This window comes from Microscilla marina ATCC 23134 (assembly GCF_000169175.1).
Lineage (GTDB): Bacteria > Bacteroidota > Bacteroidia > Cytophagales > Microscillaceae > Microscilla > Microscilla marina.
This window is the reverse complement of record NZ_AAWS01000033.1, coordinates 1-57,671: the sequence shown is the minus strand read 5'-3', so window position 1 is coordinate 57,671 and position 57,671 is coordinate 1. Positions and strand designations below refer to the sequence as shown.

The following is a 57,671-nucleotide window of genomic DNA, read 5'->3' as shown; positions in this document are numbered from 1 at the left end:
AGCCAACAACAACAAAACTACCACCAATGATCAGGTAAATACTGGGCAGTCTCAAACTACAGTGGTTGCCTTTACCAACATCAAGCCCGAAACATTCAAGCAGTTGATGGGTTCCAAGGTAGGCATTGTGTTGGATGTACGCACCAAGGCAGAGGTAGATAAAGGCAAGCTGCCCAAAGCAACTAATATTGATTTTTACAAGCCTGATTTTGACGACCAGGTAGCCAAACTCGACAAAAACAAGCCTGTGTATGTGTATTGTGCCGTAGGCGGACGCAGTGGAAAGGCCATGCAAAAAATGAAGGCAGCGGGTTTTAAAGAAGTATATAACCTGGAGGGAGGTTTTGGTGCCTGGCAACAATTGGGCTATACGATTGAAAAATAACCAATGGATAAATATTTAAAAGTAATTGCAGATTCTTTTACAGGTTATGCCCACTATTTATGGTATGAGATGACTCACCCATCGTGGCATAACTATTTTTATTACCTCATAGCAGTTTCTTTGCTAGTGTTAATACTAGAAGTGGCTGTGCCCTGGCGCAAACACCAGCCCCTGCTTAGAAAAGGTTTTTGGCAAGATACTTTTTATATGTTCTTCAACTTTTTCTTGTTTTCACTGGTGGCTTACAATGCCATTTCCAATGTATTTGTCGAACTGTTTAAGGACTTTTTGGCAATGTTTGGAGTTACAAATCTGGTGGCTATTCAGGTGAGTAGTTGGGCTGGTTGGCAACAGTTTTTGTTGATGTTTCTACTTGCCGATTTTATTCAGTGGGGAGTGCATGTCATGTTACATCGGGTCAATTGGATGTGGCAGCTTCATAAGGTACACCATTCGGTAGAAGAAATGGGGTTTGCGGCACACTTGCGTTTTCACCCTATGGAAACTATTATTTATAAGAGTATTTTGTATATACCGCTCACAATGATAGGGTTTGGAATCAAAGATTTTTTCCTGCTGCATGCCTTTACTATTCTGATTGGACACCTCAACCACGCCAATATTCGCTGGAGCTATGGTCTATTCAAGTACATATTTAACAACCCCCAGATGCACATTTGGCACCACGCCAAACACTTGCCTCAACAACACCCTTACGGGATGAACTTTGGCATTTCTTTAAGTATTTGGGATTATTTGTTTGGTACAGCTTATGTACCTCATTCGGGCAAAGACATCCCGCTGGGTTTCGACGAGGTAGAACAATACCCGGAGACTTTTTTAGGGCAACTAAAAGAGCCTTTCACAAAAAAATGACCCTGTAGAACCCACATTGTCAAGTAAACAGGGGGCAACCATTATGGCAATGCCCCCTTTGTTTTTATGTTGATATGCTTGGGCATAATTAAGATCAACTTACTCATTATAAGTTAGTTATACCTACTCATTAGGTGTGTTTAATGCTGCCTTGGTGCTTACCTACACTTCACACCCCCTCAAATAGTGAGGCTGTTTAAGATTTTTTCTTACCAAACTTCCCTTTGACAAAGTTTTTGAATTCACCGAAACGCTCTTTAGAGGTAAACACGCTTTTCATTACCTGAAAGTAGTCTTTGGTTTGAGGCTTGGTCACAGGAGGAGGCACGTCTTGCTGCATCTTGCGCGAAGCTTCCGCAATTTTGTGGTCTTCCACAATTTTATCAAAACGCTTCTGTCGTTCTTCCTGGCTTATGCCCATGAGCCGATCGGCTTCTTCGTAGCGCTTGTGGGCATCTTTGCTATAGCCCATGCTCTCTTCGAGCAAACCAAGGTTGTTTTGTACTATGGCATCGTCAGGGTCTAGCTCCAGGGCTTTGCGGTAATCATTCAATGCCCCTAGTTTATCGCCTACAGCTGCTCTCAAGTAAGCACGGCTGGCATAACGGTAGGCTTCCTGGGGCTCCAGGGCTACTGCCTTGTCCATGTCTTGCATGGCTTTTTTATAGTCTTTTTGGTGGTAGTATACCACGCCTCTTTCTGAATAAATAGCGGCAATATGAGGAGCAAAAGCAATCGCCTGGTCAAAGTCGCGGAATGCCTGGTCGAAATTGCGCAATTTGGTATGACTCAGCCCCCGCTGGTATAAACTTCCCACGTGGGTCATTTCTTTTGCCAAAGCTTGGGTAAACAAGTCTATAGCTTCTTCATACTTTTCTGCATTGTATAAAGTCATTCCCTCTTCAAAAAAACGATTGTTATCTGCCATTGCTATATGTTCAAGTTTGTAATGTATATGATGACGAATTATGAACAAAACCGTAAATTTAGTGATTTTGTTCAATAAAAAACCCCTTGAGCCTCCAATAGGCTCAAGGGGTTTTTTATTTGTTCGAAGCAATGCTACTTTGCCGCCTCTGGCTTCTCTATCACAAAACCCACACTCATAAATCCAGTCAGGCTCATTTTAGACACGAGCGCTACATCAAAAGTATACTTTCCTTTTTCGGCAAAACTGTACCCTTTTTCTACAAAAGAGGTAACATCTACAATGTCACCGGCTACCTCTCCCACTAGCTTACCCGCGCTATCTTTCAATTGAATCTCTTGGTTTTTAGCTGTTTTCTTACCCGATGGCGAAGTAATGGTGACTTGTACAGTGACCGACGGATGTGCAATTTTTGCGTGGTGACGCAACACTACCCCAAGGTTAAATTTAGATTGGGCATCGTCAATTTCTACCTCAAATTTTTTCACATCACTGGCTTCCCAATTGAGTATGTCACGTTTTGCTACCTCTTGATGCTTTTCATAATACTTGGCTTTGCATGACCACATACAGAAAGACAAAAGGCAGATTGTCAATACCGAAAAGATGTTTTTCATATCGTATAAATTTGTTTAATTGATTGAATATTATACAAATATAGGACTTGAGAGTGGAGAGAAATAATGCAATTGGTATCAAATAGAAAAAGTCTTCTTTGACAATACCAAAGAAGACTTCACTAAACTAACCCATTCTATCTGTTACTCTTTTGAGCGCCCGCTCGCATAAACAAGCGGGTGCACCTGGTTCTTTCAAAGCTTTACAACTTTGTTGGGTTATACAGGCATTTCTAGTAAGGCTTATGCAAAGCCATATTTAAAAAGTTTTTCATGGAAATGGTTTGACACAAATGTAGGAGGTTTGTTCTCAACTAAGTTGTCAAAAACTGCTATTTCATTTTAGCATATATGATTTTTAAGGGCAAACCCTCGTATGCCAACACATTGGTGTAAGTTAGGTTCGCAAAACTTCCCCATAGCACTCGCTCACTTTATGCTTATTATGCCTATTTGCCCCAAAACACCACAGCATATTTCTATTGACACTGGTGAAAAATGAGGTGCACAAAAAAACCTGTCTGGACATATCATCCTGACAGGTTTAGTTTCTTTATAATATATTATTTCAATGCTTACTTTTTTTGAGCCGATGTTGGTTGATATTAAGCATTGCTTTGGATCATATCGCCCAGAAAATACACCCAGCCAGTGGTCACCGGGCTCCAAAAAATCGCACTTACAAACATATAAGGGACAATACGCTTCCAGCTTTCGCCATAATAAGTGGCAATGAGTGGGCCACCTATAGGCATAAATATTACCGGGGTAAGAAAAGCCACTCCAGCAAGCCCGTATTTGCGCCAAATACGCACCGTACGGCGTCTATTTTTGGTAAACAAACGCTTGGGTTTAAAATATCTATTGAATATTTTTTTCTTGATTTGTTCACCCAACAATGACAGTAAAATGGCACTGATCATCATCCCTATTACTGTAAGGACACAAGATTCTAAAAACGAAAGTCCGTTGGCAATGCTAATCAGCGGCCCAAACAAAAACTTGAACATACTCCCCGCTATTACGCTCAAATATTTTAGCCAAAGCTCCATACCTATTAATTATTAAATTATCTATGATAAATAACACATAAACTTTAAAAACGGCTCTCCTTTGTTATTGTTTAAAGCTTTTCGCCAAAAGCCAGGTCACCAGCATCGCCCAACCCTGGCACTATGTAAGACTTGTGGTTCATTTCTTCGTCAACATCACCCATCCAGAGTTTAGCCTGAGGCAAAGCTTCCTGCACATAAGCTATCCCTGGTTTACTGGCAATGATAGACACAATGTGTAGTTGGGCGGGGGTGCCATAACGCAACAACTGCTCATAGGTAGACACCATAGATTTGCCCGTGGCAAGCATAGGATCAATCAATATCAACACCCTGTCCTGGAGGCTGGGAGTAGCAGTATAGCCTTGTACTATGTCAAAAGAATTGTCTGCTTTGTGCGCTCCCCGGTAGGCTCCTATAAAGGCACTCTCAGACTTATCAAATATACTTAAAAAACCATTATAAAGGGGGAGAGAAGCCCGCAGGATGGTAGCGAGTACGGGTTGTTTTGTCAAAAGCTGGGTAGGAGCTTCACCCAAGGGGGTTTTTACCGAGGTTTGACTGTAGGAAAGTTGCTTTGAAATTTCATACGCAAACAAGCTCCCTAAACGCTCCATATTGGTACGAAACCGAAAGCTGTCTTGTTGAACGTGTATGTCTCTTAGCTCGGCTATAAACTGGTTAGCGATAGAATTGGTATTGGTAAATACAAACATATAATCAATAATGGTTCTGGGGTGCAATATACGACTAAGCTTTTATAAATGATAAGATTGTAGTCTAAAGGGATTATTTGGTTTGATGGTTGACGCTTTGCAAACCATTGTACCATACATTTACAGAATCATTCAGCCCAGGCGCACCTACAAGAAAAAGCTCAAGAGAAAGACAAGTAGGCAATATATTTGAATTATATTGGGATGTTCTTAATTTTAAAAGACCATAGTAATCATTTGCAGCTAAAACTTCACGAACAAGTTTTATGATTGGCATGATTACCTCACATTCTAAACACTTATCATGCATACAGTATCAAAGCCCAGAGTTAGTTTAGAGGAACGCATAGAAATTCTCAAAAATGTGGATATTTTTTCTACTACCAACGAAAAAATCCTGGCAAATATAGCCTCTAAGCTCAAAGAAGGTATTTTAAAAGCAGAACAAGCTGTTTTTCATAAAGGTGATCAGGGCGAAGCTATGTATATCATTGCCGATGGCGCCGTAAAAGTGCATGACAAAACTTATGTGTTTGCGGTATTGCGCAAAGGACAGGTTTTTGGCGAATACTCTATGTTAGACACTGAAGCACGCTCAGCGTCGGTTTCGGGGGTAGTAAAAACCCGTTTACTCAAGCTGGAGCAAAGGACATTTTATGAAGTAATGCTGGGGCAAATAGAGATTTTACGAGGCATTTTACAAGTACTCATCAAGCGGTCACGCAGGCAAAACTACTTTGAAGAAAAACTCGCCGAAAGTAACCGGTTGATCCAAAGAAAAAAAGAACAAATTAAGCAGGAAAAAGCCAAATCAGATGAACTGCTTCTCAATATTTTGCCCGAAGATATTGCCGAAGAATTAAAAGCAAGTGGACGCTCTGAGGCACGCAACTACAACACGGTATCGGTATTATTTGCTGACATCAAAGGATTTACCACAGCGGCCGAAAAAATGTCGGCAGCCGATGTAGTCAAACACCTTGAGTATTATTTTACTGCCTTTGACGAGATCATGGAAAAGTATGAGCTTGAAAAAATAAAAACTATAGGCGACGCTTATATGGCAGCCGGGGGCATACCCCAACCCAATACCAGTAACTCTCTAGAAATGGTGTGCGCTGCCCTGGAAATGCAAAACTTTATGCGCCAGCACAAAGAAGCACGTCGTAGCTCCAATGATTTGTGCTGGGAGCTAAGGCTAGGCATCAACACAGGGCCGCTGGTGGCAGGAGTCATTGGCAAAAATAAGTTTGCCTACGACGTATGGGGTGATACAGTAAATACAGCCAGCCGTATGGAAAGCAATGGAGAAGTAAACAAAGTAAATATTTCGGGGGTAACCCACCAACTAGTCAAAGACTATTTTGAGTGTGAATACCGGGGCAAAGTAAATGTAAAAGGCAAAGGTGAGGTAGACATGTATTTTGTAAATCGTATCAAACCCGAATTTGCCAGTGACCAGGAGGGCGTGAAGCCTTCTGCTGAATTTATAGAAACTGTAAAAGAGATAAGGGCAGGCAAACGCCAATAGTGGCAAAAGAATTGCGCATTTTTAATACCTGGCATTTGTCAGGTAATTACACCAAAAAATACATTATTCAAACAGATTGCAAAACAGCTCAAAGAGAAGCTTAATGAGGGAGAAACAAGGAAAGATACTGACTATTGTGTTGTTGTGCCTGATAGCACAACACAGTTATGCACAAAAAATTCACCTGGACAGTGTACGTCAAGCATTGTTTACCACACGCAACGATACCGCCAAGGCTATTCTACGCATGGACTACGCCTTGACTTTGGTAAAACTGGATGGTACTCCGGGGCAAGTAGTAGCCTATAACAATGCGGCGCTTTATCACGCCAAATTGGGCATTAGCATTGCCAAAAGACTCAACGACCCTAAAACTTTGTCGAGGGTATACACCTTTATGGGGCAAATACACGAAAATGCCAAAGGGGGCGATTATGCTAAAGCAGTAGATAACTATACCAAAGCACTCCAAATATTTAAAGAACGCCAAGACTCTATCAGTCAGGCAGATGTGCTTATTAAACTTGCCAGGTTTTATTACAATTTTAATTACCTCAATACCGACTATTACGACAAATCGTTGGAAACCGCTCAAAAAGCCATTCAAATTCTGGAGGTATTTTTTCAACAAAACAAATTGAGTGACCCCTGGTTGGTCAAGTTTTCGGATATGTATGAAACCGTGGGCGATATTAAAGCCTGGAAAGGAGGTGATAATCAGGAGATTTTGAATAGTTATGAAAGATCGCACGAAATAAGGAGCAGTATTGACGATGATAAGCTCAAGGGCAAATCGCTAAAGTATGACTATATGCTGCGCTTTAGAGATTCGCAAAAAAAAGCCGCAGATCAACGCTTATGGGCAGCCGTTATTGGCTTGGTGCTTATTTTGGTATTTGCGGCTTTTATGGTGTATGGGTTCTTTTTGCTGCGCAAAAAACGAAATGATCTTGCAGAGCAAAATATAAAAATAGAACGCATGAACGCTGAAATTAAGCACCGAAGCGAAGAAATCATGGAGCAAAGTGAACAGTTGAAACTAGCCAACGAAGAGATTAATATAGAAAAAGACAAGTCGGACAAGCTATTGCTCAATATTTTGCCCAGTGATGTAGCCGAAGAACTCAAAATAAACGGAAAGTCACAGGTACGCAATTATGACATGGCCACCGTTATGTTTACCGACTTTAAAGGATTTACCAAAATTGCTTCGTTTACCGATCCAGCAGAAATTGTAAAAAATCTGGATACTTGTTTTGCTGCTTTTGACCAAATTATTGAAGAATATAATCTAGAAAAAATAAAAACTATAGGTGATGCCTACATGTGTGTAGGCGGCATACCTAACGAGAACAAAAGCAATGCTGTAGATGCTACTTTGGCAGCGTTAAGCATTAGAAAGTTTATGGCCGACTTCCGTACCGAGAAACTCTTAAGGGGTGAACAAGTTTGGGAGCTGCGCCTGGGTATCAACACTGGGCCTTTGATAGCAGGGGTGATTGGTACCAAAAAATTTGCCTATGATGTATGGGGCGACACCGTAAACACGGCAAGCCGAATGGAAAGCAATGGGGTGGTAAACGAAATTAGTGTATCTCAGGTCACTTATGAGCTGGTAAAAGATTTCTTTGAGTGTGAGTATCATGGCAGAGTGCAGGCAAAAGGCAAAGGAGAAATAGATATGTACCTTGTCAAAGGTATCATACCCGAACTGTCAGAAAGTTATGAAGGGATCAAGCCAAATGAGTTGTTCAGAGAGAAAATGGCTGAACACGGTTTGATAGACGCATAATTTTATGTTTTATTTTGACCAAACAGTATAATCATTTAAATTTAGCCAAATACTTGCATACTTTTTTAGATTTGAGAAGCTGACCTCACTTCATCAAACATATTTGGCAATCAGACCCTTAACGAAGACTTAAAAAGATGATAATTGCACCAAAGAAAATAGAGAAGATAAAAGTAGCTACCGGCATTTATTGGGTTCAGGTTCCAGAAGTCCGCCTATACATTTTGTGTGGCTGTCCGGCAGATAGTGTAAAGCATCTTAAAAAACGAGGGCTGATTGCCAAAGTAGAAAAAGACGACCTTGAGTTTGAGACAGGGCCCAATGCTATTTTATTGTCCGATGCACTGCTCCAAAACGGAGGCTTCTCTAATCTTGCCGAGTTTCCTATTCTGCAGATGCTTTACTCACAGGGCATGCACATTCCCAAACACCCCAACAATACCGGGCTAAAGCCACTAATGATGGGAATCGACGAACAGTTGGTGGCGCAACTTGCCTATATTCACCGGGGCAATTACGGGCTCATTACCAAAGACGAAATAATGGCCACGGGTATGTCAGACGAAATGGCCGAAGAAATTATGCGCTTTAAGCTTAAGTTTGCTTTTGGCAAAATAACCACCCCCGACCAACTCGTAGACCAGCTTTCGCTGAATAAAGGCAAAGTAGAGATTCGGAATGGCGTATATGTGGAGCGCAAAGGTTTTAACAAGTACGAGTTTAGCTACCAAGACAATAGTGTAAGTGTAAACCTGAACCTGAAACCCACCGAAGAATACGAAGCACCTTATTACCTGGGCTATCATAACATCAAGCGCGAGTACTTTGCTGTGTTGCACACCGGAGAAGGAAACGCCTGGGATGTAAACCGACCTTGTATGGCAAGTGTGGTAATGTTTCAGGGTAAAATTTACCTGATCGATGCAGGCCCTGACCTCATGACCAGCCTCAATGCACTGGGCATTAGTATCAACGAAATAGAAGGTATTTTTAATACCCATGCCCACGACGATCACTTTGCTGGTTTAACCGCTTTTTTGAAGTCTGACCACCGCATCAAGTACTTTGCGTCACCACTGGTAAGGGCATCAGTTGCCAAAAAACTCAGTGCGTTGATGTCTATTCCCGAAGAAAGTTTTAATCACTATTTTGATGTGCAAGACCTTGCCCTTGACGAATGGAACAACATCAATGGGTTGGAGGTAAAGCCGATGCTGTCGCTGCACCCTATAGAAACCAATGTATTTTATTTCCGTACTTTTTGGGACAACACCTACCGTACTTATGCGCATTTGGCGGACATTTCATCGTTGAAAAAACTCGATTCGATGTTCGATGATCGTTTAAGCAATGATGCTTCTTACCAACTCTACCAGAAAATAAAAGATGCTTATTTTGCGCGTACTAACCTCAAAAAAGTTGACATTGGGGGCGGCCATGTACACGGTGAAGCCCACGACTTTATAGACGATATGTCGGACAAGATTGTGCTGGCTCATACTGACCAACCCCTGACCGATACCCAAAAAGAGGTGGGTTCGGTGGCACCCTTTGGCAGTGTTGACTTGCTCACTCCTACCAACCAAAATGTGCTGACCAAGTTTGCTTATGATTACCTCAAGTTTTACTTTCCTAACACCCCCGATTACGAACTTGCTATATTGGTCAACTGTCCTTTTATTACGATCAATGCAGGTACTACCCTGTTTCGCAAGGGCAAGCAGCCCGAATATATTTATTTACTGCTCACGGGGTTTGTCGAGCTTATTTTTGAGATGGGTATCCGTAATTCATTGTCGGCAGGGTCGCTTATTGGCTACTACATCGATGACCGCGAAATAGCGGCCAAAGCTACTTGTATTACCTCTTGTTATGTACAGACAGTGCAAATACCCACCACCCTTTACAAAGATTTTGTGCGCCGCAACAACATGGTGCAAAAGCTAGACGAGGTAGAGTCTTTGGTACATTATCTGGAGCGTACCTGGTTGTTTGGCGATAATATTTCGTTGCCGGTATACATCAAAACTGCCCAATTGATGAGCAAACAATCTTACAAAAAAGGAGACCAATTTGACTTGCGTCAAAACAAGGCATTGTATATCGTAAAAAGCGGTAAAGCAATGGTAGACTCGGAGAGTAAAACTTATGTATGCGAAGATTTTTTTGGTGCTGAGGCGTTTTTTGCTCCAGTTGATCAAGACTACAAGGTATACTTTCCGGAGGATAGCGATGTATATGTGTTACCGCTGGATCACGCCATTGATATTCCTATCATTTATTGGAAACTTACCGAAACTTTTAATAAACGCCAGCAAGATATAGACGAATAAGGAATATCCCTTTAAAACTTGCATAGTATCGTAGCAAGTCGACCAACATACACCGATGTTGGCTCAATTATGATATGGAGTGTTGGGTACTTTTTACTGACCCTCCACTTGCTGTATACTACACTTAGTGATCTGGAAAAAATAAGATGTGCCAATTCAAGAAAATATATTGTTCTCAGACGATTCAAAAAAAACGGTGCATAGCCAAAGCTATGGAGCTTTTTTTTTGAGAAGAATGAGGGCAATAGATACACTTTAATGGCTCAAATTATTTATGAAAGATCACTTATCCATCTTTTTGAAACTTAAAAATAGGATACCCACTAAAGTTTTTGTTTTTTTCGATTAACCTAAAACGACAACTTTGCACAATGGTTAGCAGGTCTTTTTCCTGTACAAAGGGGGCATTGCAATTTTTGTCAGGACAGTTTTGAGGTGAGTCAGATGTTGCCAAACCATCACGAATAAATAAATACCCCCCTGGTTTGAGCTTTTGGTAAATATCAGCTATCATTTCTTTTTTGTACCTAAAGGCATGGAAGGTAGCATTGGTATATATCACATCAAAAGTTTGGGTGGGCAAATTAGTTTGCCGCAATCCGCCTATGGTGAGGTGGTAAGTATTTTGTTTGGGCAAAGACACTCCGCTTTGTTGGCTATAATACGCCAAAACCTTGTCTAGTTCTTGCCGATTGAGGCAAGTAGTGTCAATGTCTTGAATATAATAAGTTACGCCTTTGGTAAGGGTAGAAATCATCACCGAATAAGCCCCACCCGATGCGCCAATGTCGGCGAAGGTAGTACCAGGCTTTAAGCCAAGTATTTTTACCAGTGGGGCAAACGATTTCTTGATTTGTTTTTGGCTCAATACTGCTCCACATTTATAAGGCTTGGTTTTGGGCGAACAGGCAGTAAACCACCCCATACAGGTACACAAAGCCAACGTATAAGCTTTCATTAGACACAAGTAGTTAATTCAACAGAGATAACACAAGTATTCAAAGATACGTTTGGCGGAGAGTTTAGGTGCATCAATTAATGTTGATAGCCCAAACTTACACTTACATGTTCCCACTCTTAAAAATCATATTCGAAAATTTTCTCTCACCCTAGAAATTCATTATATGTATGCATCATTATGTTTCAAATAATTGATCAACACTCTGCTTTTTAAGTTTTTACGAACTACTTCATATTTACAGCAATGGAGCACCAACACAAAAAAGCCAACACGGGTCAGACCAATACCAAACATCGGGTGATTGCAGCTTATAAACCCAAATCAATGCTTCATACTCAAAAACTTTCCCTTCATAAACTAGGCAAATAGAAAGCGCCAGTAACCCCTATTTTTGTGCAATAAAGACTAAATTTTACTGCACATGCATTTACTCAAAACTCCTACCCTCTCAATTATGGCAAGTGAGAATACCACTGCCAAAATAAAAACCAAATATTATTTGCCAACTTTATTGGTAAAACCCCAGTGTAAATTACTGATAATCAGCAGATATCTAAACTCCCATTTGGTAAACTTTCACTATTCAAATAGTTATTTTTGCATAATCAAGATGTTGAAAGCATCGTGTTCTGCTCAGGCTACACATCAGGTGTGACACAATGCCTCTTAACACCTTTGCTCACCTTCGTACCCACACCCAACCTGCTGATACTCTATCGATAAGAAAAAAAGAGGGAGGTTTTATCCTATGCTTTGCTTACGCACAAAAGTTATGTGATTGCTTCCTTTAAACAAAAACTAGTAATTGATCAATAAACACTTATAGTACGCTGAATAATTGTTCACTGGCCTACATTATAAAACTTAAGCAAATTACACTCAAGTAAAAATGGAACACCAACACACCTCTGCTAATACTAAGCTAAAAAAGGATACTACTTTACTAAACGATGAGAATGATTTTTTTGAAGAGGGTACTAATTTTGAAGAAACTGTATTTGAGCCAGGTACTGGCTTTCAGAAAGAACCTCAGCTATTTTTTAAAAAGCCTCAAGGCGATCCCAAACCTTTTTTAATTGATGTAGATGGTGATCAAATTCCAGAACTAGAAGTTGCTTTCTCAAGGATAGATCCGCAAAAAATGAAGGTACAGGTAAAATATTTACCTACTGGCGAATCGAAAGAACTTGTATTTAAACATACAAATGAATTTATAGTTCACCATCAAGATCCCTCAGATGGCAAAACACCGTACAAATTTTATCTTTGGGTACCTGACTATACCAAAGTTTTTTATGCCAACGATAAGCAATGGCACACTCCTACCGAAGACGAAATAAAAGCAGAAGAAGCCTGGCAAAGAATAAAACCAGGTACAGACCACCTAAAGCCCCAACCACAACTTAAGATAATACCAGAAGATTATCTTAGTATTCAATTTCAAGAAAATACGGGCATATATAGCTATAAAATTGAGCATAAAACTCACCATGGTCTACAAGCGAGTCAAATTCTGATCCCTAGTATACATGAATTTAACAAGTTTGGCAACAAAACAACCGAGGGTACTCCACCTTCAAGGGGCATTGTAAGAGATACTACCGACAAAAGAAAAAATGTTGAACAAACCAAAGATCGTTCGGTATCATCTTATACGATACCGATAGAGGTAGGAAAAATTGGTGCTGCTGGCACCAAAGCAGACCATAACAAGCACCATTACATCATGACCATCCAAAAATCGCCTGAGGACAATGGGATGGCGGCAGTGTCTATGTCGGGGTGGGCAGGCACACGACTGGTGCCCATTCCGGGTAAGTTTACCGAGGTAAAACGGGCTGTGGTAACCGAAAACGCCAATCATCTGGAGCTTTTATTTAAAGGCAAAAAGTATAATACTACATTGCGCATTTATCAACAATACCTTATGTTGAGCGAAAAAAACAGCAAGGGAACTAAAGATGAGATTTTTTCGCTGAACGTATACGTTGACCCCTTGCCTGAAAACCACTGGGATGTATCTTCAGATTCGCAGGGCTACTTTGGTCAAAAACTGATTACCTACAAGATTCAACAGATTAATGGTAAGTATTTGCCTTATCATAACAAAAATGACCAATATACCGATGAGGGTGAGTTTCATCAGCATGCCACTAAAGATGCTCGTAAAAAAATCGAAGATCAGCCTTCGTCTTCGTCCAAAGAAGAAGAGTTACTCAACATACGCCTCAGAGAAACTCAGCTAATAGGGGCCGCACTAAAGGGCAAAGTATTCAAGGATGTCAAAAATAGGGAAATTTCTGGCGATCAGATTTTTATGGATTACCTTGACTTGGTAATAGCAGTGCACCGTATGAGCAGTCTTATGAAAAAAACCGGAGAGCCTCAAGATATGGTGACACTGGCAATGCTCAAAGATGCCCAAAACAAAGCTTATCGATTTTGGCGCACCTTTGGTGGCTTTGTTTTGGTAGGAGTAAACCTACCCAACTATAGCAAACAATCTTGTCACCACTCAGGAGCCCCAAAAAAAGAGCAACTCATTTTTAACGTACAACGAATGCCTGATTACATTGGCAATCGCGATTGGGTAAGGGTGAACGCAGTACTAAAATCGTTTCACGCTATGCTAGAATCAAAGGTTTTGATACATAAAAGGAATGAGATAAGAGAACTTTATGATAAAAAAGCCGAGGCCGATGCCGAAAGAAAAGCCAGAATCAAAGGAACGAAGGTCTCGTCAGCCGATGTAGCAAACGCTCGCGAAAAATATGAACGCGAAGAAGCTCAGGTAACCCAAAGTGCAGAAGGGAATTTTAACTTGGATACGCGTTACCAGAAGTTTTTGCAGGAAGAAAAACCTCCGGGTGAGGTATACCGGGCAAAGGCGTTGTTTTATCCTGAGTACCTCAATGTAGGACCGGGCAACAAACAACCTACTTCTATAGATTTACCTCTGTATTATTTCCAAAAAAATGGGTATTGGCACATCGTGAGCCTGGTAAACAAAGAAGCTGGTAAGCTTTTCAAAGCTACAGAATACGCGGTACAAGATGGAGAAACGCATCCGCCAGATGAGATGTTTGCCACCCTTGACCGAGACGACCATTTGCCTAAAGGTTTGCTGTATTATGAAACCCACGACGGGCATAGTAGCCAAATTGCCATTACCAGCCATACTCCCTGGTGGAAATATATGGGTTACATTGCTTTGGCCATTTTTTTACTGGGGCTGATTGTAGCCACTGGAGGAACCGCCGGAATAGCGACGGCATCGTTGGCGGGTGAATTGTTTTTTGCGGCAGGAGTGATAGGGGCAGCGGGTGCTATAGGCAGTATGGTAGACGAGTACCAACGAGGCTCTACCACGGTGAAGTCTTTTGCAGTAAACCTGCTAGATATAGTAGGGGCATTTATAGGGGCGGTAAAAATGCTAAGGGGAGCTTCTATGATCAAAGCTGCTAACCGAGCCAAAGCAGGGGTCAACCCTGGCTTTCTAAGTAAAATAGGGATCAAACAGTTAGGCGGACGTTATCGTTACTTAATGCTTGAAAAAATCGACTTGGGTGTAGATGCTACTATGGTATTGATTGGTACTACCGATGGCTTTGCCCAAATAGTGAGTATATTAGAAGGCCCTGGAACGTTGAGCGAGAAGATGACAGACGTGGCAGCTATATTGCCATTTATAGCCATGCAGGGGGGTATATTTGTAGGTACTGTAAGGGGGAGGCTGAAAACTATAGATGATGTACAAAAAGGAAAGATAATAGAAGGGCTAAACCTGAAAAGCGCTAAAAAAACTAATGGCAGTGATGTAAAATCGGTACAAGACCTTGACCCGAATGAGTTTCCGGCAATGACCAAACTCAAAACCGGCGAAAGTATATTTAGCAAAGAAACCATCGAGCACGTAATGGGTTTGGTACGTCGCCCACAAGACTTTGAGCCTATAGCCCGTGCCGTCGAAAAAATGGATCAATCGCGCCTAAAAGCACTTTGTGCCCGTTTTTCTGAAAAAAATGTACTTTATGCTCTTTATTATTTTGACGGAGACTTTTACAAGGCACACCGACACTTGCTAAAAAACAAAAGCCTTTTTAACGATCAGGGGTATAATGTATATATGAACATGAAGGTGTATGAAGACCTCAACGGACAAATGAAAGGGGCTACCCTAAGGCAAAGGCGGGCAATGGCTACCAAAACTATGAGGGCAAAAACTAAGTACACACGCTTAAAAAACGCACATAAAAAAGCCGTAAAAGACCAAAGTAACGAGAGTAAGCATTGGACTGAAGCCCAGGAAAAACTCGCCAAATTGAAAGCTGCCCAAGCTGAAACACAAAAAAAACTGGATGGCTTACCTGAAAAGATAAAAAACACGGAAAAAACCTTGGCAAGCAATGAAGCTGAAGCCGAAAGCTTCGGTAAGTTGACAGAAGCAAAACCTTGATTGATGAAAAGGAGTTGATGCCTGGCAAAAAACCAAGATGAGCACCTGGGTCGAGTAATAAGCAACGAAAAGCTAACGGCACGCGAAGAACAAGCTGAGAATTGAGCAAAACACTCGAATTGAAAAAAACATATGATGATGCCATTCAGTTTACAAAAACTACAGACGACGACTAAACTGCCCAAGCACGATGCCAATGCCCGCAAAACTAAGCGAATAGATGTACAGAAGATGCTTTCATAAAACACAACAAGCCAATGCCGATGCTTTGACTTGCTCAACAAACCAGGCAAAAAAATCTGGAAACCACCAAAGAACAATTGAACAAACAAGAGGCTATAGTAAAACAAGAAACCCAAAAAGGAGCAGCATACGCCAAGGCTGCCCAGGTGATAAAAAAAGGCATAGCTTTGCGCAAAAAACTGGATAAACTACACATAGAACGCAACCAACTGCTAGACCTGGTACAAGGCACCGAAAAGCGAATACAGAAATTGCGTTTAGAACTTCTGCGCAAACGAGGGGGCAAGGCAAGCCTGGAGCGCGAAATACACGAACTCACCGCTACCAAAAACCAGCAACAGGCGCTGGTAGTGCAAAAAGACCTCGATATAGCCCATATCGAGCAAGCACTTGCCAAGTTTGCCAAAGAAGAGAATGCTTATACTTTAAACATTAAAAAAACAATTGATGCGAATGACCTGCAAGACGAAGCCAAAGTGGTGCAAATGCTACAGCAAAATGTAGCTCCCAAAGACTTGGAACAACTGAAACGGTTTATAGAGGTACAAGCAAAACAAGTACAATCGCAGAAAGACCAAGGATTACACGCCGACCAACAATTCAAAATCAAAGAAAAAGAGGCAAAGGATTTAATCGAAATAAAAATTCCCTTAGCAAAAGAGCAAGAGTTGCTCAACAAACAACTTGCCCAACTACAAAGCAATAAGCCACTTCCGAAAGGAAAAAGAGGGCAGAAAAAAAAGACTAAAGGAGGACAAAACAGAAAAGATCAAAGCAAAAAAGATAGAAGAAAAAATATTAATAAAAGGTTGAAAGAACTGGAACCAGAGCTTGCTACTGTACAAAACAAGTTGGATGCAGCAATCAATGCCCAAAATGGTTTGAAGGCAAAAAAGATAGAAGCAACTGCCAAACATACCCAAGAGGAGGCAAAGCTGAAGGTATACCAGGAGTTTTATAAGTTACAAAAAAACATAGCTGCGGGTAAACAAAACATCGCCAATACTCGACAAGAGTTTCACCGTTTAAAAGGAGAGTTGAGTGCTGCCAGTCGGGAGCTCAAACAAACAGATGCTGCCATTACTCACTACAGGGCACCCATTAAACAGTCTCTCAACGAACAAGTAACCAAGCTGAATGAATTAGAACAATTGGCTAAGAAAGAATACGACGGATTCTATAGGTCGTATGGACGAGTAAAAAAAGCCCACACCCAAGCCCAACAACATTATGATATGCTACAGCGGGTAAGCAAAGAAGAGTACGCCCTGTCGGTAGCTGAAGCAAAGCGAGCCAAAAAAATAGTTAACCTGATCGATGTATTGATTACTTCAGGCAAGGCAATTTTAAAACAATCGGCAGGCATCAACCCGCCAGTGTTTAAAGCTTGGTGGAAGGTAAACAAAATTCTAAGAAAACTTCTCAACCCCAGCAAAGGCAAGGCAGTAAAAGACCTGACCCAACAGGAAGCTTATGCCATTGCCGAGCAAAAAAAACTGGAGAACTTTCTGAAAAATTATGTAAGCAACTCTGACACATTGCCCAACGACGAAGCCAGCTTGTGGCAACTTTTGTTTAAAGTGCTGGAGGGTACGGGCAAAAGCCATTATACAGGCAACAAGTGGAGCGACTTGCTCGATGCTTTGGTAAGCATAAAAAAAGAAAATGCAAGCATACAAGTTTTACAAACCAATATTGCCCAACTAAATGCCAAAATTAGTGCCTTCCCCGTTATTTCATTGTCTGGAGAATTGTCGTTGAGCGAAGCCGAACTGCTTGATAAGATGGATGATATAATTGCCGAAAACGAAAAAAACAAAACAAGTAAGGCAAGTAAAAAACAGAAGCAAACGCTTAGCCCCAAGGAAATACAAGAAATTATGGATTTTATGAATAAAAACGCGAAACCAAAAGAAAATTAGTACGCTATTTTTTCACCACCAAAACTGTACTTTCAGCTTTTATACTAGGATTAAAGTGATTACCTGCGGTGAGCTCGTCACAGCAAGCTGCTGTAGATTCGGTTCACAAGTAATCAAACCTTTATATCACGTTGATTTTCAGTAATTTACAAAAAACGTGGTTAAAAATAGCAAGCGACAAGTTCCGTTTTTAAAATCCTGAAAAGCACAAACACTTGACTTGCAAGGTCTTCTTTTTTATAATCTATGACTTAAATTATTTATTCAAAGTGGACAGTTATATTTGTGCCAAGGCTTTTGTCTGGGACAAAATGTATTTTTATGATTAAATATTTATACTTGATTGCATTTTTGATATTTTATATGACAGATACTACCTGCGCCCAACGCCATGATGTGTGGACATATACCTTGAACTGGGCAGAAAACCATAGCGTAGGCAAAGACCGCCACCTTGCCCTGCGTTGCCTTGAGCACATACTGGCACACGATTCTACTGTAGCAAAGGCACATTACCTTAAGGCAAACATTATAAGAAAGTGGGGTTGGCGTATTCAAGCCCTCCAACACTACAGCGCCGCCCTCCGCCACCAACCCAAGCTGGCAAAGGATGAACTTTTTATGAACAAAAAATATGTGCTCGAACTACACCTAAAAAAACATGAGGAAGGGCATCATACCATAGACCTGTTGCGCACCCACTATCCCCTCAAAGTGAGCTACTACCATAGCAAAGCCTTGCTCTATTGGCATCAAGGTGCTTATGATCAAGCCATTGCCTTGTATGACCAAGCCATTGTCATTGCCCCCCAAGAAGGAAGCCTTTACCTACAACGAGGAGACACATACCAGCGGAAAGGAAACGACACCCCTGAAAAAAACTTGGATGCCAAAGAAAAAGCCTACCGAACCGCCCTGAAAGACTACCAAACCGCCTTGACCAAAAACCTGGAAGCCACAGATATAACCACATGCAAAGAAGCGATTAAATATTGTCAGTATGAGCTGAACCAGGTGCTGACACACAAACAAAAACAAACCCAATGGGCAACAAAAATAGCCCCCTGGACCGCGCGCATCAAGGCTGACCCCAACAACTACCAAGCCTATTGGGAACGTGCCCACCATTACGAACAAGCGGAACGCTACCAGGAGGCAAAGCAAGATTTTGTAAAAGCCCTGGAAAACCCTGCCATTAAACCTGAGATACGACACTATTTGCTCGACAAAAAAGCTTCGTGCGAACGGCATTTGAAGCAATACGACCAGGCAATTGCTACGATAAACCAGACCATTGCCTTAGGCAAAAACCCTGATGGTGCCTTGTTTAGCCGCCATTATATTTACTATTACGCGGGCGACTATGCCCGCTCGCTTGCCGATATTGATAGTTTGTTGGCAAAATACCCAAAAGATGGTATTTATTGGGGAGCCCAAGGCGAGGTACTCTTTAAGCTAGAACGCTATGCCGACGCCTGGCAAGCCTACAAAAAGGCAATGGAGATAGGAGGGCTCAAGGCATATACCGACGAAAACGTAGCCGCCTGCAAACTTGCTCTGGGGCTGACCGACAACCGCAAAGCATTGATGGATACCCTCAAGGGTTATTACTGGAGCTATGAACTGGACAAGGGACTTGCCTTTGCCGATACCTTGTTGGCAAAGTACCCTCAAGACGCTGAGATATATTTTTATAAGGGGCAAATGTACAAGCAATATGACAAGTACCCAGAGGCAATTGCTGCCTACCAAAAGGCGCTCGAACTACAACCTAACTACGCCCAAAATGAAAAGTTTGTAAATAACCAGGCTACCATGTACGAGTACTCTGGGCAACTTAAGCAAGCCATTGCTGGCTATGAGGCAGCAGCAAAGCTCAACTTTAAGGATGCAGGCGAATACCACAGTCAAATTGCCGAACTATACATAAAATTAAAAGACTTTGCCCAGGCAGAGCTTCATTTTGGGCTTGCTATTAACTTTAGTCGCCAAGACGATGATCGGGCAGATGCCTATTGGGATCGAGGAGTGTATTACCGCGACGAGAAACATTTTTATCAACAAGCTAAACTTGACTTCGTACAATCGCTAAAAATACGCCCCAACTGGGCAGACGAAGATCTTGCTGAAGTAAACCAAATACTTGCCCACCTCGACACAGCTGAAGCAATCACTGAACAACTTAAGAACAAAAACTTACCCAACCGTGCCGAGTTGCTCGCGAAGCGTGCCGTGGGCTATTACCATAGCCGACAAAATAAAAAAGCATTGCAAGACTTTGAGGCGGCAGGTAAACTTAAACCTTCTATTGCCGAAGACATAGATTGGGGTTTTTATTGGGGGGAGTTGGCGTATTTGCTCAAAAAATATGACCGTTCCATTGAAGTTTTCAACAAAAATCGCCAAAAACATCCCAAAAACGAAGATGTACTCTCTTACTTAGGGCAGGCATACCTTGACAATGGCAACTATCAGGAGGTAGTTGAAGTATTTGATTTTTTTGAAAAAAACTGCGCCCGGTTGCTGGAGTATGCAGAAATATATGCCTATAGGGGCAAAGCCAAGCTTGCCTTGAAAGATTATGCCGGGGCACTCAAAGATTTTGAGCGTTACTTGTTGTACGACCCTTACCTGGAGTCTTATGTGGCTAAAGAAATGAAGATTTGTAAAGAGAAGTTGGGGAAGGGTTAGTCGATAGTATTCAGTCGATGGTCAATAGTAGATAGTCCAATGCTGTTTCTTTAACAAAGCTTTTAGCTTTTGCCTGTCGCAGATGGCTCACGCGGCTGTTTTTTTAATGCTAAGTCCTTAAGGAAACAGTATTGGTCGATAGCTTCTACAGCCTCAAGTCCTTAGATGCCGATGCATATCGGTGCTTTTAGGGGCAAGTCCTTAGATACCGATGTATATCGGTGCTTCAAGTTTGAGGCTGCTCTACAAGCAACTTACCGATTTTATAGGACGTTGATTTTTAGCGGTTTATAAAATCGGCAGATGGAAGTCCACAGTCGACAGGGCTGATGCTGGGCTTTGCCCCAACCATCAAACCATACAGGAAGCTAGAGTACTAGTGCACTGGGGATTAAATAAATACGCTATTTATTCGAGGGTATTTTGTTTGCTGACGCACTTCAAAAAGTGCGCATAGCCAAAGCTACGCAAACTTTTTTAAGTAAAGTCCGCGAGCTAAAGACTCCGAATAATGTGATAGGAATTTAGTTTCTAGTGCACTAGCACCAAAAAATTATCAAGATATTAGCCGAAAGGCGCAAAAATGAAACTTAAAAAAACTTAACTAATACATCAATGAAACTACTCCACCACCAGGCAGTACTTAACGAAATGAGTTGGCTGGACAGCGTCATCAGGCACCGGATCAATGAATTAAATGATGAAAACAAAGCTGTATCAATTGCTGATATAGCGCCTGTACCCATACATAGCCAAGACACTCACTATCAACAGTTTGTTCATACACAAGCGTTTGACGTTCCTGAACGGCTGTTGCTGGCGTTGGGCATTGCCCGAAGCACGTTTCCGCAGGTGTTTAAACCTTTGGTAAAGGTGTATAAAAATGTAGACAAACAATATGAGTTTGGGGGTATTCTTGAGGCAGGCTCTAACCGTTTCATCCCTACTTTGCGTACTTTGTTTTTCTTGTTGTCGGGCAGCGATTTGCAAGACCAGTTTTATCACCACCTCAGCTTTACCCACCAACATGTGTTGTTTGAACACAATATAATGAAAATAGAAGCTGACGGACGCAAGGAACGCGCTTTTGACGAAGATTTGCTCTATCAGGCAATCAAACTCACCGATGCCCACCTCAAATATTTTTTGGGTGACCCTGCCCCTACCCTGGACAGTGATCTTGATTTTCCGGCAACTTTGCTCCAAACCAACAAGACCTTTGACGACCTGGTGTTGCCCGATAAAATCATCAAACAGCTACATGGTCCGATGAACTATATTCGCAATTATGAGAAATTGATGCAAAAAGAAGATACTGGGGGTAAGATTAAACCAGGTTATGTGATACTGCTTTATGGCAAGCCTGGTACGGGTAAAACTATGACGGCTTCGGTCATGGGCAATTACCTGGGCATAGAGGTATATTACCTCAATCTGTCGCGGGTAGTGTCTAAATACATAGGCGAAACCGAGAAAAACCTGGAGAAGGTGTTTAACCGCCTTGAAAAAAAACTATGTATTTTGTTTGTCGACGAGGCAGACGCTTTGTTTGGCAAGCGTACCGAAGTAAAAGACAGTAAAGACCGTTATGCCAACCAAGAGGTGGCATATTTGCTACAGCGGGTAGAGCGGTTTTCAGGGGTGGTAATTTTGGCCACTAACCACGACGAAAATATGGACGAGGCTTTTACCCGACGTATACTCACCCATATTCATGTACCTTTGCCCGACACCAATGCCTGCCGTTTGTTATGGGAAAGAAGCATACCTGCCAGTTTTAAATATGAATACAAAGCATTGCCTCAGCAATTGGGCGATGAGTTTGCCTTGACGGGGGGAAACATTAGCAACATTATTAAACAGGCTTGCCTCAAAGCCGAAGATCTGGGCACGGATATACTCAGTTATGAAGACCACCTGAAGGAGTTTATAGAATATGAGTTCATCAAAGAAAGGCGTGATTTTAAACACATTGCTTTTGAAAAAATACCTGATATAGTGCCCGAAATATCGTCAGTGGTGGTGACCGACAATGCGCCACTTACTGCTGAGCAACAAAAACAACTTGAGTTTTGGCACTTGCATTTGCCCGATAGCTGGAGCTATGTACCCGATAAGCTACCTGAGTATTTTACGCGTTCTATGTCGCTCAGCGACGAAGAGATACATTTTGTAATTCGTATGGTGTGGGCAAGGCATGCTCAAGATATAGCCAAAACGTTTAATTTGTCTATGCTAAAGCCTGGCTTTAGGGCGATTATCAACGATAAGTACCCGCACGAAGCTACTGCCAATACTGCATGGGAACAGTTCAAGAAAGCCATTGAGACCTTGTTGGCTGGGCAATCTGCTGCGGCTCACCCGGAAGTTGCCCCAGAAAACACGCCCATCAAGACCGAACAAAACGAAGATATTTGGCTATCGGGGGCAGCTGCGGCTAAGCTCTGGCACCAACATTTGTTGCCTGGTTTTGAGTTTTCGCCCTCTAGTTTGCCCGAAAACATCAGCAAGTTTTATGAAGTCAAAGAACGCCACATCAAGGCTATTTTGATCAAAGCCTGTACTCAAGCCCGACAACAGGACTCTCATCAAATTGGCTATTCGTCGCACATAGACCCGCTGCTACAGGAGGCTTATTTAGAAGAAGGCAGGGATTTTAAGCCATTGGGGTAGGCTTACTTCCCTACAAGGGTTGGTTTTCAGAAGGAGCTTTGCTACAAAGGAATGATTCGTCATTTTCAGTAAAATTATAAGTAACAAGTACTGAGGCAGCATTAAACATATCTAATAAGTAGGTGTAACAGCTTTATGATGAGTGACCCTTACTTGTAGCTTATAGCTAATTACTTGCGGCTACTTAATTAAATAATTTTGTAACCATGAATAACACCCAGGAAATACGCGCCCAATACGATGCCGACACGATTACAGTATACCAGGCGTATGGTAAAGCAATTGCTCTGCCTGCTACCAAAGTCAACCAATTCGCTCCACCTTTTTCTTTTCAGCGCATGACTTGGATCAAACCCTCTTACTTATGGCTGATGGAACGCAGCAATTGGGCAACCAAACCTCAGCAAGAGTTTATTTTGGGCATTAAAATCAAACGAGCCTATTGGGAGTACGCTTTGTCGCTGGGGGTACTCACCCACCCCGACTTAGCTATTTATACCGACGGGCTCGATTGGGAACAGAAGTTTAGCCAGGCAAAAGTACACATACAATGGGACCCGGAAAGAACCTTGCGAGGTGCCAAACTTCAGGTACGCTCTATTCAAGTAGGCATTAGCCGACATTTAATTGAGCAATATAACAACGAGTGGATCGTAGCCATTGATGACTTGACTCCGCTTACCAGAAAAATAAGTCAGTTGAAAAAACAAGGCAAATACAAAGAAGCCAAACAGCTTTTGCCCAAGGAACAGGTATATGTTTTGCCTGACGAGTTACAAAAGCGAATTGGTGTTAGGTAGGTTCAAGATAATTACCAATGTACAGCAGTTCAACTGTAAACAATCGCCTGATTATACTTAACTTTGGGTCAGAACATTATGCTACTATACAACATATGATTAAAGATAAGCAAATGCCTTGGGTATTGGCAGGCTACCAATTATTTGCTCAAGCAGGTCCACAAGGTTTGAAAGTAGAAGTGATTGCCCGAAAGGTGCAAAAAAGTAAATCTTCGTTTTATCATCACTTTGCCGACCTTGAGGTATTTACCGAGTTTTTACTACATTATCATTTACACCAGGCAGCCTTGATTGCCGAACGGGAAAACCAGTGTAAAAATATAGAACCCGACCTGATTGAGGTATTGGTTGACGCCAAACAAGATTTGTTGTTTAACCGACAATTGAGGGTAAACCGCCAGGTGGAGGCATTCCGGCTATGTTTCGAAAAGTCAACCCAATATGTAACCGAAGCATTTTTGCGGGTGTGGGCGCTGGATTTAGGCATTGCACCCAAAGTGCCACTTGCGCAAAATATGCTGGACTTACTCATGGAAAATTTTTATTTACAAATTACCGCAGAAAACCTTACCCACGAGTGGTTGTCTGACTATTTTACCAAGATACGGGCTACCGTGAAAGATTTGATACAGTCTGCCAGCTAAAGCCTGAATATGATAGCCTCAAAAAAACTTTCCTACCTAAAATAACTTTCGCTTATTTAAGTGAACAAAGTGATGGTTTCGCATTAATTTTGTGGAGCACCCCTGTTGGTCTTTATCAATCACACAACAACTAACCAAATAGCTATTCTAATGTATAAAAATATACAAGCAGAGCAGAATACATCTTCTCAACAAGCAGACAACAATGTTGTACAAAGACAAGCAGATAGCCCTTACACTACCCAACAAGGGCAACAAGAAACTGTTCAAGCAAAGCAACGCCCCATACAACGTAAAGGACAAAAAGAAACCATTCAAGCAAAGCAGCAGCCTGTGCAACGCCAAGAAAACAATACCGGTTTGCCCGATAACCTCAAGTCGGGCATTGAAAACCTTTCGGGGCAGTCGATGAATGATGTAAAAGTACACCGCAACTCTGACAAACCTACCCAACTTCAAGCCAAGGCGTATGCCCAAGGCACCGATATACACCTTGCCCCCGGACAAGAACAACACCTTCCCCACGAAGCCTGGCACGTAGTACAACAAAAACAAGGACGGGTACAGCCTACTATGCAAATGAAGGGCAATGTAAACATCAACGACAACCCTGGGCTGGAGCGCGAAGCAGATGTAATGGGTGACAAGGCTTTGCAAATGAAGAAAGATGATTCTATGCAAACCGTGCTTCAGTCTACCCAAAATAGCACACAAACCTCCCCTATTCAAAGAGTAGAAGCTGAAAAAGCAGTAACAGGGCTCACTCATTTAGTAAAAATGGTTGATAAAACTATCTTTGATGGCAATCAACTAAACAAAGTTAAACGTGGCGATTATGTAGTGATTGAAACAGATAATGCCTATGACTCAAGACGCGGACCTAACCAGGAAACATACAGAGAGATAGATGAGGATGGTCCTCAACACTATGTTTGGTACCAGGTGGTGAAACTGAACGGAATAGAGATGGGACCTGATGTATATATCAGAGAAGATACATTTGTTAATTTACAACCCAGCGAAAAAGGAAAAGAAGCTGCCTGGCTAACTTTTGGGGTGGACGGAAAAGATTTAAAAGCATTAAAGTCAGCCGTAAAAACTGGATACAGAAGGTTTGACTGTGCAGAAGGTTATAACAATACACAAGAGCTTGCCAAAGCCCTTAAGCAAGAGGGAGTGCCAAGAAATGAAGTAGAAATTGTATATAAATTTGATCTTAATGCAAACGAAGACCAAAAGGCACTGAGTGAAAGGTTGATGCCAGTTATTGAAATGTTTGATGGAAGAATCGACGCCTTAATGGTGCACAATGCCACCAATGAGAAAAAACCAATGACTGATGCCTGGACATTAATGAACCAACTAAAAACAGCAGGTTTGGTAGGAAAGGTAGGCATGGGCAATATCAAAAGTGACCACGCCCACCTACTAAAAGAACTCAACGAAGAAGGGCACATAGATATAGTAGAAAACTCGGCAGGAAGTGTATTGGCAGATAAAGACTTACAAACCTTGATCAAAGACCTGGGGACAGACTTGGCTTATTACGATGTAATTGATTTAGTCAAGGAAATGGCCATTCCAGATATAGGGAATGATTATGATTATATGAAAGCTGGAATCGAATCTATGGTCAATAGGCTGCAAAACGTAAGTGACCATCAGGGATTTCAGAGCAACATGATTTTGAGTAGTGGTAATGCCCAGCGGCAACTAGATAACCTGACCAAATATGGAGATGGTAGCACAAGAACACAGGAAACAGAAAAAGAAGAGGATGTAGCAATGTATATAGACCACTGGGTAAACTCTAAAAATTATTGTGAAGAAAATAGCCCAGAAGTAATTCTGCCTCCAGCCATTAAAACGTTCCTTAACAACACGGACTTCAATCAATTGAGGGAGACTATTAAACAATCAGACCAAAGTATTTTAGACTATGTCACAGCCAATAACACCTTCGATTTAGAGCAGTTACGAGCAATCCAAGTTCCTTCACGTGTTGGGCTTAAAAAACGGTATGTAGGCTGGACACTAGATTATATCCTGGAAAGGTTATTAGGGGGGGTAACCTGTAATCATCAATCAGCCCAAGAACTAATAGCCACACTTAACTATACTGTAGAGGAGTGGGGTACAATGAAAGGCTTCTTAGGTGAAGTAGTCTAAAACAATTATGTTCATCCCTCAGATTGAATATAGCCTCCATTCTGAGGGATTTTTCACTCCTCCCCATTTTAAACTTACCTCGCCACAAATTTGTTATGATTGTTCAAACAAACAATTAAACGAGACAGTATGAACAACCCTATCAAAGAAATAGCCCCGTTGGGCTTTCCATGGCAAACCAGTGACCCTTTTCTGTTTTGTGTGCATCACGAAGATTTTTACCCCGCCGGAAACGAGCAAATGGGGCCTAAGGCATCGTTGGCAGGCAGAAACCTGGGCAACGACTTTACCATCAAAGAAGGGTTTAGAATGTATCATGGGCAAACCGTGCCTGGCTTTCCGGCACACCCCCACCGAGGTTTTGAAACAGTGACTATAGCCAAAACCGGGTTGGTAGATCATTCTGATTCGCTGGGAGCTGCCGGGCGCTTTGGCAATGGCGATGTGCAATGGATGACTGCTGGCAAAGGTGTACAACACTCCGAAATGTTTCCCTTGCTCAACCAAGAATCCAACAACCCTTTTGAACTGTTTCAGATATGGCTCAACTTGCCCAGTTACAAAAAAATGGCAAACCCACACTTTGCTATGCTATGGCACGAAGACATTCCTGTATACCAACATACTGACGCCCAAAACCTCCAGACCAAAGTAGATGTAATTGCAGGCAAAATTGGTGATACTCAAGCCCCGGCACCGGCTCCCGACTCTTGGGCAGCCGACCCCACCAACGAACTGGCCATCTGGACAATAAAAATGGATGCCAACGCGCAATGGCAATTACCCCTTGCTTCGACAGGCATCAACCGCCGTTTGTATTTTTATAAGGGCAACCAGTTGAAAGTAGCTGGAGAAAATGTTCCTCCATACCACTCGGCACAGGTGCAAGCCGACGCGGAGGTGTTGATTGAAAACGGAGATCAGGAGAGCTTTCTATTACTACTACAGGGCAAACCTATAGACGAGCCTGTAGTACAACACGGTCCTTTTGTAATGAATACTGCCCACGAAATTCAGAGCGCTATGCGTATGTTTCAGGCTACTCAGTTTGGCGGTTGGCCCTGGCCAGCCCACGACCACGTACACCCCCGCGAAAAAGGACGTTTTGCCCGATTTGCTGATGGTTCGGTGGTGGAGAAAGGATAATCAATCGAATAGGGCAGGAACTAGCTACTATTATTGTACTTGATTCATAATTATGCTTAATTACTTTTGAAGAATCAAAACAACATTAATTATGAAACTAGGCGCATTTTCTGTAAGTCTGAATGTCAAAGATATTCACGCATCTAAAGCCTTTTATGAAAAACTTGGCTTTAGCGTATTTGCGGGTGACATTGCTAAAAATTACCTCATTATGAAAAATGAAAAAACCTTGATTGGTTTATTTCAGGGAATGTTTGAGGGCAATATTTTAACTTTTAACCCAGGGTGGGACGATCACGCTCAAAAGACGGAGGTTTTTGACGATGTAAGGGCTATTCAACAACATCTCAAGAGCCAAGGGGTAGAGATGACCACCGAGGCCGACGAAAACACTACGGGTGCTGCCAGTGCGATGGTGACCGATCCTGACGGCAACATGATTTTGCTGGATCAGCACGTGTAACCTTGTTGGTTGAAACTCCCAATAAAAAGCAGTACTTTTGACTTGTTCGAGGTACTGTTTTTTTTTGTGTCCGATTGCCTAAATCTCCCCCATTTCAACGACTTATTCCGAAAAATTACCACTTATGCCGTAAAAACGACCACTTACGCCATGTTTTTGTGGTTTAATTTTCTTTCACTTAGCTTTGTATCACATTCAAGCTTAGTGCACCAGCACTATTCACTTTAACAGTACACTATACAAAAAATCAGTTACAGGGTTAATTAGGGTTAATGTACCCAAAATTCAAGCAATGCCTGGGCATTTGCCGAGGCATTACTTTTTAAAAAAAAGAAACTGCTAATGTAAGTAAAACAAAAAGCAGTGGCTGAAGTACATCAGTCCACTGCTTTTTTTATTTGGTTTAAAAATACTTGTTGTTGATAACTCCAGACTCAAAGCACTTAGTCCAGCTTATTGCCCGACAAAAACGACTTTACGTCCATGCGTTTTTTGCCTTCCAGCTTTAAATCTTCTACAGCTATAAAGCCATCTCCTGTTTTAAAATACAAATATTTTTTGTTATCAGTTACATACTCTCCGGGCTGCTTTGCCTCTACCCCTTCGGGCAGTTGGGGGGTGGCAAGACTGGTTTTATAAATTTTACAGTTTTTACCGCTGAGCATTGTCCACGCTGCAGGTATAGGCGCAAGCCCACGCACCAGGTTATGCACTTGCTCGCTGGTTTTGTTCCAGTCTATCTCACAGGTTTCCCTAAATATCTTGGGGGCAGGCGGGGTTTCTTTGCTTAGGTCTTGAGCTGTTTGCGGATACTTGCCTGCTTGAATTGCCCTGACTGTTTTGAGCACCAGACCACCGCCAATATTTTTAAGCTTTTCGTACATCGTGCCTATATTGTCTTCGGGCAAGATGGGTGCTTTTTCCTGAAAAATAATATTGCCAGTATCTATTTTTTGCTTCAAAAAGAAGGTGGTCACCCCTGTTTCTTTCTCACCGTTAATGATTGCCCAATTGATGGGGGCAGCTCCTCTGTAATCGGGCAACAAAGAGGCGTGCAGATTAAAAGTGCCTAAAGAAGGCATATTCCAAACGGCTTCGGGCAACATTCTAAAAGCTACCACAATTTGCAGGTCTGCCTGATAGCTTGCAAGTTCTTCTATAAACTCAGGAGCTTTGAGACGTTCGGGCTGTAGCACCGGAATGTTGTGCTCTAAGGCAAAATCTTTGACTGCCGAAGTCTTTATTTTATTGCCTCTTCCAGCGCGTTTGTCAGTAGCCGTTACTACTGCCACTACGTTGAACCCATTGTCTACCAAAACTTTCAGACTTGGTACAGCAAAGTCGGGTGTGCCAAGAAATATTATGCGCATATTTTGTATGTTGTTGAACTTGGTAATGATTTAAAAATGTACAACCATTGGATAATTTCGTGCAAATTAAATCAAATTCTTGATATTACTTGTACATTTTAGTTATTTTGAGTATTCAAAGTAAAGAACACATTCGCAATGACTGCTAGGTTTTGATGCAAGCTTCACGCTTGGCTTGTGCTCTACTTGCCAACAACTAAACCAAGCCCAAATTGAGGGTGCGCTCTTTGGTATTATATTATAAGTTTTTACCACCACCCAACACCCACTTTTTTCAATCTTTTCTGCCTGTACGAACATCAAACCACCAGTATACCTGGGGTACGCCTGCTGGCTAATCGTATATCTTTGCAGTGTTGGGAAGTTCATAAATATGGAATTAAAAGATACACAAGTATTGGACAAGCAAAGCGTTTTAGCGCTTTTCGACAAACAACCTGATTTTTTGGTGCACCTAATAGCCAACCAATACCCTATCAATGGCGATTTGTTGTACACCTACCAAAACCAATGGGATTGGCACTTTTTGAGCGAAAACAAAGACCTCAATTGGTCGATGGTGATGCTTGACCAATACCGCAACAAATGGGATTGGGGGCTGAGCATGAACTCTGGTTTTCCTTGGTCGCTGGAGTTGCTCGAAAAGTACGAAAATGGTTGGGACTGGGGTTTTTTAAGCCTCAATGCTGGTTTGCCCTGGAACGAGGCTTTGCTCGATAAATACGCCAACCGCTGGGATTGGGCTTTTTTGAGCATGAACAGTGGCTTGCCCTGGAGCGAAGAGTTTTTGCTTAAGCACGAAGATAAATGGGATTGGGTAAACCTGAGCATGAATAGTGGGCTCCCCTGGAGTCTGGTTTTTTTTGAAAAATATTTGCCTCGCTGGGACTGGGACTACCTAAGCACCAATGTAGGCTTGCCCTGGGACGAAGATTTTTTTGAGACTTATATAGACCACTGGAACTGGCGCAAGATTAGCAATAACCGTGGGGTGCCCTGGAACAAACTCTTCTTTAAGCAATACTTTGGCAAATGGGACTGGCAGAAACTGAGCGAAAACCCTGGCTTGCATTGGTCTGAGCAAATGTTTGAGGCTTATATTGAAAAATGGCACTGGAGCAAACTCAGCGAAAACCCTGGCTTGCCCTGGAGTTGGGAGTTTTTGATGAAATATGAAAAAAAATGGAGTTGGAACGACCTGAAGACCAACACTGGGGTTTACCAACACATTTTTGAAAACACCCTCAACGATGACCTGGTACACGAAATAATGGCAAAGTATAAGGCGCTTACTTATTCGGTAGATGATTGGTAAGTTAGGCATTAGGTTTTAGCAACAAGCTTCAAGTGTTGTTTCACGCCCTTTTTAACACTAAAAAAGCTTTTTACTTGCACTTCAATGGCACAGGTAAAAAGCTTTTATATGTTTGACTACAGGTAACGACAAATATTCGCCACTACTTGTAGCTTGTTGCTCTCTGCTTGCAACTAACTTACTACCGCTTCCTCTTCTTAAACCCTTTCCTAGCATACTTATACGCCTGCGACTCCATTTTATTTTTGGGGTAACCCAACATAGCAGCTTGCTGCAAATCTTTTTTAATTTCTCTTTTACGATGATTGGTGCGCATTTTGGCCACCCCACGCAAATACCAGGCACGGGCATTTTGGGGTTGCTTGCTTATCAGTAAGTTACAATCTTTGATGGTATGCGCATAATCTTCCTGACGCAAAAAAGCCTCGGCACGCAAACCATAAAAACGTACACTGTCAGGATAAGCTTCCAAAGCTTTGGTGTAATCGTTAATGGCAGGGTCGTATTGAGCAAGTGCTGCGTGATATTGCGCCCGCTCTACATAGTGCAAAGCATTGTTAGGCTCCAGTTCCATCACTTTGTTTATTGCCCTGATGGCTCCTCTATAATCTTTACTTGCCGCCTTGCAATAAGCACTTAATGAGTACTGATAGGGCTTCATATTTTTAGCGTCTTTTTGCTCCAAATAATCCAGGTCTTGCGCACTGCGCATGTAGTTGCCAGCCAAAAAAGCCGCGTACGCTCTTTGACGGTAAGAATCAAGAATGCTGGGCTGTAGTTGAATCGCTTTACTGAAGTCTTTTATTGCCTGCGTATATTTTTGGGATTCCATGAGGCACTGCCCTCTGCCATAATACAAAATGGCTTGCTGGGGGTCGTAGTTAATGGCACTGGAGTAATCTTCTATAGCTTTGGGGGTAAAACCAATTTCTTTGTAAGCTTCGGCACGGTAGTTATAGGCCATGGCACTCTTGGGGTTCAAACGTAATGCTTGAGTATACTCCTGAATGGCAGCCTCATACTCGTTTTGCTCGTGATAAATAGCTCCCTTGTATAAATAAGGGGCAGACTTACGGGGGTTAAACTGAGTAGCTTTTACAAAGTCATTAAAAGCCTTTTTGTAATGTTTTTGCAGCATGTGGGTTTTGCCCCGCTCAAAATAAGCATCGGCAAAGCCAGGGTTTTGTTTAATTGCCAGGTTAAGCGAACGCAAGGCATTGTTAAAATCGCCTAATTGCAAGTCTAACTTCCCTTTTTGATAATTTTCGTTTGCCTGGATGTAGTAGCTGTTGCTTTGCTTATATATTCTTTGGGCTTGTACGTGGGTATGAGAAATAAAAAAGATACCGCTTAGTAAAATGAATAGATTAACCTGGTGTTTCATATATATTTTGTGATGTTGCTTTTGATAATAACGGATTCAACATAAAAAAAGGTGTAAGCTTCAAAGACAAAAAACCAAACTTTATACCAAACCCTTACCAAATAATATAACATTATTTCGCTCGAATAACAAATCGCAGGTATTAGATGGGTACTACCTGCGATTTAATTAATACAAATTATTTCGTGTATGCCTACTCCTGTTTGGCAGGTATAGCACTACAAACGAAACAAAATTTTCAAAGACTGCCAGTTTTCGATAAACTCCCGTAAATAGTACCTCAACCACTAAATACCTAACCCATTATTTCGGCGATTTTTGCCTACTGACTTTACTTAACGGTTAAGGTACTGACGTACCAAAAGTGATTATCCCAGGTATGTTCCACCATCGGCAGTAAGGGTTTGCCCGGTAACAAAGCTGGAAGCCTCACTGGCAAAAAACAAAATCACCTTGGCTATTTCTTCAGGCTTGCCCAAGCGACGCAAAGGTACTCGTTGCTTCATTTGCTGGCGTAACTCATCGGGCACTGTGGCAAGCATGCTGGTATCGGTAGGTCCAGGAGCTACTGCATTCACAGTGATATTGTGTTTGCCCAACTCACGCCCCCATACTTTAGTCATGCCTATTACCCCAGCTTTAGAGGCTACATAGTTGGTTTGCCCAAAGTTGCCATAAATACCTACTACCGACGCAAGGTTTACAATTTTACCATAGTTGGCTTCCATCATATATTTAGACACCGCCTTGGTACAATTAAACACCCCTGTAAGGTTTACATCTATCACTTGTTGCCACTGCTCTGGCGTCATTTTCTTAAAAGAAGCATCTCTTACTATTCCTGCATTGTTTACCAAAATATCTATCTGCCCAAACTCTTCTACTATTTTTGCGCAAGCACTTTCTACCGATTCCAAACTAGTAATGTCTACCCCTTCCATAAACATTGACCGCTTGCCCTTTGACTTGAGCAAGCTTGCCGTGGTTTGGGCTGCTTCTACCTTTACGTCCCATATTACTACGGCAGCACCTGCTTCGGCCAGCATAATAGCGGCGGCTTGTCCTATGCCTTGGGCTGCTCCAGTCACAATTGCCACCCTGTCTTTTAATACATTGGTACTATTCATTGATATAAAATTTTAGAGTATGAAGTCGTTTCAACCCGTCAATTTAAAATGAAAATCGGGGGTGTGCAAGTTGCTCCAACATTTTTGTATTTCGTCAAACAATTGGTTTCATCAACTCATTGTATAGTTATATAATTCTACTCGCATTATGAAAATACATCCACACACCCCTTTACACTTGCCTGATTACCAAACCCCTACTCACGAAATACTGGCTGAGCTTAAGCAACAAGGCGATCCTGAAGCTGATGCTGTGATTAAATTCTTGTTTACCAACCAACAAGCCAAAGTGCTCAACCAACTCATGCAAGCGCTACAGCTCAACCGTGACTTGACCAATCACCCATTGCCCACCGAGGTAAACGCTTTTGTTGAACACGCCGGGCAAATACCTACTTGGGCAAATGATGATTTGTTGGCACAAGCGAACCGTTTTTTTACCCAATATGCCCACCAGTTTACCTCTATGCTTAGTTTTTTGTCGTTGCCCTATACTTATGCTGCCGCTCACGGGGTACAAGTACTTTACCTGACCAAGCGTATGCACCACGACGTAACCCGTAGACTACACGAAACCGCTCGTTTTTTATTGGATGTTACTGCCCCCAACGCTTTTGCTCCCGAAGGCAAAGGCATTGTAAGCAGCCTTAAGGTAAGACTCATGCATGCTGCTGTAAGGTACCATTTGGCAAAACGCCCCCAATGGAAAGCTGAGTGGGGGGTACCCATCAATCAAGAGGAAATGATAGGCACCAGTTTATCTTTTTCGGTATTGCCTGTTTTGGGTTTGCAAAAAATGGGAAATCATCTCAACCAACGTGATATGACTGCTTACTTGCATTTGTGGAAAGTAGTGGGGGCATTTTTGGGCAATGAGGTGTTGTATTTGCCCAATAGATACAAAGAAGGGAGCCAACTTGAAACACTCATCAGGCAACGCAACTTTGCCCCATCGTCCGAAGGCAAAACTTTGACTCAGGCATTGATACAGTCATTAGAAGAATCACTGGGCAAACGTTTTCCCAAGGGGTTTGTCACCGCGTATATGCGTTTTTTACTAGGCGATGAATTGGCAAATATGGTAGGAGTGCCTCCGTATAACTGGACAAGGGCATTGGTGAGCACATTTAGGGCAAGTAATGTTTTGAAGGCCCTCTCTCCTACCCCGTCTACTGCAGGCCAGGAGTTTTTGCAACAAATGCAGTATTTCCTGAAAAAAGACCCGGTCGAATTTAAAATTCCGTTGGTGGTTTAGAACAATGGTCAAGCATGCATCATCTCAACCTGTTATTGCCTGATCTGAAAACTGTCCATCAGTTGCTTCGCTATTTTGTCGTAATGGGTTGCTTGTGACGCAGGGTAGATGAAGGTTGCCTGTATGATGTTGTATTGCCCCGAACCTATCATTGGGGTGAGCAATAGTTTTTGGTGAGTAATATTGCCTTCTTTGTCAAGTCCTTTGCCTACCCAAAAGTCTTCGCCTTTGGCTTGCTCATTGAGCCCCTTCTCTCTATAATGGCCTAAAGACAATATAAGCTTCAGGTATTCATTAAAAGCCTTTTCTTTGTTTTTATCTCCATAGGTTACCCCGCTATGTTTAATGCTGAACAAGGCTTTACCATCACCCGATTCAAACTGTTCGCTCATGTATTTTCCCCAGTCTTTTCTGACAAAGTACAATACCTTGGCAGGAAACTGCACACAATAAGGCAGTTTGTTATGACAATACCCCCAATAACCAACGCCTTCTACGCGTTGGGGTGTGCCTGCTTGCATCATAGAAAACTGAGTAGTTTGTCTGACCACTTTTGCCTCATTGCCAAAGCTCAACCAATACCTTTTGGCAACATTTTTATACGCATCATTTTGTATCACATGCCCCACTTGCTCTACCAACAAACGACCACGCTGCAAACTCAAGCGAGCCGAAGTATGTACCCGCCATTTTTTGCGCCCTACAATGTCATACCCTATAGCTTTGCCTTGCAGCGTATAATACACCAGAGTATAGTATTGCCGCCCATAATAATTGTCTTTATCTTTGACCTCCAGAGCCAACAATAAAGTAACAATCTTTTGAGGGTTGTTGTACTTGAGCCTGCCTACGCAATAAGCACGTGTAGAACTGGTGTCTAACACAGGTACCGAATCGTTTCTGATATACCCCAGATCATTTACAAAGAATGCCTGAAAATAGTCTGCCGGAATTTTGGTCAAAAAACTCGGAATGTAATATTTGCTCATGACATAGGTGGTGGCACTGCCTTTGTCATACACAGTTTTGGGCTGAGTAATAGGCACGTCTAAAAAAGTACGAAGCTTAAGCTCAGGGAAATGACGAACAAAAGTAGCAAAAGACGGAGGCTTGCTTTGTGCTACTGCAAAGTGAGTACTCCACCACACAAAGCATATCAATGCTCTTAAAAATAAGTTGTTCATAGATCACTTTAGTCCTGTTTCACTACATTAGGTTCTTGCAAACGTAAGTCTTGGTAGTGTTCCAGCCCTTCGCCCATGTATTCTACCGAATTGTTTTTGGTTTCTACCAGCTTGAGGTGATGCAAAGTAGTACGGGGCGACTCTTGCTGAATGGCGGGGGCGAGTCGTTTCCAAAACTCAATGATGAGTATTTCACAGCTGGGCATTTTGCCTGCCAAAAAGTCTACATCTAAGTTCAGGTTTTTGTAATGAACTTTCTCGATAATCTCTCGTCTGACAATTTTACTCAGCACCTTGTAGTCAATCACCATTCCTGTTTCCAGGTCGGGCATTCCTTTGACAGTGACCACCAGTTCGAAGTTGTGTCCGTGCCAGTTCTGATTGGCACATACCCCAAAAAGAGCCTCGTTTTGTTCTTTGCTCCAGTTGGGGTTGTATAATTTATGGGAAGCGTTGAAAGTTTCTCGTCTGCAAATGTATACCATTTTTCTTTAATCTTTTTTTGGCAAAGATACGCTTTTTTTGGCAGATAACTTTCTTTGATGGTTGGGGTTGTAAGTTTTTGGGTGAAATGGTTGAATTAGAAAACAGCCTTTACTCATCTTTATGTTCTTGAGACGACTTTTTATGCTTGCTCTGTTGCCGTTCAATATACAGTCTTTTTCTTTCTTCTATTTTACTATCTCTAATCTTTGGTTGCGATTTTGTCACATTACCGCTTATAACTTTAGCAGGAGCATCATTATACATATTCAGCTTATAAGTCCCCAACAAATTAACCACCACTTGATTAATATCTTCGGAATATAAAAGGCTGGTGTATATTTTAGAAAACTGCAAAACCGTGGCATCCTCGGGTAAAAACTCTATTTGAATAAAGCGCTCAAGGTTCTCCTCAATTACTTGTTTGGTAGCTGAATTAAACTCTACTGTAACTACATGGGCTCTTTTGGTTAAACCGTCCAAATAAGCTTGGATATGAGACGCAGAAAAATTGGGATAAAGGTGGATTAAAGCATTCAACCGTTGTTCGGAAGATTTAAAAACAACTTGCCCCTGTTCAGGGAAAAATACCAATATGCCAATATTCACCGATTCTTCTAATACTTGAGAATGGACATAACGTAAAACAGCATATTTAAAAACGGTATTCATGATAGTGTACTCCTTAAAATATCTATAAATTGAGAGGGTTGTGCTTTTATTATCCCTAAAAACCTTTTGATCAACTGATAGTTTCCTATCGGATGCTTATATTTTAGTAACTGATTTGCATAGCTGTCCAATATATTTACTGGCAAATACCTGAGATACTCTTCAAATATGGTAAAATAGTACTCTTGAATACTTCCCTGATTTAGCATTGGGTAAAAAATATGATCACCATATCGATTCATCAGTTTTTTAGCTCTAAAATGTTCAATATGCGCCTCAGTATATTGAAAACCCAGTTCGTGATCGATTAAATAAAAGTTGGTTTCTGTAAGCAAAATATTGGGTTTAGCAATTCGCCTATCCCAGTTGGCAATCAACATATCAAACGCATAAATATTGGCTATTTCGTCTGCTTCAAGCTCATAAATAGGCAACACAGAGTCTCTATTATAAGGAGTATTACCTTCTATATACTCACTTCCAAACTTTATCCTTTGGTCTTTGGTGTCTAGTACTTCCTGCTGTTCTTTTGTAAGCCAAAACTTAAAATTATCAGAAAAATGGATAAACGCAGCTTTTGGGCAAGGCAGGTCAAATTGTTTTGCCAGTACATTTGCGTATACCTCATTAGCTACAGGTGCTACTTGGTCTACATGCTTCTCAGTAAACATTTTTACCACATAAGCTTTAGGCTGGTCTTTTACCAAAACTTCTACCAACCAAGGTTTTGTAGAACCTCCCTTCTCAATAATTTTATGTACAGTTATAGCCTCATACACTGGCAACATATCACTATTTTTTGATTAAAACTTTCTCAAGCCTTCCAGATAACTTGCCCCACCCAATAAGCGCATTTGATACAAAGTATGGCGTTGCCGCAAACGTACGGTACCACTGGGGTTCAGAATGAGGTATTTGCGCGGGTTGGGCAACACCGCAGCAATAAGGGCAGCCTCGGCAGCAGTGATTTTTTTGGCGTTTTTTCTAAAATAACGTTGGGCAGCTTTTTGTACCCCAAAGGTGCGTGGGCCTACTTCTATAATGTTGAGGTACACCTCCAAAATACGCTGTTTACCCCAGATCAATTCTATCAAATAAGTAATGGGTACCTCAAGGGCTTTGCGCAAATAACGGTCGTATTTAAAGCCTTGCCACAAAAACACATTTTTTGCCACTTGTTGGCTAATGGTGCTGCCTCCTCGATGCTGTTTTCGGGCTACTTTTAGGGCAGTCCAGTCTATGCCATGGTGGGTAGGAAAACGCTGATCTTCAGACGCCACCACCGCTACTTTTACCGGGTCGGCTATGTTTTCATAACTTACCCAGGTATAATGAATGGTGGCATCTTTGCCTGTAAACAGCGCATGCATACTTCGATAAAACATGGTAGAAGTATAGCCTACTGGTACAAACTTAAAGAATACGACAAAAAACAGCACTCCAAAGAAAAATACTAAAAAGCTTCTCCACAGGATATGGGTTATTTTTTTGATCATTTTCATTGGGTTGAGTTATTTTTGGTCGTGTTAAGAGACATCAAATATTTGTCTAAAGCTCTTTACTTGATCCGTCGCAGGTTCAAAGCTCGGTGGTAAAGCCGGGCATTTCGATTGTGTTGTGCGTTGGTTTTGGCAAACGCATGGTAACCCGAAAAATCAGCTTTGGCACAAAAAAACAAATAATCGTGCTGTTCATAGTTCAATACGGCATCTAACGAGGCTATCGAGGGCACATTGATAGGGCCGGGAGGCAAACCTTTGTATTTATAGGTGTTATAAGGCGACTCTACCTTTTTGTGGCGGTTCAGGACTCGTTTGATGGTAAAGTCCTTCATGGCAAACACCAGGGTAGGGTCTGCTTCAAGGGGAATCTCTTTTTGCAAACGATTGATGTACACTCCGGCTATTCTGGGTTTTTCGTCGTTTTTGTTAGTTTCTGCCTGTACTATCGACGCAAGCACTGATACCTCTTTTGGCTTTAGCCCTATAGTTTTGGCTTTGGCCAATCGCTGGTCATTCCAAAATTTTTTATACTCTTTGTGCATTCGATCGAGCAATTGTTTAGGCGATATATTCCAGTATACCTGATAAGTATTGGGCAAAAACATAGATACAACTGTGGTGGTGTCAAAGCCATATTTCTTGACCACTTGTGAATCGTTCAGTAGTTTGCCAAACTCGCCCGCCTGAAAAGGCAACTCTTTGCTTACCTTTTCTACCAGATCTTGCTTTAGGCGCACACTATTGAAAGTAAGCCTGACCGGGCTCTGCAAACCAGCCCGTAACATACGCACTGCTTCCAGGTTGGTCATGTTTTGCTTAATCAAATAACGCCCTGGCTTTACATTGTCCTGATACTTTAACAACTTAGACAAAAATGCAAAAGAGACGGTGTTTTGTACCAAATCTCTGGCCTTGAGCGAGTCAAGTACTGTTTTAAAATTTGCCCCTTGGGGTATATATAAATAGGTATCTTTTTTATCTACCTGAAAATTGGGGGTACGCACCAATTGATACCCATAAAAAGTAATAGAGACGGTTATCATAGACACAGCTATCATAACCATAATAAATATTTTCCTCCGTCGACTCATAATAACAAACAAAAGACTTAGTTTTCGCCCCGAAAAATACAAACTTTATTCGGCTATGGCACTTTACAGTTCAAAATGTTTTGCAAACAAAAACTTTACACTTTAAAAAAAAAGCAATATTTTTAATTTTATGCCTGATTCAAAAAATAAACCCATCTTGCGCTTTCTTATGGATGACAAAACCCCTGTTTTTTTGCCCTAAGGTAAAAGCATGAAGGGTTCAGAAACAGATCAAAAGCGAATTTAACAACCCTCAAAAATTGTAGCCCTATGATAGCAACACTTTTTAAAACTCACCCTGACAACCCCGAAATGCGTAAAATAAGCCAGGTAGTAGAATGCTTACGCAGTGGTGGGGTGATTATTTACCCTACTGACACTGTATATGGGTTGGGGTGTGATATTCACAATCAAAAAGCAGTGGAAAAAATTTGTCAAATAAAAAAAATCAACCCTAAGAAACGCAAAAACCTATCATTTATATGCAATGACCTCAGCCACATTGCCGAGTATGCCCGTATAGGAAATGCTACTTTTAAGCTTATGAAAAAAGCCTTGCCTGGTCCTTATACTTTTATACTTGAAACCAGTAGCCGGGTACCCAAAATTTTAAATATCAGCAAAAAAAACGTAGGAATACGTATTCCTGATAACAATATTGCCCGCCTGATTGTAAAGGAACTAGGCAACCCCATTATCACGAGTTCGGTACTTGCCGAAGACGAAGTAGTAAAGTACCTGACCGACCCTGAGGATATTTATGAACAATACAAACACAAGGTAGACCTGGTGATTGACGGAGGCAATGGCAGCAACGTGGGCTCTACCATTATAGATTGCAGCGACGATAATGTAACGGTGCTTCGTCAGGGGGCAGGAGATATCATGCAGTTTATATAACATTTAGGTTTTAAACACTCGCAAAAAACACTAATTTTTGGCACATCTAAACCAAACATTGGTGTTTTTTGTTGTATTGCACAAAGGACAAGTTTTAAATTAAGCAACACAAGGCACCATTTATCAGTATAAGCTGTATACTCTATGGTGTATAAAAGTAGTACAAAATCAACCAGCGTTTTCAATCGTCAAATAAGTATTTTTTTCAAAATTATAGCTATGTTCTTATCTTATTATCACAACTTTCACAAAAGCCATGCTTTTACAAAATCTTACCTGTGGCGTTCGCCTCTTACGCCTGTTACAATGACACAACCAATTCAGTTTATCATACTTTAAAATCTATCTATAATGAAAAAAACAGCATTAATCCTGCAAGGTGGGGGTGCCCTTGGTGCCTACCAATATGGTGTTATTAAAGGTTTTTACGAAAAAGACAAAAATTTTAATCCAAGTATCATCACAGGAGTATCTATAGGGGCTATCAACGGAGCCGTGATGCTTGGCGGCAAACTGGGGCCAGTAAAGTCGCTTGAAAAGTTATGGGATACACTCAAAACTCCTTCCTCTTCTTTTATTCCACCAAAGTGGCGCAGTTCTATCTCAAAATTTGGCAACCCTAATATGTATTTTATCAATCCCGCATTGATGTTCTCGCCACTGACTGCCCAAAGCATTTACGACATCAGTCCTTTTTGTAAGCTGTTGGACGAAATCATAGACTTTGACCAATTAAACACCCACCCCAGTACTTTAATCATAGAAACAGTCAATGTGGAGTCGGGGCAACTGGAGAGGTTTTCAAACAAAAGTGAAGAAGGCCTCACCATCGATAAGATCATTGCCAGCATGAGTATTCCACCCAATTTTCCGGCAGTAAAAATAGACCAGGGTTACTATTGGGATGGGGGGCTTTATGCCAATATGCCATTAAGTCCGGCAATTAATCATTTGGAAGCACTAGAGAGCGAAAATGGTGAAGCTATCACCGAAAGGGAATTAATAGTGGTGAGTTTGTTTAGAAAAAACGCCCAAATGCCCTCCAATATCAACGAAGTAACAGAGCGAATCAAAGAGATTATTTTTGCTGGAAAGCTTAACCTTGACAAAAAAATGTTTGAGCAAATGAACGATTGTATTGACCTGATCAAGGAAATAGACAAAGACCTAAACAAAGACAGCAAAGTAAGGGAAAATAAGGTCTACCAAAAATTGTTGAATCACAAAAAAATTAACCCTCCCCTTGTGTTAGAATACCGTGCTGAGGGGGTGATAGGTACAGACGATTTTAGTGAGCAAGCAATGGACTTTAGAGTAAGGCAAGGTTACCGTGATGCAGTGGCTACACTCAAAAAACCACGGGAAGTTGCCCTCTCTCCCAATTAGCTCATGCAAACAATGTTTGTACTACACAATCGTGAAGTTGATTACAAATAGCAAAAAGCGTAATTTTAACCCTTACCTATACTTGTAATCTTTTCTTGATTCAGTTATATTTAACTATACCTATATTTTTACTTAACAACCATTAAAAAACAATTAATTATGCTTTACTATGATAAAAAATGGTGTAAAATCTCATACCATGCCGATATACCCTGTATACAGCTAGACTGGTCTGGATTTGTAACCGGAGAAAAGTTTCGTGAAGCCTGTAATGCTGCACTTTCACTACTTAAAGAAAAAAAAGCCAGCAAAATGATTGCTAACAATAGCCAAGCTAAACTGGTATCGTTAGAAGATCAGAAATGGATGAATGAAGAGTGGTTTCCACAAGCTTATGCTGCGGGTTACCGTACATCGGCAGTGGTGGAGTCAGAGAATATATTCAATGAAGTAGCCGTAAAAAACATTGTTAACAAAATGGAAAACGGCAAGTTTACTGTACAATATTTTCATAACCTTGAACGCGCCAAAGAGTGGCTCAAGGAGTTTAAAGTCGAACTGGTATAACACGCACCCATATTCCCAAACAATCAGGCAAAAATGCCTGATTGTTTTCACTTAAGGGCTCAAGTTACGCAGTTTTCTGAAGGTCACCTGTTTCTATTGTTGAATGGCTATATTGTTGCGCAATGCGTAGCCCAACCATTGAGCAATAAAGCCATATAACCATCAAAATAAGTAGGTCTGCGTAACTTCAGTTAAGAGTATATCTAATTCTCCATGGTTGATTTCTGAGGACGCTTGTGCTTCCAACGTTTGTGTGACCATAGCCACTGATCAGGACAAGCTTTGATGTCTTGCTCTACCAAATGGGCAAATCGCTCAATAATGGGCATGTCTTCTGCCGAAGCAGGCTTGTCATAAGGAGGGTCGGCAAGCGCTTGAAAGCTTACCTCATAATACCCTCGCTTTAACCGGCGAATACTGGTATATACTACCGGAAACTTTACCTTACGGGCAATGCGCTCTGAACCGATAAAAAAAGCCGTCTCTTGGTGCAAAAACTCTGTCCAGTAATTTGATTCATTGGGCAAAGGGCGTTGGTCGGCCACCATAGCCACTACCCTGGCTTTACCTTTATTCTTGATTACATTTCGTAACACCATATTCATAGGTGTTGGGTCTGCCCCAAACTTACTCCGAATCTTAATCATCAAACGGTCAAAAAACTGGTTGCTCAAAGGGCTATACACTGCATCTACTCCAAAGCCCGACTTCACCAGCAAATAAGAACAAGCCAACAACAACCACTCCCAGTTGCCACTGTGTGGCGTCATTACAATTACCGAAGTGCCACTCTTAAGCCGCTCTTCCAGGATATGGTAATCTTTGTAACTCACTCGCTTTTGCAGCTGTCGTTCGCTCAACCCTACCACCTTCAGGCTTTCTACTATAATATCGCCTAGGTTGCGGTAAAACCTTCGGGCAATTTCCTTAATTTCTTTGTCTGATTTCTCAGGAAAAGATTTTTTCAGATTATCAATTACTACTGCTTTGCGGTAGCCTATCACACTAAAAGCCAGCCAACCTATAAAATCGGCCCACAGGTACAGTACCCAAAAAGGCCACAGGGCAAACAACCTTATCAACAACATATCTCTCTCTTATTACAACTCTGGTTTATACAAAAGCCTTGCACTAAAAACGTGCAGGGTATGAGCGATCAAAATTACACATAATGTTGTTTGTAAACATACTTTCTCAAAGGTATATTCATTTTTTTAGCTTATATTTCGCTTTATTTTACACCAAGAAACAAGCAAAAGCGATATGGTATATGTCATTGTTGACCTAGAAGCTACCTGTTGGGAAACACGAGAAAATCGCGCCAATGAAACCATAGAAATAGGCGCTGTATGTATTGGCAATGAGGGCAAATGGGTAGATGAATTTGATACTTTTGTAAAGCCTGTCACTCACCCAGTATTATCAGAATTTTGTACCCAACTTACGTCTATTACTCAAGAAATGGTAGATGATGCTCCATTGTTTCCAGAAGCACTTGACGATTTTCAACAATGGATAAACAACTGTGCCAATGGAGATCAATATGTGTTGTGTTCGTGGGGATATTATGACCGGGTGCAATTTAAAAACGACTGTCTTTTACACAACTTGCCTACTCAATGGCTGGCCTCACATATTAGCCTTAAACACCAATACGCTGATATTAAAAATATGCGGCGACCCATTGGCATGAAAAAAGCATTACAAAAAGAGGGGTTGTTCCTTTCGGGGACTCATCACCGGGGCATTGATGATGCTAAAAATATTGCTGACATTTTTTTGATCTATCAGGATTTCTGGACTATGCCCCCAAACAATTGACAATGTAACAATGACACAGAAAAATCAAGATACTCTCGTACTCGACCTACAGTATTTTCCCTGTATAGCTTATTTTGTTCAGTGGCTCAAATACCCTAAGGTATGTATTGACATACACGAAAATTACGAAAAACAAAGCTATCGAAACCGATGTTATATCATGTTAGCCAACAAAGTAGCGTGTTTATCTGTTCCTGTAGTCAAGGGCAACCGAAAACAGTTGTATAAAGACCTACAAATAGACTATGATCAAAAATGGTTGGTGCAGCATTGGCGCTCTATAAGCTCAGCTTATGGCAAGGCTCCTTTTTATGAATATTTTGCCGATGATTTTCACAACATATTGCACAAAAAACCCTGCTACCTGGTAGATCTAAACCTTGAATTGCTGACAAAGTGTCTCAAATTATTAAAAATGCCAGAAAGTTTTGATTTATCTAATAATTATATAAATTTAAACCATACAGAAGGCTTTCGAGAGGGTCGTTCTGCCATTCACCCCAAAAAAGGGTTCCAACCTGACGGACAGTATGGCACTTTTAATTACGCTCAGGTGTTTGGCAAACAGTTTGTGCCCAATCTAAGTGTTTTAGACCTCTTGTTTTGTGAAGGTCCCAATGCTGGTTTCATATTACAAAAAACCTTGGAAATGCAACCAGATACAGCACCGGAATAAACCAGTAACAACTAAACATCGTATGTAGTAAAATACAGTTTGAATATGACTTAATGAAAAACAGATAAAACAACCAATTCATTTGTTTAGAAACAAGTTCATGAGGGTTTGTTTAAAATTTATCTAATAACAGGTACTTTTCGTGATTTTCACTCTATTATGTTGTTAAACCAAGCTTACAGCTTTGCTTTAACATACCTGAGTACAAAACTCATTAAAAATTGCTCTAGATACGGAAATTTAAACAAACTCTTAATTTAAAGTACTCTTCATTTTGTAAGCTTTAGCTAAATAGACAAAAATTGCAAATGCCGCTATCAATCCTCCTACTAAATCAAAGTATTGGTTTGTTGGAAATTTATTCGGAAAAGAAGTAAGTACAATACAACATAAATCAACTATCATAATGGTAGTTGGGAAAACTAAATTTAAAATATTATTCTCTGAATTATGGAAGCAAAATTCTCTAACAGAGTTAAAGAAGTCATATCGCTCAGCCGTGAAGAAGCCCTTCGCTTGGGTCATGACTACATTGGCACTGAACACTTGCTTTTGGGAATGATCAGAGAGGGAGAAGGAGTTGCGATAAATTTATTAAAAAAATTGGGAATTTCTTTAGATGAACTAAGAGCCTCGGTAGAACAGGCCACCAGAGGAAATGCCACCAATAATGTAAAAAATTTAGCCAATATTCCACTTACTCGTCAATCTGAGAAAGTCCTAAAAATCACTTATTTAGAAGCAAAAATTTTCAAAAGCCAACTCATTGGCACCGAGCATTTACTGCTCTCTATTTTAAGAGATGAAGATAACATTGCCACTCAAATATTAAGTAAGTTTGATATTAATTACGAATTAGTGAGAGAACACCTTGAGTATCGCATTAACCACCCAATGGATGCTGCTGATGCCGATGACGGCGATGAAGATAGTTCTCGAATGTTTGGTGGTGGTCAAGGAAAAGAGTCTATGAAATCATCTGAAAAATCAAGAACACCTGTACTAGACAATTTTGGTCGCGACTTGACCAAACTTGCCGAGCAAAACAAGCTTGACCCTATTGTAGGTAGAGAAAAAGAAATTGAGCGCGTAGCGCAGATATTGAGCCGCCGCAAAAAGAACAACCCTATTTTGATTGGTGAGCCTGGGGTAGGTAAAACAGCCATTGCTGAAGGACTCGCCTTGCGCATTGTTCAAAAGAAAGTGTCGCGTGTGTTATTTGGTAAAAGGGTGGTTACGCTTGACCTTGCGTCGTTGGTAGCTGGTACCAAATACCGTGGACAGTTTGAAGAAAGAATGAAGGCGGTAATGAACGAGTTAGAAAAATCGCCCGAAGTAATTCTTTTCATTGATGAGCTACACACCATTGTAGGTGCAGGTGGAGCTTCAGGCTCGCTTGATGCCTCTAACATGTTCAAACCTGCATTGGCTCGTGGCGACATTCAATGTATTGGTGCTACTACTCTTGATGAGTACCGTCAATACATCGAAAAAGATGGCGCATTGGCCCGTCGTTTCCAAATGGTAATGGTAGAAGCTACCAGCCCTGACGAAACGCTTGAGATTTTGAATAATATCAAAGAAAAATACGAGGATCATCACCACGTATACTATACCGAAGAAGCTGTAGCTGCTTGTGTGAAATTGTCTGATCGCTACATCAGTGATCGTTTTTTGCCTGACAAGGCAATTGATGTACTAGATGAAGCTGGAGCAAGGGTACACATTAGCAACATTCAGGTTCCTGAAACTATTTTGAATCTCGAAGAACGTATCGAGGATATCAAAAAAGAAAAAAACCAAGTAGTGAAAAGCCAACAATACGAAGAGGCTGCCCAACTGCGTGACAAAGAAAAACGCTTGATTGCTGAGCTTGACCAGGCAAAAGTAGATTGGGAAGAGGAAACCAAGAAAACACGCTATGAGGTAAGCGAAGACAGTGTAGCCGAAGTAGTGGGTATGATGACTGGTATTCCAACGCAGCGTATTGCACAAAAAGAGAGTGCTCGAATCCTGAAAATGGGTGAGAAACTAGAAGCACGTGTGATTGGACAGGACGAAGCCATTCAGAAACTGGTAAAAGCGATTCAACGTACCCGTGTAGGATTGAAAGATCCTAAAAAACCCATTGGTACATTTATCTTCTTAGGCCCTACTGGAGTAGGTAAAACAGAGCTTGCCAAGGCATTGGCTACTTATTTGTTTGACAAAGAAGATTCGCTGATTAGAATAGATATGAGTGAGTATATGGAGAAATTCTCGGTATCTCGCTTGGTTGGAGCGCCTCCGGGCTATGTGGGTTACGAAGAAGGTGGTCAATTGACCGAAAAAGTTCGTCGTAAGCCTTATAGTGTAGTATTGCTCGATGAGATTGAAAAAGCTCACCCTGATGTGTTTAATATTTTATTACAGGTATTAGATGACGGAATCTTGACAGATGGTTTGGGTCGCAGAGTTGACTTTAAAAACACCATCATTATTATGACGTCAAACATTGGAGTACGTGATTTGAAAGATTTTGGTGCAGGTGTTGGTTTCTCTACTCAAGCCCGTCAGCAAGCCCAAGGCGAATTGATGCAGAGCACCATCAAAAATGCTTTAAGAAAGGCATTCTCGCCTGAGTTCTTGAATCGTTTGGATGATGTAATCATTTTTAACTCACTTAACCGTGAGCACATTCACTCTATCATTGATGTAATGCTTAAAGAAGTATTTTCCAGAGTAGAAGCTTTGGGGTACAAAATTGAGCTTACCGAAGAGGCTAAAGATTTCTTGTCTGACAAAGGATACGATCCACAGTATGGCGCTCGCCCATTGGCACGTGCCATCCAGAAATACTTGGAAGATCCAGTAGCAGAAGAAATACTGAAAGGTGTAAACGAAGGTGATACTATTTTGGCGCATTACAAAGGCGAAGGCGAAGAGTTGACGCTGACCGTAAAAAAACCAGAAGAGACTAAACCAGAAGCTGAATAAACAACACAGCTTTCAAGTAAACATACAAGCCCGTTCATTGTTGAACGGGTTTTTTTATTGTTTTTGCTCAGTAATTAATTTGACTTGTAATAACTTTTCCCCTCCTTTCACTACTTTTTGGGCTTTTCTCTGGTAAGGTGTCTTGATGTAATACCCTTCTGGTTTGACCAATACAGGGTAGTTTTTATATATCAATATCAGGCGTGCTCTGAAAAAAGGTTTTGCCGGCTTCTCAAAAAAGGTAGTATCATAATCATACCGTATGGCCTGAAGAGGATACTGCCTCAAGTTTCCTTTACAAACAATGGATGTATCACCTGGTTGAAATAATCTATACAACTGTTGATGATGAACACTCATGTTGATTGGCAACTGGCTCCAGTCTACCAAACCACGTGAGGCAATAAATTGATCAATGGCTTCTTCGCGAGGGATAGAATCATTACGTTCAAGAAAAACGTCCAAATCAGTTCTTTGCGCGGGGGTAGACATTGCCCGCAACCATTTCTCTTGGGTGACTTCGTCCCCTACTCTATGCACAAAGTGTAAGTCAGGAGGCATCACCGCCGAATTTTTATAAGTATCACCAGATACTAGCCAAAGATACCCTACAATCAACCAAAAACAGCAAAACAGCCATAAGACCTTTTGGGTCACTTGGGTTTTCCGCCTTTTAGGCAAGGGCGATAATATTGTTTGGGGAGGTTTGGGATTAAACGTCTGCACCTTGGCAACTCTGTTCTGCTTTGCTTTAGCCAATAAATGATTGTAAGATTGCCAAAATTTTTGTGTACTTCTAGCATCATACTTTTGCCAAAGTACTCGTCCTTCTCGCTCTATGGTAGACTTCCTCATTTGTAGTTTTGCTAAAGTGTTTTGGATTGTTTTTCTATTGGTGAGTCACTCATTTTCAACTATAGTTTAACCTTTTCTATAAAATACGCAATTCTCATTAAAAGGATTTTGACCGAAACTTACACTTCTATAGATTCGCAAAACATAACACAGTACCATTTAATACAAAGTACTAAGTTATACATAATTTCAGTAAAAAAATTAGGTGTAAAATTGAGCAGTATGTATATTTGTGCCTCAATACAGTATTTAACTTAGGCTATTCAATACCTGCTATCGTTTTACATAATCGCCATAACATATAGCCCGAAAAGAAAAATGAAAAAGAGAAGAAAGACCGATCAATGCCTCAATTGTGGGTTGGTGTTTGAAGTGCCCGACGAGTTTTGCCCCAGGTGTGGGCAAGAAAATCATCAAAAGGTAAAGTCAGTTCGTTTGTTTCTAATCGATTCGTTCAATGATGTATTAGACGTTGACTCACGGTTTTATCGTAGTATCTTTCCTTTTTTGTTCAAGCCTGGGCTACTTACCAATGAATATGTCGACGGTAAAAGAAAACGCTTTGTCCAACCTATCCGAATTTACCTGGTATTTAGTTTTATTTACTTTTTTGTTTCTTCATTGGAAGTAAACAAACTCACCAATCAAAAAAGCTTTAAGGGTAAAATTAAAAATTCGGCCATATCAGATCGAGCCCGCCGAACCAAAGATTCTATTGAGCTGAACAAACTGGTCTATAAAAACTATAAAATAAATCCAGTAACCATTGATGACTCTCTTAAGAAAAACAAACTTGCGCCTGTTGACTCACAATACCTGGCAACTATCCATCAGGGTTTTCGGGCTATGTATGCCCAAAAGCAGTACCGAGACTCGCTCAAAAAGATAAAAAGGGACTCACTGATTTACCAAAAACGCAGGAAAAGATTGGCTGGGAAGCTGAACTCTTATCGTAAGAAATTACAAAAAATAACCAATGAAGAGGCTAGAATAGCCCTACAAGATAAGATTGCCCGGTATAGGAGGGATTCGGCAAGAACTGAGCTGATTTTCCGACTTAAAACCAGGCAACGCTTCTACCAAGACAGTCTGCAACGTTATACAAATCATCTACAAAGGGCGCGTCGGGCAACAGTGTTGGCGGGTATAGAGGCTCGCCTTGATTCTATTCGCAACACCCGCCAAAGCGACCGTCAACGTTTTGGTGAAACCGATCAATTGTTTTTTGGCATTCATATTCGGAGAGTAGGCGAGTTATCGTCGTTGGGGCTCAAAGAAAAAGCAATTATGGACTCGCTCCACATCAGGAGAACCACTATCAATCGCTTGATTGTACACCAAACTATTCGCTGGAGCAATGCCAGTGGGGCACAGTTGATTAGCTATGCTGTAGAAAAACTTCCCATTGTCATGTTTTTTGTGTTGCCTTTGTTTGCTTTGTTGCTTAAGCTCTTATATGTCCGTCGTAAAAGGTATTATGTTGAACACATTATTTTTACGCTACACATCCATAGTTTTGCTTACTTTATCTTTACTTTTAGCATACTATTTCTCGAGCTCGCCCCACAAGGCGCAGTTTATATATTACCCATTACTTTTTTGCTGTTGTTTATCTACACCTACAAATCTTTTAGGAATGTGTACCAACAAAGCAGGATCAAAACATTGTTCAAAATTGGGCTGATAGGCATTGCCTACCTGCTTGTCCTGATAGTGGCGTTTACGCTGGGCATTATAGTCAGCTTGCTGGTTTTCTAAAGCAAGTAGTGGCAAGTCTTATATACCGATGCATACTACTGTAATTAGCTAGAAATAGACCGTCTTTATAATATGTTTTGCTTAAAACCAAATAACGCCCTTATTTCTCTCAAAGTAAGGGCGTTGTTTAAATAATATTCAGAAATTATATCAGTGCTTGCTCACCTCTTACATATCCAAGGCTTTGCCTATTAGTTTTTTGGCTTTGGCACTGCTTGGACGGTAAAAATCATCGGCAAGTAATTTACCATCTTTACCTACTAACATATAACGGGGGATGTATTGCACTTTGAAGCGTTTATTGATTTCACCTATTTGTTTTTGATCAGGCTTCCAGTGATGCCCTTGTATTTTCATTTTCTCAATGCCTTTTCTCCAGGCTTTTTCGCCTCTGTCAAATGAAATATACAAAAATACTACGTCTTTGCCTTTGAACTCTTCGTGCAGTTTGCGGCTGTAGGGCATTTGTCCCCGACAAGGTCCACACCAGGTGGCCCAAAAGTCTATGTATACTACTTTGCCTTTGAACTGCTTGAGTACTTCGTCAAATTTTTTACCTTTAGCATCAATAAACACCACCTCGTTATTGGCAGTTTTATCTTTGACTGATGTATTGGGTAAAGTAGCTGCTATTGCCAACCCTGCCACTATGACAACTGCCAGCAGTTTAAACAATTTTGTCTTCATATTGATTTATATTTGTGTATATGCGAATCTATTAAAATTTACGCTAAAATGTGACAATTGTTATTAACGTAACAATTAGAGTTACTATAATTAACAGTATTTTAACGGCTAAGTTCCAGTCATGAGACAATTGATCTGTTTTTTTCGTTAATTCAGTAAAACCTCTATTTCGCATTTTTATTATTAGGCTTTCGTTTGTATTTTTGAAAATACAAGTGGTTAAACTTTAGGTAATTATTTTTCAATAAACTTTAAACTCCACACAACCTTGAAGATTTATAGAGTTACTCAATATATTCTAATTGCTATTTGTTGGTTTGCCTTCCAAAATGCACAAGCACAGGGGGAAAATCAAACACTTATTCTTTCGGGGGTTATTATTACCGGAAAAAAAGCCGAACCTGTACCAGGGGCACACGTGTATATCCCCAAAGCAGGCAGAGGTACTACCAGTACAGTCATTGGTAGCTTTGGGCTGTCGGTAGTGCCCGGCGATAGTGTAGCCATTACTTCGGTAGGTTTCAAACCTCATTATTATAGGGTACCCTATGACAAAACAGATAATATGTCGGTGGTGATAGAGTTGACTGAAGATGTACAAATGCTTGACGTAGTAGAGGTGTTTCCTTATCCTACTGAAGAGATATTCAAAGAAAGGCTATTAGCGCTTGAGTTGCCCGACGAAGAAGTAATGCAAACGCTTAGGAAAAACTTAAGCCAACAAATATTGACCAAAATGGCCATTAATATGGGGATGGATGCTGGTGCCAACCATAAATATTACACCAATCAGTATGCAGTAAATATGGGTAATCGTTTTATGGCTCCATCGTTGTCACTGCTCAATCCATTTGCCTGGGCACGCTTCTTTCAATCACTCAAAAGAAAGAAGAAGAAAAAGAAGTAAAATTCAATCCTGTTATATAAAAATTCACCAAAAAAGCCATTGAAAAATTTTCAATGGCTTTTTTGGTGAATGGTTGATTTGAGTGTTTGAATTATTTTTTAGCTAATCTTTGATCTTCGGCAGTAGTGGTGCGAGTCACTTTCTTTTTTACCTTTTGTGTAGCAGTAGTCTTTATTGGAGCACGATCGCAATTGGCCATACAAAAAACGCCTAGCGCAATCACCATCATCCACACAGAAAAGTAAGCCCACATTTTGCCCACACTTGTGGGTGATTTACCTTCTACCTCAGTTTTTTCAATTATAGTATCAATCATTGTTTTTAATCAATATTTGCCTAATGTTTTTCTAAATACCTTTGTTATTGTATTTACTATAAAAAGGCAGACAAGTTTTTTTTGTAACGCTATTTTTTGTGGTTTTTCTTAAATTGGTAATTTTACCTACTGGGCTCAACTCACCTTATAAAACAAAAAACCTCCCTTAAACAAGAGAGGTTTTTGCACACACATTTACAACAAGTTTTAATACTACCGTTAAAGTACGAATACCTTAACTAAACATATAAAGCAATGTGGTTGTAAAGTGTACTCCATCTTTTTTAGTTTTTTTTTCTGTCAATAGTTTCATTATTATGAGTGTAGAAACAGACTTTTGTTATCAAATTGAGAGTTGTTCCCGTCAGAACACTTATTTTTTGAATACTTGTTTTGCTTCTTTCAGTATGTATATCAAATGATCAGGGTTATCGGGGTTAAGCTGCAAACGCCCTCTAAAGGTAACTTTACCTGAGTCAAAAGTCGTACGTTTTTGTTGCGTATATACCTCCATTACACTTTCGGGACCTGCACCTCCGCAAAAATAACAGCTTTTGAAGGGCAAGGCTGACAACACCCAAAACTTGCCTCCTCCGTCGTACATTTCAGTAGGAATTAGGTATCCGCTCACTGTAATCATCTTCTTATCAAGCGACAGAGTAGCCTTACTGAATTTAGGGTAAAGCATTTGGGCGTTGTATTGTGGGTCGTATTTTTTTACCCAGGTTATTTTCATCAGCGTACGCCAAATATCGCTATTGCTTACGTCTAGGTCAGACAGTTGTTCATAGGTAAAAAAAGCAATATTTGCCCCACTTGCCAGCACTAATCCCAATACGATAAGAAATTTTTTCATAGAAATCAAAGGTTTAGAGCTTGTTTAAAAAACAGGTTTTCACCACCAAAAAATACTTTGTTTTGTTACATTTCGACCGCATCATTTAGTATATAAAATAACCTTTCCGGGTTTTTAGTATTCAACACTAATTTGCCTTTTAGGCGAATACGCTTGCTGCTCAATCGTATACCTTTGGGGCTGTTTACTTCTACGATAGACTCAGGGCCGGCTCCTCCACAAAAAAAACATTGTTGAATAGGAAAAAATGAGAGCATAAAAAATGTTTGTTTTCTATCTTCTGTCAATGGATACATATACCCACTTATCTCCACTACTTGATTATGGTACTTTCTGTGCTTGGCGGTGAACTTAGGATAATAACCATACACCCCTTTGTGCTCATATTGAATATCAAAGAAGGCTTTCCAAATTCCAGCCTTCAACTTGGGTTTGAAGGCTTGCCATAGGGTGTCTTCTGGCAAGCGTTGACCTACGGTTCGGGCAGTATCAGTTAATTTAACCGTATCTATCACTGGTTTACCTGGCGGTTTACGTGTTTTTTCTACCTTACTTGCTACTTTCTTAGCAGGGGTGTATGCCGAAACTTCCTGGCTTACTGAAACACGGGTAAAATTGATAATAATGAGCACTACTACCAAAGAGATAGGTAAAATGTATAACCAATGCTTAGGGTTCATAACGGTTATTTACTTCTTCATAAATTGTTTAAACTACTGCATAATTTGCTGGTTTCTATCGCGTCTAAAGGCCAACGGAATAAACAAGCTCTAAGACTGAGACCAACCACAACTTTCATACATCAAGTATTTACCATTGCGGAAATGGATCAGCAAAATGTATTTGATCCCAGGCATTAGCGGTTTCTTCTGGTGTACACAAGCATTGGTTCAAGGCATCAACAATGGCTGTTTTATCCATGTCTTGACCAATAAAAACCATTTCATTTAAGCGATCACCAAAATCATCATCCCAGCGATCTTCTAAAAAATCCAGCGTTTCGGTATAATCTGGATATTGTAATCTTTCGTGTAAGGGAACACTTGCCCACCATACACCTGCCTTCTCTGCCCTTAACGAGGCACCCGCTTGTGACCAGTTTAGTGCGTCGTCAGGGCGCGACACCAACCAAAATAAGCCTTTACTGCGAATAATTGTAGTTGGAAACTCATTGGTAAGGTATGCCCAAAACCTTTCGGGGTGAAAAGGACGTTTGGCTTGAAACACAAAAGAACCAATTCCATACTCTTCGGTTTCGGGAGTATGTGTTTGTTGCAGTTCTTGTATCCACCCGGCAGACTGTGAGGTACTTTCAAAATCAAAGAGTTGGGTATCAAGTATGGTATTTAACTCCACTTTTCCGAAGGTACTTTCTATAATGCGGGCGGTAGGATTAAACTTCTGAATGATCGCCTTAAGTGCACCTAACTGTTCTTTAGTTACCAAATCAACTTTATTAAGGATAATCACATTGGCAAACTCAAGTTGGTCAGTCAGCAGGTTTACAATGGTACGGTTATCGGCTTGATCATCGTTCATTTCCCGGTCTAGTATAGTATCGCTAGAGCTAAAGTCTCTGGCAAAATTATAGGCATCTACTACCGTTACCAAAGTATCTAGCTGGCTCACATCTGAGAGATTTAGGGCAAGCTCTGGACTGTCGAAGAAAAAACTCTGGGCAACTGGTAGTGGCTCTGAGATTCCAGTACTTTCTATAAGTAAATAGTCAAAGCGGTTTTCTTGCGCTAATTTGCCTACCTCCTCAATCAAGTCCTCTCTAAGGGTACAACAAATGCAGCCATTACTCATTTCTACTAACTTTTCTTCGGTGCGCGAAAGTGTATTCCCTTCTTTTACCAAGCGAGCATCTACATTTACCTCACTCATGTCGTTTACTATCACTGCTACCTTCAAACCCTGCTTATTATGCAAAACGTGGTTCAAAAGGGTGGTTTTTCCTGCGCCTAAAAAACCGCTCAATACAGTTACTGGAAGTTTCTTCATATCTTTTGAATGCTAAAAAAATTATAAATGGGCTAAGTCAAGTACTTGGGTAAATAAAATGGTTATAAATTAACCTCGGTATCTAGCCTAAGTAATAACCGACATTCGTTTTTGTCGAGTGGAGGGCTTCGGTGCATGATGGCATTGGTAGCAATGTGGTCGTGTAATGCGCCTTTCAAAATTGCCACATCATACGTTTTGACGCTTAAAACCTTTGACAAGTCTTTGATTCGTTCGGCGTTTGAACTTGCTCCACAAAACCGAAGGCTTATGTTGTCATTATCAACCCACTGCGTACCAGCTCCCCAGTAGGTGCAAAGTAGGCGAAGCTCATTGGCATCGGTATGAAAAAGGCGACACATAGAAGTCTCTATTTTGGCAAAATAAAGTTTGATATGTGATTGCTGCACAAGTTGAGAAAACCGCCAGACTAATTGATATATATCTTCAATAAGTGCTTGATACCCTCTTATGTCAAGCACGCGAAACTGTTGCAGGTAGTCATTCAAAGTACGTTTGAGGCTATGCACTGGTAAAGTTTCCTGAATCAAAGGCACTTGGGTTTCTTTTTGGAGTAAATAAAGGAAGTTTTGTAACTCACTAGAGATCGTACGCTCCAGAATAGCCAGGTTTCGCTGGGGTGCTTGTATTTCAGCCAATGCGTCCCAGTTTTTTGCGTACAAAAAGTGGTCATTTGCCAGGTTTTTAGTAATCATTACAAGGATTTAAAATGCAACATTGTTGCAAATGTAGTAATATTGCATAAAATTTGGAATTAATTCATTAAATAAATTGAAATGATACAAGAAAAGCTTACCAAAATCGATGCTGACGAAATAGGAGATTTACATATAACAAACTCTTATGATACCCCTTTGCGCGAAGATGCTTTTTTGCTGGATGATAAAACCAAAATACGACTCATAGAAGAATACTTTGGGAAAATTATGCACACTTTAGGGCTGGATTTGAACGATGATAGCTTGAAAGGCACCCCTTATAGGGTAGCAAAAATGTATGTCAAAGAGATTTTTAAGGGTTTAGACCCTGATAATAGACCAGATTTGAAAGTATTTGAAAACAAGTATCAATATGGAGAAATGTTGGTAGAAAAGAATATCTCTCTGTACTCGTCTTGTGAGCACCATTTTTTACCCATCATAGGCAAAGCCCATGTAGGCTATATTGCCAACGATAAAGTGATAGGATTATCTAAAATAAACCGGATAGTAGATTATTTTGCCCGCCGCCCACAGGTGCAAGAACGCCTTTCCCGCCAAATATCTGAGGAGTTAAAACGTGTGCTTGATACAGAGGATGTGGCAATAGTGATAGAAAGCAAACATTTGTGTGTAGCATCGCGTGGCATTCAAGATACTGAAAGTAGCACGGTAACCGCTGAGTATGGGGGACAATTTAAAGACAAAGATGTACGTCAGGAGTTTTTAAGCTATGTTCATAGCAAGCTGGAATAGGAGGCTTACTTTCTTCTGTTAAAAATACTTTGGAAATTTGATGATTAATAACCAAAATTGCAGACTATTTGTAAACTTTAAACTTTTTAAAATGAAGATGAAATTTTTTAATTTAATATTGGTATTGAGTTTTAGTGTAGTACTGTTTTCGTGTGGAGGTGGCAACCAAGCAGCCACAGAAGAGCACCAGGCTATGGTCACCGAACACGAAACGATGGAGAAAGAACATGCCACTATGGAAAAAAGCCATGCAGACATGGAGAAGTTGCACACCCAAATGGTGGAAGATCACAAAAAAATGGCAGGAGATGAAGCTGATTCCAGCCACCAGGTAATGGAAGCCAAACATCAAAAAATGATTGATGAACACACAAAACTGATCGCCAACCACAAAACATTGGTTGATAAGCACAGCGAGCTGGTAAAAAAACATAAGTCTGGCGAAGCAGATAAGGCTACTATGGAGAAAGAACATAAGCAAATGCAAGCAGACCATGACAAAGCCAAAAAAGACCACGAAAAAATGGCAAACGAGCATGAGCAAATGAAAAAAGATCATGAGCAAATGAAAAACGAGCACGCTAATAAAGATAAAGAAGGCGACAAGAAAGAAGAAAAAAAGAGTGAGTAATAGGTAGCTTCTACAGCCTTAAGCTTTTAGCGACAAGCTTCAAGTTTGACGCTGCTCTGCAAGCAACTAACAAAT

49 protein-coding genes (1 of these 49 running past the window's edge) are annotated in these 57,671 nt (G+C 40.9%); 27 read left to right on the top strand and 22 right to left on the bottom strand.

Going from position 1 to position 57,671, the window contains the following annotated elements; genetic code table 11:
• On the top strand, nucleotides 1-385 hold the 3' portion of the coding sequence (locus M23134_RS24900) for a rhodanese-like domain-containing protein (RefSeq protein WP_082226678.1). The gene continues 89 nt to the left of window position 1, outside the view; 385 of the gene's 474 nt are visible here — the last part of the coding sequence; the start codon falls outside the window, past its left edge; its stop codon occupies nucleotides 383-385.
• Between the two features lie 3 nt (nucleotides 386-388).
• A complete protein-coding gene (locus M23134_RS24895; protein WP_002700807.1) occupies nucleotides 389-1,261 on the top strand; it encodes a sterol desaturase family protein in 873 nt (290 codons plus the stop codon).
• Nucleotides 1,262-1,457: 196 nt separating this feature from the next.
• On the opposite strand, the gene M23134_RS24890 is transcribed toward M23134_RS24895, so the two are convergent.
• The 4 genes from M23134_RS24890 to upp form a co-directional block, all read right to left on the bottom strand.
• Nucleotides 1,458-2,189 (bottom strand): tetratricopeptide repeat protein, encoded by a 732-nt coding sequence (locus tag M23134_RS24890; RefSeq protein ID WP_002700805.1) that lies wholly within the window; start codon nucleotides 2,187-2,189, stop codon nucleotides 1,458-1,460.
• Between the two features lie 134 nt (nucleotides 2,190-2,323).
• A complete protein-coding gene (locus M23134_RS24885) occupies nucleotides 2,324-2,806 on the bottom strand; it encodes a gliding motility lipoprotein GldH family protein (RefSeq protein WP_045114280.1) in 483 nt (160 codons plus the stop codon).
• Between the two features lie 605 nt (nucleotides 2,807-3,411).
• Nucleotides 3,412-3,858 carry a hypothetical protein gene (locus tag M23134_RS24880; protein ID WP_002700802.1) on the bottom strand — a complete coding sequence of 149 codons (447 nt, stop codon included), beginning with the start codon at nucleotides 3,856-3,858 and terminating at the stop codon, nucleotides 3,412-3,414.
• A gap of 71 nt (nucleotides 3,859-3,929) precedes the next feature.
• Nucleotides 3,930-4,574, bottom strand: a complete 645-nt coding sequence (gene upp / locus M23134_RS24875; RefSeq protein ID WP_002700796.1) for a uracil phosphoribosyltransferase — start codon at nucleotides 4,572-4,574, stop codon at nucleotides 3,930-3,932.
• Between the two features lie 304 nt (nucleotides 4,575-4,878).
• Here upp and M23134_RS38860 point away from each other — a divergent pair, with 304 nt between their 5' ends.
• The 3 genes from M23134_RS38860 to M23134_RS24855 all read left to right on the top strand — a co-directional run bounded on the left by M23134_RS38860 (nucleotide 4,879) and on the right by M23134_RS24855 (nucleotide 10,230).
• The gene (locus M23134_RS38860; protein ID WP_002700794.1) at nucleotides 4,879-6,105 is read left to right on the top strand and encodes an adenylate/guanylate cyclase domain-containing protein; all 1,227 of its coding nucleotides are present in this window, start codon (nucleotides 4,879-4,881) and stop codon (nucleotides 6,103-6,105) included.
• A 103-nt stretch (nucleotides 6,106-6,208) separates the two neighbouring features.
• The gene (locus M23134_RS38855; RefSeq protein WP_002700792.1) at nucleotides 6,209-7,897 is read left to right on the top strand and encodes an adenylate/guanylate cyclase domain-containing protein; all 1,689 of its coding nucleotides are present in this window, start codon (nucleotides 6,209-6,211) and stop codon (nucleotides 7,895-7,897) included.
• Between the two features lie 137 nt (nucleotides 7,898-8,034).
• Complete coding sequence (locus M23134_RS24855; protein WP_002700790.1) at nucleotides 8,035-10,230, top strand: MBL fold metallo-hydrolase; 2,196 nt, start codon at nucleotides 8,035-8,037, stop codon at nucleotides 10,228-10,230.
• A 286-nt stretch (nucleotides 10,231-10,516) separates the two neighbouring features.
• Here M23134_RS24855 and M23134_RS24850 read toward each other — a convergent pair whose 3' ends face one another.
• A complete protein-coding gene (locus tag M23134_RS24850) occupies nucleotides 10,517-11,188 on the bottom strand; it encodes a class I SAM-dependent methyltransferase (RefSeq protein WP_002700788.1) in 672 nt (223 codons plus the stop codon).
• Nucleotides 11,189-11,434: 246 nt separating this feature from the next.
• Here M23134_RS24850 and M23134_RS42540 point away from each other — a divergent pair, with 246 nt between their 5' ends.
• The 10 genes from M23134_RS42540 (at nucleotide 11,435) to M23134_RS24800 (ending at nucleotide 28,398) form a co-directional block, all read left to right on the top strand.
• Complete coding sequence (locus M23134_RS42540) at nucleotides 11,435-11,560, top strand: hypothetical protein (protein ID WP_002700787.1); 126 nt, start codon at nucleotides 11,435-11,437, stop codon at nucleotides 11,558-11,560.
• A 520-nt stretch (nucleotides 11,561-12,080) separates the two neighbouring features.
• On the top strand, nucleotides 12,081-15,647 hold the full coding sequence (locus M23134_RS24840; protein WP_002700786.1) for a hypothetical protein: 3,567 nt from the start codon (nucleotides 12,081-12,083) through the stop codon (nucleotides 15,645-15,647).
• A gap of 320 nt (nucleotides 15,648-15,967) precedes the next feature.
• Nucleotides 15,968-17,812: a hypothetical protein gene (locus M23134_RS24835; protein ID WP_002700783.1), complete on the top strand. Its 1,845-nt coding sequence runs from the start codon at nucleotides 15,968-15,970 to the stop codon at nucleotides 17,810-17,812.
• A 321-nt stretch (nucleotides 17,813-18,133) separates the two neighbouring features.
• A complete protein-coding gene (locus M23134_RS24830) occupies nucleotides 18,134-20,503 on the top strand; it encodes a tetratricopeptide repeat protein (protein ID WP_002700780.1) in 2,370 nt (789 codons plus the stop codon).
• Nucleotides 20,504-21,118: 615 nt separating this feature from the next.
• A complete protein-coding gene (locus M23134_RS38850) occupies nucleotides 21,119-23,176 on the top strand; it encodes an ATP-binding protein (protein WP_002700777.1) in 2,058 nt (685 codons plus the stop codon).
• A gap of 206 nt (nucleotides 23,177-23,382) precedes the next feature.
• On the top strand, nucleotides 23,383-23,976 hold the full coding sequence (locus M23134_RS24820; RefSeq protein WP_002700775.1) for a DUF4291 domain-containing protein: 594 nt from the start codon (nucleotides 23,383-23,385) through the stop codon (nucleotides 23,974-23,976).
• 17 nt (nucleotides 23,977-23,993) lie between these two features.
• Nucleotides 23,994-24,620, top strand: coding sequence for a TetR/AcrR family transcriptional regulator (locus M23134_RS24815; protein ID WP_232296833.1), 627 nt, complete (start codon nucleotides 23,994-23,996; stop codon nucleotides 24,618-24,620).
• 150 nt (nucleotides 24,621-24,770) lie between these two features.
• Entirely contained in the window at nucleotides 24,771-26,789 is a 2,019-nt protein-coding gene (locus M23134_RS40605) for an aldo/keto reductase (protein WP_002700771.1), read from the top strand.
• Nucleotides 26,790-26,918: 129 nt separating this feature from the next.
• Nucleotides 26,919-27,935: a pirin family protein gene (locus tag M23134_RS24805; protein ID WP_045114277.1), complete on the top strand. Its 1,017-nt coding sequence runs from the start codon at nucleotides 26,919-26,921 to the stop codon at nucleotides 27,933-27,935.
• 91 nt (nucleotides 27,936-28,026) lie between these two features.
• Complete coding sequence (locus tag M23134_RS24800) at nucleotides 28,027-28,398, top strand: VOC family protein (protein ID WP_002700767.1); 372 nt, start codon at nucleotides 28,027-28,029, stop codon at nucleotides 28,396-28,398.
• Between the two features lie 443 nt (nucleotides 28,399-28,841).
• Here M23134_RS24800 and fmt read toward each other — a convergent pair whose 3' ends face one another.
• On the bottom strand, nucleotides 28,842-29,768 hold the full coding sequence (fmt, locus tag M23134_RS24795) for a methionyl-tRNA formyltransferase (RefSeq protein ID WP_002700766.1): 927 nt from the start codon (nucleotides 29,766-29,768) through the stop codon (nucleotides 28,842-28,844).
• 373 nt (nucleotides 29,769-30,141) lie between these two features.
• Here fmt and M23134_RS24790 point away from each other — a divergent pair, with 373 nt between their 5' ends.
• Complete coding sequence (locus tag M23134_RS24790; RefSeq protein WP_002700749.1) at nucleotides 30,142-31,083, top strand: hypothetical protein; 942 nt, start codon at nucleotides 30,142-30,144, stop codon at nucleotides 31,081-31,083.
• 181 nt (nucleotides 31,084-31,264) lie between these two features.
• On the opposite strand, the gene M23134_RS24785 is transcribed toward M23134_RS24790, so the two are convergent.
• On the bottom strand, nucleotides 31,265-32,467 hold the full coding sequence (locus M23134_RS24785; RefSeq protein WP_002700746.1) for a tetratricopeptide repeat protein: 1,203 nt from the start codon (nucleotides 32,465-32,467) through the stop codon (nucleotides 31,265-31,267).
• 368 nt (nucleotides 32,468-32,835) lie between these two features.
• Nucleotides 32,836-33,594 carry a 3-oxoacyl-ACP reductase FabG gene (fabG, locus tag M23134_RS24780; protein WP_002700744.1) on the bottom strand — a complete coding sequence of 253 codons (759 nt, stop codon included), beginning with the start codon at nucleotides 33,592-33,594 and terminating at the stop codon, nucleotides 32,836-32,838.
• 148 nt (nucleotides 33,595-33,742) lie between these two features.
• Between fabG and M23134_RS24775 the strand changes: the two genes are divergently transcribed.
• Nucleotides 33,743-34,849 (top strand): oxygenase MpaB family protein, encoded by a 1,107-nt coding sequence (locus M23134_RS24775; RefSeq protein ID WP_002700743.1) that lies wholly within the window; start codon nucleotides 33,743-33,745, stop codon nucleotides 34,847-34,849.
• Nucleotides 34,850-34,881: 32 nt separating this feature from the next.
• On the opposite strand, the gene M23134_RS24770 is transcribed toward M23134_RS24775, so the two are convergent.
• From M23134_RS24770 to mltG, 6 genes are all read right to left on the bottom strand, one after another.
• Nucleotides 34,882-36,033: a hypothetical protein gene (locus M23134_RS24770; protein WP_002700741.1), complete on the bottom strand. Its 1,152-nt coding sequence runs from the start codon at nucleotides 36,031-36,033 to the stop codon at nucleotides 34,882-34,884.
• Nucleotides 36,034-36,041: 8 nt separating this feature from the next.
• Nucleotides 36,042-36,518, bottom strand: coding sequence for a 6-pyruvoyl trahydropterin synthase family protein (locus M23134_RS24765; RefSeq protein WP_002700740.1), 477 nt, complete (start codon nucleotides 36,516-36,518; stop codon nucleotides 36,042-36,044).
• A 109-nt stretch (nucleotides 36,519-36,627) separates the two neighbouring features.
• Nucleotides 36,628-37,188 (bottom strand): DUF3037 domain-containing protein, encoded by a 561-nt coding sequence (locus M23134_RS24760; protein WP_002700739.1) that lies wholly within the window; start codon nucleotides 37,186-37,188, stop codon nucleotides 36,628-36,630.
• On the bottom strand, nucleotides 37,185-37,976 hold the full coding sequence (locus M23134_RS24755; RefSeq protein ID WP_002700736.1) for a HipA family kinase: 792 nt from the start codon (nucleotides 37,974-37,976) through the stop codon (nucleotides 37,185-37,187). Before M23134_RS24755 ends, M23134_RS24760 begins: the two co-directional genes overlap by 4 nt.
• A gap of 15 nt (nucleotides 37,977-37,991) precedes the next feature.
• On the bottom strand, nucleotides 37,992-38,690 hold the full coding sequence (mtgA, locus tag M23134_RS24750; RefSeq protein WP_002700734.1) for a monofunctional biosynthetic peptidoglycan transglycosylase: 699 nt from the start codon (nucleotides 38,688-38,690) through the stop codon (nucleotides 37,992-37,994).
• Between the two features lie 56 nt (nucleotides 38,691-38,746).
• Complete coding sequence (mltG, locus tag M23134_RS24745; RefSeq protein ID WP_002700733.1) at nucleotides 38,747-39,754, bottom strand: endolytic transglycosylase MltG; 1,008 nt, start codon at nucleotides 39,752-39,754, stop codon at nucleotides 38,747-38,749.
• 297 nt (nucleotides 39,755-40,051) lie between these two features.
• Here mltG and M23134_RS24740 point away from each other — a divergent pair, with 297 nt between their 5' ends.
• The 3 genes from M23134_RS24740 to M23134_RS24730 all read left to right on the top strand — a co-directional run bounded on the left by M23134_RS24740 (nucleotide 40,052) and on the right by M23134_RS24730 (nucleotide 42,634).
• The gene (locus M23134_RS24740) at nucleotides 40,052-40,681 is read left to right on the top strand and encodes an L-threonylcarbamoyladenylate synthase (RefSeq protein WP_002700728.1); all 630 of its coding nucleotides are present in this window, start codon (nucleotides 40,052-40,054) and stop codon (nucleotides 40,679-40,681) included.
• 351 nt (nucleotides 40,682-41,032) lie between these two features.
• Nucleotides 41,033-42,067, top strand: a complete 1,035-nt coding sequence (locus M23134_RS24735) for a patatin-like phospholipase family protein (RefSeq protein ID WP_002700727.1) — start codon at nucleotides 41,033-41,035, stop codon at nucleotides 42,065-42,067.
• 159 nt (nucleotides 42,068-42,226) lie between these two features.
• The gene (locus M23134_RS24730) at nucleotides 42,227-42,634 is read left to right on the top strand and encodes an STAS/SEC14 domain-containing protein (protein WP_002700725.1); all 408 of its coding nucleotides are present in this window, start codon (nucleotides 42,227-42,229) and stop codon (nucleotides 42,632-42,634) included.
• Between the two features lie 203 nt (nucleotides 42,635-42,837).
• Here the strand turns inward: M23134_RS24730 and M23134_RS24725 are convergent, their stop codons facing one another.
• Nucleotides 42,838-43,722 carry a lysophospholipid acyltransferase family protein gene (locus tag M23134_RS24725; RefSeq protein WP_002700724.1) on the bottom strand — a complete coding sequence of 295 codons (885 nt, stop codon included), beginning with the start codon at nucleotides 43,720-43,722 and terminating at the stop codon, nucleotides 42,838-42,840.
• Nucleotides 43,723-43,897: 175 nt separating this feature from the next.
• On the opposite strand from M23134_RS24725, the gene M23134_RS24720 reads away from it, so the two are divergent.
• The 3 genes from M23134_RS24720 (at nucleotide 43,898) to M23134_RS24710 (ending at nucleotide 48,107) form a co-directional block, all read left to right on the top strand.
• Nucleotides 43,898-44,455: a 3'-5' exonuclease gene (locus M23134_RS24720; RefSeq protein ID WP_002700722.1), complete on the top strand. Its 558-nt coding sequence runs from the start codon at nucleotides 43,898-43,900 to the stop codon at nucleotides 44,453-44,455.
• Nucleotides 44,456-44,465: 10 nt separating this feature from the next.
• Entirely contained in the window at nucleotides 44,466-45,131 is a 666-nt protein-coding gene (locus M23134_RS24715) for a WbqC family protein (protein ID WP_002700720.1), read from the top strand.
• A gap of 450 nt (nucleotides 45,132-45,581) precedes the next feature.
• Complete coding sequence (locus M23134_RS24710) at nucleotides 45,582-48,107, top strand: ATP-dependent Clp protease ATP-binding subunit (protein WP_002700718.1); 2,526 nt, start codon at nucleotides 45,582-45,584, stop codon at nucleotides 48,105-48,107.
• Between the two features lie 54 nt (nucleotides 48,108-48,161).
• Here M23134_RS24710 and M23134_RS24705 read toward each other — a convergent pair whose 3' ends face one another.
• On the bottom strand, nucleotides 48,162-48,962 hold the full coding sequence (locus M23134_RS24705) for a hypothetical protein (protein WP_002700716.1): 801 nt from the start codon (nucleotides 48,960-48,962) through the stop codon (nucleotides 48,162-48,164).
• A gap of 318 nt (nucleotides 48,963-49,280) precedes the next feature.
• Between M23134_RS24705 and M23134_RS24700 the strand changes: the two genes are divergently transcribed.
• Nucleotides 49,281-50,720: a DUF3667 domain-containing protein gene (locus tag M23134_RS24700; RefSeq protein ID WP_002700714.1), complete on the top strand. Its 1,440-nt coding sequence runs from the start codon at nucleotides 49,281-49,283 to the stop codon at nucleotides 50,718-50,720.
• Nucleotides 50,721-50,888: 168 nt separating this feature from the next.
• On the opposite strand, the gene M23134_RS24695 is transcribed toward M23134_RS24700, so the two are convergent.
• Nucleotides 50,889-51,407 (bottom strand): TlpA family protein disulfide reductase, encoded by a 519-nt coding sequence (locus M23134_RS24695; RefSeq protein WP_002700712.1) that lies wholly within the window; start codon nucleotides 51,405-51,407, stop codon nucleotides 50,889-50,891.
• 268 nt (nucleotides 51,408-51,675) lie between these two features.
• Between M23134_RS24695 and M23134_RS24690 the strand changes: the two genes are divergently transcribed.
• On the top strand, nucleotides 51,676-52,314 hold the full coding sequence (locus M23134_RS24690; RefSeq protein WP_002700710.1) for a carboxypeptidase-like regulatory domain-containing protein: 639 nt from the start codon (nucleotides 51,676-51,678) through the stop codon (nucleotides 52,312-52,314).
• Between the two features lie 91 nt (nucleotides 52,315-52,405).
• Here M23134_RS24690 and M23134_RS24685 read toward each other — a convergent pair whose 3' ends face one another.
• The 5 genes from M23134_RS24685 to M23134_RS24665 all read right to left on the bottom strand — a co-directional run bounded on the left by M23134_RS24685 (nucleotide 52,406) and on the right by M23134_RS24665 (nucleotide 56,206).
• Entirely contained in the window at nucleotides 52,406-52,630 is a 225-nt protein-coding gene (locus tag M23134_RS24685) for a hypothetical protein (RefSeq protein ID WP_002700708.1), read from the bottom strand.
• 373 nt (nucleotides 52,631-53,003) lie between these two features.
• Complete coding sequence (locus M23134_RS24680; protein WP_002700707.1) at nucleotides 53,004-53,486, bottom strand: hypothetical protein; 483 nt, start codon at nucleotides 53,484-53,486, stop codon at nucleotides 53,004-53,006.
• A 65-nt stretch (nucleotides 53,487-53,551) separates the two neighbouring features.
• Entirely contained in the window at nucleotides 53,552-54,166 is a 615-nt protein-coding gene (locus M23134_RS38845) for a hypothetical protein (protein WP_002700706.1), read from the bottom strand.
• Between the two features lie 130 nt (nucleotides 54,167-54,296).
• Complete coding sequence (locus M23134_RS24670; protein WP_002700705.1) at nucleotides 54,297-55,490, bottom strand: GTP-binding protein; 1,194 nt, start codon at nucleotides 55,488-55,490, stop codon at nucleotides 54,297-54,299.
• A 62-nt stretch (nucleotides 55,491-55,552) separates the two neighbouring features.
• On the bottom strand, nucleotides 55,553-56,206 hold the full coding sequence (locus M23134_RS24665) for a DUF1826 domain-containing protein (RefSeq protein WP_002700704.1): 654 nt from the start codon (nucleotides 56,204-56,206) through the stop codon (nucleotides 55,553-55,555).
• Between the two features lie 81 nt (nucleotides 56,207-56,287).
• Here M23134_RS24665 and folE point away from each other — a divergent pair, with 81 nt between their 5' ends.
• Both folE and M23134_RS24655 read left to right on the top strand, forming a co-directional pair.
• Nucleotides 56,288-56,965: a GTP cyclohydrolase I FolE gene (folE, locus tag M23134_RS24660; protein ID WP_002700703.1), complete on the top strand. Its 678-nt coding sequence runs from the start codon at nucleotides 56,288-56,290 to the stop codon at nucleotides 56,963-56,965.
• 91 nt (nucleotides 56,966-57,056) lie between these two features.
• Complete coding sequence (locus M23134_RS24655; RefSeq protein WP_157558632.1) at nucleotides 57,057-57,596, top strand: hypothetical protein; 540 nt, start codon at nucleotides 57,057-57,059, stop codon at nucleotides 57,594-57,596.
• Nucleotides 57,597-57,671 lie beyond the last annotated feature (75 nt).

Excerpts from the sequence above, each read along its gene's own strand:
- M23134_RS24895 (WP_002700807.1), top strand. The coding sequence starts at position 389 with ATGGATAAATATTTAAAAGTAATTGCAGATTCTTTTACAGGTTATGCC.
- M23134_RS24890 (WP_002700805.1), bottom strand. The coding sequence starts at position 2,189 with ATGGCAGATAACAATCGTTTTTTTGAAGAGGGAATGACTTTATACAAT.
- M23134_RS24885 (WP_045114280.1), bottom strand. The coding sequence starts at position 2,806 with ATGAAAAACATCTTTTCGGTATTGACAATCTGCCTTTTGTCTTTCTGT.
- M23134_RS24880 (WP_002700802.1), bottom strand. The coding sequence starts at position 3,858 with ATGGAGCTTTGGCTAAAATATTTGAGCGTAATAGCGGGGAGTATGTTC.
- upp (WP_002700796.1), bottom strand. The coding sequence starts at position 4,574 with ATGTTTGTATTTACCAATACCAATTCTATCGCTAACCAGTTTATAGCC.
- M23134_RS38860 (WP_002700794.1), top strand. The coding sequence starts at position 4,879 with ATGCATACAGTATCAAAGCCCAGAGTTAGTTTAGAGGAACGCATAGAA.
- M23134_RS38855 (WP_002700792.1), top strand. The coding sequence starts at position 6,209 with ATGAGGGAGAAACAAGGAAAGATACTGACTATTGTGTTGTTGTGCCTG.
- M23134_RS24855 (WP_002700790.1), top strand. The coding sequence starts at position 8,035 with ATGATAATTGCACCAAAGAAAATAGAGAAGATAAAAGTAGCTACCGGC.
- M23134_RS24850 (WP_002700788.1), bottom strand. The coding sequence starts at position 11,188 with ATGAAAGCTTATACGTTGGCTTTGTGTACCTGTATGGGGTGGTTTACT.
- M23134_RS42540 (WP_002700787.1), top strand. The coding sequence starts at position 11,435 with ATGGAGCACCAACACAAAAAAGCCAACACGGGTCAGACCAATACCAAA.
- M23134_RS24840 (WP_002700786.1), top strand. The coding sequence starts at position 12,081 with ATGGAACACCAACACACCTCTGCTAATACTAAGCTAAAAAAGGATACT.
- M23134_RS24830 (WP_002700780.1), top strand. The coding sequence starts at position 18,134 with ATGATTAAATATTTATACTTGATTGCATTTTTGATATTTTATATGACA.
- M23134_RS38850 (WP_002700777.1), top strand. The coding sequence starts at position 21,119 with ATGAAACTACTCCACCACCAGGCAGTACTTAACGAAATGAGTTGGCTG.
- M23134_RS24820 (WP_002700775.1), top strand. The coding sequence starts at position 23,383 with ATGAATAACACCCAGGAAATACGCGCCCAATACGATGCCGACACGATT.
- M23134_RS24815 (WP_232296833.1), top strand. The coding sequence starts at position 23,994 with ATGTACAGCAGTTCAACTGTAAACAATCGCCTGATTATACTTAACTTT.
- M23134_RS40605 (WP_002700771.1), top strand. The coding sequence starts at position 24,771 with ATGTATAAAAATATACAAGCAGAGCAGAATACATCTTCTCAACAAGCA.
- M23134_RS24805 (WP_045114277.1), top strand. The coding sequence starts at position 26,919 with ATGAACAACCCTATCAAAGAAATAGCCCCGTTGGGCTTTCCATGGCAA.
- M23134_RS24800 (WP_002700767.1), top strand. The coding sequence starts at position 28,027 with ATGAAACTAGGCGCATTTTCTGTAAGTCTGAATGTCAAAGATATTCAC.
- fmt (WP_002700766.1), bottom strand. The coding sequence starts at position 29,768 with ATGCGCATAATATTTCTTGGCACACCCGACTTTGCTGTACCAAGTCTG.
- M23134_RS24790 (WP_002700749.1), top strand. The coding sequence starts at position 30,142 with ATGGAATTAAAAGATACACAAGTATTGGACAAGCAAAGCGTTTTAGCG.
- M23134_RS24785 (WP_002700746.1), bottom strand. The coding sequence starts at position 32,467 with ATGAAACACCAGGTTAATCTATTCATTTTACTAAGCGGTATCTTTTTT.
- fabG (WP_002700744.1), bottom strand. The coding sequence starts at position 33,594 with ATGAATAGTACCAATGTATTAAAAGACAGGGTGGCAATTGTGACTGGA.
- M23134_RS24775 (WP_002700743.1), top strand. The coding sequence starts at position 33,743 with ATGAAAATACATCCACACACCCCTTTACACTTGCCTGATTACCAAACC.
- M23134_RS24770 (WP_002700741.1), bottom strand. The coding sequence starts at position 36,033 with ATGAACAACTTATTTTTAAGAGCATTGATATGCTTTGTGTGGTGGAGT.
- M23134_RS24765 (WP_002700740.1), bottom strand. The coding sequence starts at position 36,518 with ATGGTATACATTTGCAGACGAGAAACTTTCAACGCTTCCCATAAATTA.
- M23134_RS24760 (WP_002700739.1), bottom strand. The coding sequence starts at position 37,188 with ATGAATACCGTTTTTAAATATGCTGTTTTACGTTATGTCCATTCTCAA.
- M23134_RS24755 (WP_002700736.1), bottom strand. The coding sequence starts at position 37,976 with ATGTTGCCAGTGTATGAGGCTATAACTGTACATAAAATTATTGAGAAG.
- mtgA (WP_002700734.1), bottom strand. The coding sequence starts at position 38,690 with ATGAAAATGATCAAAAAAATAACCCATATCCTGTGGAGAAGCTTTTTA.
- mltG (WP_002700733.1), bottom strand. The coding sequence starts at position 39,754 with ATGGTTATGATAGCTGTGTCTATGATAACCGTCTCTATTACTTTTTAT.
- M23134_RS24740 (WP_002700728.1), top strand. The coding sequence starts at position 40,052 with ATGATAGCAACACTTTTTAAAACTCACCCTGACAACCCCGAAATGCGT.
- M23134_RS24735 (WP_002700727.1), top strand. The coding sequence starts at position 41,033 with ATGAAAAAAACAGCATTAATCCTGCAAGGTGGGGGTGCCCTTGGTGCC.
- M23134_RS24730 (WP_002700725.1), top strand. The coding sequence starts at position 42,227 with ATGCTTTACTATGATAAAAAATGGTGTAAAATCTCATACCATGCCGAT.
- M23134_RS24725 (WP_002700724.1), bottom strand. The coding sequence starts at position 43,722 with ATGTTGTTGATAAGGTTGTTTGCCCTGTGGCCTTTTTGGGTACTGTAC.
- M23134_RS24720 (WP_002700722.1), top strand. The coding sequence starts at position 43,898 with ATGGTATATGTCATTGTTGACCTAGAAGCTACCTGTTGGGAAACACGA.
- M23134_RS24715 (WP_002700720.1), top strand. The coding sequence starts at position 44,466 with ATGACACAGAAAAATCAAGATACTCTCGTACTCGACCTACAGTATTTT.
- M23134_RS24710 (WP_002700718.1), top strand. The coding sequence starts at position 45,582 with ATGGAAGCAAAATTCTCTAACAGAGTTAAAGAAGTCATATCGCTCAGC.
- M23134_RS24705 (WP_002700716.1), bottom strand. The coding sequence starts at position 48,962 with ATGAGGAAGTCTACCATAGAGCGAGAAGGACGAGTACTTTGGCAAAAG.
- M23134_RS24700 (WP_002700714.1), top strand. The coding sequence starts at position 49,281 with ATGAAAAAGAGAAGAAAGACCGATCAATGCCTCAATTGTGGGTTGGTG.
- M23134_RS24695 (WP_002700712.1), bottom strand. The coding sequence starts at position 51,407 with ATGAAGACAAAATTGTTTAAACTGCTGGCAGTTGTCATAGTGGCAGGG.
- M23134_RS24685 (WP_002700708.1), bottom strand. The coding sequence starts at position 52,630 with ATGATTGATACTATAATTGAAAAAACTGAGGTAGAAGGTAAATCACCC.
- M23134_RS24680 (WP_002700707.1), bottom strand. The coding sequence starts at position 53,486 with ATGAAAAAATTTCTTATCGTATTGGGATTAGTGCTGGCAAGTGGGGCA.
- M23134_RS38845 (WP_002700706.1), bottom strand. The coding sequence starts at position 54,166 with ATGAACCCTAAGCATTGGTTATACATTTTACCTATCTCTTTGGTAGTA.
- M23134_RS24670 (WP_002700705.1), bottom strand. The coding sequence starts at position 55,490 with ATGAAGAAACTTCCAGTAACTGTATTGAGCGGTTTTTTAGGCGCAGGA.
- M23134_RS24665 (WP_002700704.1), bottom strand. The coding sequence starts at position 56,206 with ATGATTACTAAAAACCTGGCAAATGACCACTTTTTGTACGCAAAAAAC.
- folE (WP_002700703.1), top strand. The coding sequence starts at position 56,288 with ATGATACAAGAAAAGCTTACCAAAATCGATGCTGACGAAATAGGAGAT.
- M23134_RS24655 (WP_157558632.1), top strand. The coding sequence starts at position 57,057 with ATGAAGATGAAATTTTTTAATTTAATATTGGTATTGAGTTTTAGTGTA.